We start from the raw sequence: 57,671 nt of genomic DNA on the forward strand, positions 1-57,671 counted from the left end.
CACCCTATTTAGGGGCGAAATATTGTGTGGACGGGCAAATAATGCCGAGAATACTCGCCGTAAAATGCGATTTCAAGCAAGGATAAATGAAGAAGATTTTTAGGTAAATCGGTGCACTGAAGTGGAATAAAATCGCGTGAGGTCAAATTACCAGCAAAACCGTTAGGTTTAACAAGACTTTTGGGAGAAAAGTCTTGCCGAGACGAGGTGAAGTCGGTAATTTCTACCCCTTACGATTTTAGGTTCTTAGGTAACAACTAAACCATGCCACATATTAGTATGCGCGGCTTACCACAAGCGGTCGTTGCAGCGTTCAGCCAAACATTACTGCAGTCATTGGCGGATATATGTAAAGGTAATGCAGAGAGTTTCACATTAGATTGGATCCCAAGCATCAGTTTTCGAAATGGAAAAATTGATCAACGCTTTGTCCAAGTTGAGTTACTCTGGTTCCCTAAGGACCCTGATATACATCTTAAAGTAGAACAAACGATCAGGTTGGCAGTGACAGAGGCCTATCCAGAGTTAACACATATTGCTGTGATGTTTTTATCACTGAACCCTAGTGCTTCCTATCGGGGTGGTCAGCATGTTTAAAGGAGGATGCCTTGCTAGATAAGCTTGGTGGAATAGCCGTTCAACCCGAGGCTTTAACGTGGTTGCTCACGCCATGCCGTTTCAAGGCAGAATTACTCGCTCGTATTGCGAGCGCCAAGCACAGTATTTATATTGCGGCGCTGTATTTAGAAGATGACGAAGCGGGTCGTGAGATATTACAAGCCCTCATGGATGCCAAAGCAGCAAATCCAACGCTTGATATCAAAGTGTTAGTCGATTTTCACCGTGCGAGACGTGGCTTGATTGGCCATAAAGGTGATAGCGGTAACTATTTGATGTACCGCAGAGTTATGGCTGAAGCCGAACATCCCATCGATATCTTAGGTGTACCCGTCAAATCCCGTGAATTTATGGGTGTGTTGCATCTTAAGGGATTTATTATCGATGATGCCGTGATTTATAGCGGTGCCAGTCTCAATAATATCTATTTGCAACAACACGATAAGTACCGTTTCGATCGTTATCACTTGATTGAGTCTGCCGAATTAGCGCGCAGTATGCGCGCGATGATCCAGAAAAATATCATTTCTGATCCAGCTGTGTGTTCATTAACGCAAGATGCTGAGCAAGAAGTGCTACCACCAAAGACGGATATGCGTAGCTTTAAGCTGAGACTGTCTGACGCTGAGTATCAGTTTAAGGAGACCCGTGATGGCAATCGCATCACGCCGTTACTTGGGCTAGGACGTAAGAAAAACTTGCTCAATAAAGTGGTTGTCGCCTTGGTGGAAGAGTCAAAAGACTCGCTGTTTATTTGCACACCCTATTTCAATCCGCCGTACATTTTAGTGCGCGCTTTAGCGAAGCATTTACGCAATGGCAAACGTATTGATATCGTTGTGGGCGACAAGACGGCTAACGATTTTTATATTCCGCCTGAGCAGGATTTCTCGACCATAGGTGCCTTGCCCTATATGTATGAGCAATCATTGCGTAAGTTCGCTAAACGCCAACAGTGGGCGATTGATAATGGTCAGTTGAATATCCATCTGTGGAAACACGGCATCAACAGTTATCACCTCAAGGGCATCAGTGCCGACGGTAATAAGCATTTGATCACAGGCTCTAATCTGAATCCAAGAGCTTGGGCGCTGGATCTTGAGAATGGTTTGTTGATCCAAGATGAAATTGGCTGCTGGAAAGCTCAGTTTGAAGCCGAGCAGGCACATATTCTGGAACACACACAGCGGTTATATCACTACAGCCAAGTGGATACTTTACAGAGCTATCCTGCGCCAGTGAAGAAGATCATGACTAGAATTCGTCGCCTTAAAGCTGACTTTTTACTGCGTCGCATTTTGTAACGATTAAAGCTATAGAAGCAATAAATTAATCGATATTTTTGATTTATTACAGTGTGTTATCGATTTAAAAAGCCCACAAAAATGTGGGCTTTTTATTGACTGACGGTAATAGATTTAGCTTAAACCAAGAATTGTCGCTTCAAATCATATCCATTAAATCTGTGGCATTAAATTCTGGTGAGTATCATTTTGATCTTTGGCGTAATACAGAGACAGGATCACTAAAACCACCATTACAGCACTCAATAAACCTATGCTTAACTGGCCGCCCATAGGCACTAAAGACATAGTTAATGCGGCAAGTCCGGCACCAAAATTTTGTAATCCCCCCAGTAATGCGCCCGCAATCCCCGCCTGACGTGGAAATGGCTCTAACGCAGCAGATGTTAGGGTAGGGAACAGCATGCCTGCACCACTGAAAAATAAAATCGATCCAATAAGTAAACTCCAGCCAACCACTAAATTAAAAAGACCTGGGATCAACATAAATAATGCGCCAGCACCGAGTAACGCAACACCTTGGTAAACAACCCTTTGTGGCTTATTCTGTCGGCCCGCGATGAGTGCCCCCAGTAAGTAGCCAGGAATTGGCGCAACAAAATAACAACTGACCATAAAAGGTGTCAGTCCGAGATATTGGCCATAGAGTACACCAGCAATTGCTTCAAACGCCGCAATACCGGCAAAGGTGGCGATCAATGAAAATAAATAAGCGCGAAACGCTCTATGGCGCAGGACATGCTTATAGGATTTGAAAACGGCTTGATGTTCCCGTTGCGCCTTAGGTAAAGACTCTTTAAAGAGGAATATTAACAACAGCCAGACCATGACACCGAATACCGCTAATACCCAGTATACGGCTTGCCAGCCAAAATAGGCCGCAGTGGCGCTGCCGATAAATGGTGCAAGCAAAGGTAAAAACACTACAGCCATAGAGACATAGCTATTAAATTTTACCAGTCGGTCGCCAAAGTAATGATCGCGGGGAATGCTACGGCACAATGCGCCTGCGCTGGCTGTGCCTAATCCTTGGATAAGGCTTGCCATAATTAGTTGGTTAAAGCTTGTGGCCTTCGCCGCGAATACAGCGCCTAGAACGAAAATTGCGATACCCACGATGAGTGGCATTTTGCGGCCAACGCGATCTGACACTGGGCCATACACAAATTGAAACATCCCGTAGGAGAGTAAGTAACAGGCCATCACGGCTTGTAGTTGGCTGGCGTCCACATGGAGCCCGAGTGCGATTTGCGGAAGGGCTGGAACAAAAATCGTCTGCGCCATTTGGCCACAGGCGACCATAAAGACAATCATTAACAGTAGGCTAGACTGACTCGCCGCGGGAGCGACATCGTGATGAATAGGAGAATGTGGCGTGCCTGACATGATATTTCCGAAAAAGGTCACTTAAGGTATTTGCGCGCATCTTACTCCCTAAAAGCGTAACTTCAAGTGTCAATCATATTGATTTAACGAAATAATTTTTAATGCGATGCATAAGTTTTTATCCTGATTTTAAGCTGTAAAGCTAAACTTACGATAGGTTATTTGTCTGTTAACTAGGTCGATGAGTTGCAAATGAATTAATACTCAGATTAACCCTTCACTGCCTATTTTCTTACATGGGAGTTTGCTTAAAAATATTGGCTATTAAGAGATTGGAGGTAAGTAAGTGGATAAGGTGCTTAATACAAGCCACCCTAAAAAAATCACGCTAAAAGGAACAAATAAGAAAGGAGATTGCGAATCGGCCTATCTCCTTTAATAGTCGCGACTAGCAAGATGCTATTTTTGTAATTTCTCTATGCCCGTTAAAATCTGATACCCCACAGTCACCCGAGGCGGTACGGGATAATTTTTATTGCTTAACAATACTATGCCAAGCTTTTGCGCGGGAATAAATGCTGCATAAGCGGCAAAACCGCCAGTAGAGCCGGTTTTATTAATCCACACATTTTGCTGCGGCGCGAGGGGCGGCACTATGGGTTTAACGGGTGTACTGCCAAACACGACTTCCTGAGTATGGCCCATAAGTATTTTATCAAGATCAATAGGATATGAGTAATGCTCCCAAATCATATCTTGGGTCATCATGCCCACATCAAAGTATCCCGTGTGGGTCTCATCGAGTGCCGTTTGCAGTGGTTTGGGTAACGAATGTATATGCATATTGGCCTCAACAAATTGCAGTAAATCCTTGGCTGAGGTTTTAACGCCGTAGGCTTCATCGGCTAATACACCGGGATTGACTCGCACTGGCATGTCTTGCTTATCATAGCCTTGGGCATAATCGGCCATTTTGTTGCTAGGAACCTTGAGATAGCTGTTTGTCATACCCAATTGTGGAAATAGTGTTTGCTCAAGGGCTTGTGGAAACGTTTGCCCTAAACTCTGCGCGGCAATCATGCCAAGTAGTCCAATACTCGGATTGGCGTAATTCCTATGGGTCCCCGCGGCAAATGATGGTTGCCAATGCTTAAGGTAATCCATTAACTCTGCATTATTAGTGACCTTATCAGGAACTTGCATCGGCAAATCACCCGCTGTGTGGGTGGCTAAATTGATGAGACTAATCTTATCAAAATGGCTGCCTTTTAATGCTGGAACATAATCACTGGCCATGTCCGTGAGTGTTAATTTACCTTCGCCCTGTGCATAGTTAGCCAGTGTTGCGGTAAAGGTTTTACTGATAGAGCCAATCTCGAACAGGGTATCTTCAGTCACACTTTGCCCAGAGGTTTTAGAACTGACGCCATATTGGTAAAAATACTGTTTACCTTCTATGGTGATGCCAATTACTGCACCGGGAATAGCATACTCGGCCATCAGTGGTTTAACTGCGGAATCTACAATTGACTGGATGTCTTTGGTATTAAGCGTTTGGGCCGTAGTGACATTAGAAAATAGCGTAGCAGAGAGCAGTACGCCGCTTAATAACGGTATAGAAGCGATCGGGGCTTTTGGGTGCATAATTGACCTTTCATTGAGACTGTATTTGTAGAGTAGATTTTCGCATGATATTAGGGCAATTCCACACGAAGTTAAGTCATTACTGATATTTAGCTTAAATACTCCCCCAATAAGTAAGTTAAACGTTAATTTAGTCGGTTTAGTGTTGCACGCTATTGCATACTAAGTGGTAACACAGATTAATACATTACAGTTGTTTTAAGAGATAATTGCTCTGTGCTCTTAAATTATCTCACTGGCGTTAGGCTGCATATGAAACCATCAACCACTGACACCGGCCTTTTATCACGATAATGTATTACGCGATTGCACCATTGATGGCCAAGGGATAAACTGCGCCACCGCGATAAAAAAGTGCTAAATGATGTGGTCGCGATCCTTAATAAGTTTGATAGAGAATTGGTTTTTATGGCTTTAGCCCCCCATGCAGTGCACCATTTATATCAGTACCGTAAGTCTATTTCGACTAAACCCTTTGGTGCCCGCGGTAAAAAACTGATCCGCTGTCCATTATGCCTCTTAGGTGAGCAGTTCTGTACCTGTGCGCTACGCCGTCAGTTAGATACTCACGCCAGTTTCCTGCTGATTATGTATAACGATGAGGTGTTAAAGCCGACTAATAGCGGACGACTCATAGCGGATCTTATTCCTGATACCCACGCCTATATTTGGTCACGTACAGAACCTGAAGCTGAGTTGCTTGCTTTGCTGAATTCGCCGCAATATCAACCCTATTTAGTGTTTCCTGCCCAGTATGCAGAGCAAGGGCAAACCGTACTGAACCAAGTGCCAATGTCGACATTGGCCGAAGGTAAACGGCCGCTGCTTGTTCTGCTTGATGGCAGTTGGCGTGAAGCGATTAAAATGTTCCGTAAGAGCCCTTACTTACACTCACTGCCGTTGCTTTCCTTCGATCCCGACACGTTTGCGACCTATGCATTGCGTAAAGGTAGTCATGATTTTCAACTTGGTACCGCCGAGGTGGCATCATTGGCTTTAGGAGCGATTGGCGAAGCGGCTAATGGCAAAGCCTTAAGTACTTGGTTTGATTTGTTTGTTGAATCTTCCTTACTTGGCCGCAATCGCCGTTGCCGTGAGGACCTTCTGCCAATTACAGATTTTACCGATGCTTTTGAACTGGCCTTTGAACAAGCAAGTCGTAGTAAGAGTTAATCGATGTTGGATTTAATCTATTTTGAAAAAGGCTAGTTAACTATCTTCTTAAATAAAAAATCCCCTACAGTGAGGGGATTTGTTATGTGTAGCAATTAACTTATAGGAACTTCATATTTAAGAAGATACCTCGCACAAGCATAATTGTTTATACCGCGACTTCTTTACCATCTAACTTACGGATAACGACCGTAGCGGCGCGAGGGCGTAATGTCGTGCCCGCAGGCGTTTTTTCAGCGGCATTGGACGAATAAGGCCAATTACCGGGATGCTGAATGTTAGCAAAAACAGATGTGTAATCAGGGCTAATAGCAAAACCCGTAACCTCACAGTCGTTTGGTCCAACAAAGAAACGCTTTAATTCCATTTGGTTATCAGCCGTTACGCCGAGCTGTTTCTCTTGGCCATCAACAAGCGTTGAAGGCACTATTGCTAGCATCTGATCGTTGGTTTCTTCTGCGACCTCCTTGGCTCCATTGTCGGTTTGAACCCACAAAATACCGCGTTGATCGAAGGCTAAACCGTCTGGGCTGGCAAATTGGTTAAGATCTGTTAGGCCTGATAAGTTTGTCTCTGCGTTACCATCACTTGGTGATCCAAATACGAAGATATCCCATGTAAATTCAGTATCTTTGTCACTTTCATCCCAACGAATAATATGGCCAAAGTGGTTTTTCAATCTTGGGTTCGCTGGATTGGTTTCAGTTCGTTTCGAGTTGTTGGTCAGGGTCAAATAAATTGAACCTGTGAAAGGATCGACAGCACACCATTCAGGGCGATCCATAGGTGTTGCACCAACAAGATCCGCTGCGCCTGCTGTGTTCAAAATAATCTCGGCTAAGCTAGCGAAAGTATTCCCTAGGGTTTTTCCGTCCGTAGTCTGGCTATCTAAGGTTAAAGGCAACCAAACACCACCACCATTTGCATTAAACTTAGCTGCATATAAAGTACCTTCATTCATATACTTATCGCCAGTTTGTATGCGATTGCTGCTGTCAGCATCTTTTGCATCCCACGCCGCGGCCGAGACAAATTTATAGAGGTATTCGAATTGTGAATCGTGGCCAGAATAGAATACTACTGGCTTACCTTCGGTTAACTTGCCAAAGGTACAACCTTCATGGCGGAAACGACCAAGCGCGGTACGTTTTACTGCGCGCGATGTTGGATTGAAAGGGTCAATTTCAACAATATAACCGTGACCATTCGCTTCATTACGATAGTCATCTTGAGCACTTGCACCTTTTGGTGTTACATCAAAACGCGCGAATTCATCGAGACGTTCCTCATCATGACCTGCAAGATCATCCCAGCCATAACGTGTGCTGGTTTTGCTGATCCCAATGCGATTTTGCTCGGCAGTTAACGTACCACGGTTTGCGAAGTAGCCTGGCCAGTTTTCTTCACAGGTTAAATAAGTGCCCCAAGGCGTGTAACCATTGCCGCAGTTATTTAATGTACCGCGAGCCTGACTCCCGTCGGGAGAATAGCGGGTTTCGAGTAGAGAAGAGTAGGCGAGAGGACCGCTAATATCCATCACAGTCGCACCGGTGAATCGGCGGTTATGGTTATCATTACTAACCACTTCCCATTGATTACTAACCAGTTTTATACGTACAACCGATACGCCATGGGCGTTGATTTCTTTACGTACCTCATCGATAATTGTGCGCAAACCTGAAGTAGGATCAAAAGTTTGTCCTGCTGGATGTAATGCAACTTCATCAATGTATTCATGGTTAATGCAAAGTAAACCGTCATTACCCGAATCATTTAATGGAAAGAAATGCATGCCATCATGGTGCATACCGACTGAGTTCGCTTGGTCATCGGCAGTGTTACTACCATCACTTTTCCATGGTGCTGCTTTTGCATTTAATGGCGTGCCCCATGGTGCAAGTACCTGCGCTGTATAGCCTTCTGGCACAACGACGGCATCTAAACGAGAACCCGCAACTGACGTAAAGTTTAGCTTGGCGGTACTTTTTGTCGGTGGCAAAGGTGTCACTGGATCAACAGGTTTTGTAACGGGTGTGTCATCTGATCCGCAAGCAGTTAAGCCTACACTGGCAAAAGCTGTCATAGCACTGAGGCCTAAACCACTTTTTACGAAGTTACGGCGAGATAAATGTTTATCCAACACTTGGTTAAATGGCTCGTTATTACTTTTATTATAAAGTGTAGGATCAAAGGTGGCCTTACTCATATATTACTCCGGCTAGTACGATGGATTAAATTTCGTGACTAAGGCTAAAGTATCAATATGACAATAAAGATGATTTTATATTACAATAATACTGCAGTGAGCAATAAACCCGATATGCTATGAAAATGTTAACCAGCAGTTTGCTATGGTCTAAGATGCTGAGGTCGCAGTATCTCAATTAGAATTTTTATTCTGCTATAATGTCAAATCTTGTATCCAAGATAAAAATATATAATGTGAAATTATTGCTTTAATTATTTTTCAAATTAAAAATTGGAAATAATTTTAATATAAATTACTGAATATCATTTTTATTCATAAACATGATAGGTTTATTTTAACGTTATAATTGCTATTTTATTTTAGGTAAAAAACTAACTGATTCTTACCGAGTCATGATCTAGTTTAGTCTTTTGGGTTTTAGTCTCTTGGTTTTAAATAATGGCGAAGTGAGCGCGGATCGGTATGGCCAGTTCTGGCCATAATGTATAAATGATCTTTATCATTTTCATAGAGTTGAGTGACACAACCACTACGCAGACTGTGGGCGCCATAAAACTTTGCAGGTAGGCCCGCTTTTGTGCAATATTTTTTAATGATGCGATAAATATCGTCTCCCGTGAGAAAACCACTATTTTTATGTAAACTTGAATTAGCTTCAGAGTGATGTTCTACTATTTGATAAGGGCGTAAATATTTCCCATCACGGGAAAGCGATCTAAATAAATGTCCATCCTCTATATTGGCTAGTGATAACCAATTTTTTACCGCGTTGAGTGCTGCAAAAGGTTCATGATCCGGTAGGTCTTTCCATTCCCGTTGACCTTGCTGATTACTCTTCGAATAAGGTAGGCGCACTTTTAGCTTATTGCGTAAAAAACTGACATATTGAACTTTTATATCTGCAAGTTCAGAACGGCGAAACCCACCTTGTAATCCTAACTGAATAATGGCTTTGTCTCTTGCTCGGGTTAATGGCTGCACTTGTTCATCGATAGCTTGAATGAGCATTTCCACTTCATCATACATAATCGGTTGTTGATCATAATCACTCACATGGCGAGATTGATTTCTGCTCAAGCCACGCATCACTCTGATCACCAGTGTATGTTCGGTAGGCGAGTGGAATCCTGCTTGAATATGATGGTAGCGAATGGCTGCCAACCTTGTGGTTAATGTTTGCTTTGAAAGTTGAACGCCAGTGCTTTCTTGGATCAGTTCTTTTTGATGACCAATAAATGAAATTACGCTTCTTGGATCTGCGGGCAGGGCCTGCAGTTGGTGTTCGGCACAATAACGGCTAAATAGACTAAAGCTCGTATTATAAACACGGCGGGTGTTGGCTGAAATTTCATATTCAGTTTCTTCGGCAGCACTTAAATAATCACTTCGAACAGATTGTGGCAGGAAAGTCTCTTCAAAAAAACGTGGCTGTTCAGCACAGTTATTATTGTGATGCTCTGATCCTGTCACTTTTTCATTCGTTACATTGGTGTTATTTTGAGCATTACTATTTGTCCGGATCATTTTAGACATGCCGTTGAAGTGACCTGATATCGAATTAAGAAGGCGTAATTATACGCAAATCACACCTACATCTACCAGTGATAATCGTCATTATCACTGGTAGAGTGCTTATTTGTTCAAATAAACTTCTGTTATCGGAATAGGGCGCATTAAATAGCATTTAGTTGGTTTTTTTAGTTTAAAAAATAGCCAAGATAAACCTATTCTAACAATGGCGATTAATTAAGCGGATATAAAATTAAAGGCAATGATAGTATGAAATTCGTACTTTCTCTATGCAGTGGTTTCGAACTTAGTTAGTCACAGATGCATAATTTTAAAGAATGGTTTAACCATTTTATTGGTTTTCTTGAATGGAATGCCGCTAAACTAGGCTTGCGTGTTGGGTGAAATTTAAGCTAATAACGACAACCGCTTATCGGGTTCTTAGCCTGTTATGAGTTGAGCTATTTCTGCCAAAGGCAAAATGAAGCATAAGGGATCGATTCCCAGTCAATAAAATGGTTGAACCATATATTAATACTTATCGATTTGTACTAGCATGAGGTCCCATTTATTTCATCCGCATTAAACGCATGCTTAGCTAAAGAAACGTATTTATGGAACCGCAAGCCTGGATATATCAACAAGACAAACCAACAGCAGGGAGAAAATTATTATTGCTTGAGGAAGCAGAATTAATTTTTGCCTTACCCTTAATTTATCGCCTTATCAATCCTGAAGCTGTGGCATCTAAACCGGATTGGTTTTGTGACGCTGAGTTACAAACGGTTTTCTATACTAAGTTGGTGACACAACTAAATGAATTAGTCCGATTACGCAAAAAGGCACTGCGGATCGACAACGAGCTTACTAATGTAAACAAAATGCTCAATCAGTATTTTACTGATTTTGGCTGGCGTATGGTTCGCAAAGAATTATCTCAAATAAAAAAACGACAAAAAAAGTCTCATATTGAGCTGAGCAGGGATATTATTTTGAGGTTAAAACGTTATATGGAAACTCAAAAGTTAGACAGTTTTGACCAAGCCATTGATACCCTATTGTCAGAGCATAATGAAAATATTTCGCTTAATGTTTTACAGCATACTGATGAGGATGTTGTAGACGATATTGTTGATGAATAGAACAAAAAAACGCGGCTCTATGTTTTGAAGAATATGATTTTACAGTTGTTCTATTGCCTAAAATGGATTATCTAATAAGGGTAAGTTAGCCGTGACTTATCTGTGCAGACACGTAAAATTACTGTTAAGATCTTATGTTTACGACTAGATAACGCGGGGCATTAGAGATGAGTTTAAGTATTGCAAACGATAGGAAAATTGCGGTTTTATGCCGAATTGAACCTGGCTGTCTCGGACCTGATGGCGTAGATCATATTGAGGCTTTTTGTGCTTTAGCCCAGAAAGCGATGCAACATTTTGACGTCGATGTTGGCACTTGGGTATTGATCCCAAGATATGATAAAACCTTAGAAGAGATGCAATATAGTCTTGCAAATAAGCTGCTTTCGCGTGAGCAGGCAACTAAATATTTAGTCTCTATAGGCCGTGACATTGATGGTTTTGAAGAAAGATTTCAGGACAAACTGACGTCGATGATCAATCTATATCTTGCTAGAAAACCTTAAATGCTCAATTTATCGGAGATGTATTTTTTGCTGAGATTCATCTGACTTCTTGTTTTTTCATAGGAGATATCGGATTTGCATTTTTACAAATCGGTTTTATTTTCATATTTAATTTCTGACTAAAAAACAAAATTAATCCTATATTAATCATTGTTTTGCAACAAAATCTGCACCTATAATTACGCTGCTGATGAGCAGTTAAGTTGGCTTGAAAACTCAGTTGTTGCTAATTAACTCCGTAAAGTACGTCAAAATTTGCTAGACTAGTCGACTCACTTAATGCTGAATCTTTTTCTTGCGGTATGCCCGAATTTTGTGGGTGGTAAGGATAAGTGTAAAGGACGGTTGATGTTCAATCCCATTCCGGAAACCAATCCATACGTTAGTTTGCTGCAGCAGGATTTCGGTTTTTCTGAATTTCGTCCTGGCCAAGCGCAAACGATAACACAACTTTTAGCAGGGAAGTCGAGTTTAGCGATTTTCCCGACGGGTTCTGGTAAATCCCTTTGTTATCAATTTACAGCATTGCAGTTACCCCATTTGAGTTTAGTGATTTCGCCTTTACTCGCCTTGATGAAAGATCAGCTGGAATTTTTACAATCTAAGGGAATTCATGCGGCCAGCATAGATTCAACCTTAAGCGCCGAGCAGAGTCAGCAAGTGATGACAGATGCGCGCTCTGGCAAACTGAAAATTTTAATGGTGTCGGTGGAACGTTTCAAAAATGAACGCTTTAGGCAGTTTATTCAATCGGTTCCGTTGTCTATGCTGGTCGTAGATGAGGCACATTGTATTTCAGAATGGGGTCACAATTTTCGGCCTGATTATCTTAAATTACCTGATTATCGGCGCGAGCTTGAGATCCCGCTGGTATTGTTACTAACGGCCACTGCTACACGTAAAGTGAAACTGGATATGGCCAAGCGCTTCGATATCGCGCCCGAACACATAGTACAAACAGGATTTTATCGACCCAATTTAGATTTGACTGTTCTGCCCGTGTCGACTCAAGAGAAAAATGCCTTACTGGTTAAGCAGATAACATCATTCTCAGGTGCTGGTATTGTGTATGTGACGTTACAGCAAACCGCCGAAATAGTCGCACGACTCTTGAGCCAACAAGGCATAGTCGCCAGTGCCTATCATGCTGGATTTGAAGATGAAAAACGTCAACAAATTCAAAATGATTTTATGCAGGATAAGCTGCAAGTGGTGGTAGCTACCATCGCCTTTGGTATGGGAATAGATAAGAGCAATATCCGTTTTGTGATCCACTATGATTTGCCTAAATCCATTGAAAACTACAGTCAAGAAATCGGCAGAGCAGGGCGTGATGGTGCATTATCCCATTGTGTGACTTTAGCCAATCTTGACGGACTCAATACCGTTGAAAATTTTGTGTATGGCGATACGCCTGAGCGAGAAGGTATAGCGCAAGTCATTGAAGCAATTCGACTTGAACAAGATTCTGGTCAGTGGGAATGTCAGCTTAATGGCGTGTCGACGGCGAGTAATATTCGCCAGTTGCCGTTAAAAACGTTACTTGTGCAGCTAGAAATTCTAGGTGTGGTTAAGCCGTTATTTGCTTACTACGCCGATGTTAATTACAAATTTTTAGTGGATAAACATGTCATTCTGAGCCGCTTTAATCCAGAGCGGCAGGCCTTTTTGACGCAAATTTTTAATCATACGCAGATGAAGAAAATATGGGGCGCATTAGATTTTGATGCCTTGTACAGTGCAACGGGCCATGAACGCAGTCGCGTGTTGGCCGCGCTGGAATATTTAGCTGAACATCAGTTGATTGAATTAGAAACCAAACGAATTACTGATGTTTATCGGGTGGATGTTGCCGCATTAGCGCGTCCGGAACTCATCGATGAGCTGTACCATTATTTTATTGATAAAGAGCAGAAAGAAATTGCGCGAATAGCGCAGTTAGTCCGCTTTTTTGAACTTGAGACGTGCTTAAGCCACAATTTATCCCGTTATTTTGATGATAATGAGACGCCGGCTTTCTGCGGTCATTGCAGTGTCTGCCGCGGCAATTTTGCTAAGTTGAGTTATTCGACGGAACCGACTTGGCCGACAGATCAGCAGATGTTGGCTGATTTACATGAGTTGAAGCACCATTTAACGGCCAAAGGCATAGATGCTTTATCACTTGATACCTATTGTCGTTGCCTTGCTGGCATGTCAGTTCCTTTGGTGAGTCGTTTTCAAGTGCGTAAGTTGAGTGGTTTCGGCCGCTGTGAAAAATTGAGATATGCTGAAATTAAACAGAAAGTTGAGTCACTGTTGTCGCAACTAGATGATAAAAGAGTTGAACATGAATAAGGCCGTAAAAAAGATGTTAGCCACCCATGAACATTTGGTTCACTCTGAAGGTGTGACTGTGGTTTCGCATATGCAAAGGGAAAAAGCGGAGTGGATACAACATACTGTTATGATTGAAGATTGTGACGTGCCGTTTAAATTTAGACGGGTCAAAAAGTATCGTAATCTGCAAGGGCAAAAGATCAATGTCATCTATTACCCAGAGACAGAAACTGTGGCAGGTTTTGAAATAGAAATTATGCAAGTCGTTAGAATTAAACGATTCTAGTTAATGCGCTTCGAGTCTTTGCTTTTATCAATCAGCAAAGACTCGAAGCGCATTTGATTGATGACGCAAGAGTTAAATTCGGCTATTTACTTGGAATATTGATAGGTTGAATCTACTTTCCAAGTTCTGAAACGCAGTTCAGCGCCTTCTGGTAGATAAAACACCTTAGGCAAGCGACTGTCGTAGCGCATTTTTAGCTCAGCTGGAATACGTACAAAAGCTTCTTTCTTCGCCAATTCGAAACAGGCCATCATAGTGCTCGGGCCTTCAGCGATTTCATCCACTTGATAGTAGTTATAACCCCAACCTTGTACTGTCAGTTCCTTCAACTCCCCGTTTAATCCATGCTTATTGCAATCAACCATTTGAGTCTGACCAATTTGGATTTCGACCATGTAGTCATCTTCGTTTTCTAATTTAGGTAAACTTAAAATGTGCTGCACCATACCTGCTGCCGGAGCAGGGAACATCTTAGTGGCTTCCTGCGCGCTGTAATCTTTTGGATCGAAACGTTGAATACTGATCATAGGCGCATTTAACCCTGTTGGATGTGGTGGGCTCACCGCCGCGGCATTGAATGACAATAGTGCAAATGCAAGGGGAACAGTGCTAACGCTAAATAAGGTCTTCAATTTCATTTTATTTCTCCTAATCGAACTGAATTGATGTCGATAAATTTGTCTGTGTTCTGCTTCCTATAAACGCAGCAGAGGTAAAAAAGGGTTAAATTATTCAATAAAAAATTGATTTTTTACTCAAATAATTTTTATCAATCTGAATAATAAGGGTTAATTACACTTTCCAATGACTTATTTTGTTAAGTTCTCTGCTATTTCAATTCTTTGCTGTGGCTTTTTTATGACTCATATCATGCGAAAAATATACGAAACAGCCTAGATAAAAACCTTAAAACTTGGATTTCAACTTGCACTGAAAAGCCACCGCTGTGTCTGTCTATAACTGCATAAGGCTATAATAAAGCCAATCTAACTCAGCTATGTGAGCTGTTTTTACTCATAAATCAAGCGCTAATCCATTAAACCTTGCCTGATATCCTTTGCCTAGTCTAGCTGCCTATCTTAATTCACATATCAGTGTCTCGACTGATGGCAGGAGGGCAGATGCATTATGGGGATTCAAATACACGTTTAAAAGTTTGAAAACAGTATATCTTGATAAACAGTTAATTTGATCTTCATATATTTTGATTTTCAAACTATAATTCAAGCGACGAGTTTTTCACCATTAATAGCGATAGAAATGGAACAGGGGCCATACAATGAAATCAATGACAGCCGAGCAAGCAACAGGACATCAAGCTACTACGGGAAGCCGCCAAGGGCACTCTCTCGCCCAGTGGCAGCACGCCCATGAGTTTTCGAGTCAGAACCGCGATGGCGAGAAGAACACTCGCTATGTACTGTATTTAACCGTGATCACTATGGTGGCTGAAATTGCTGCCGGAACCATTTACGGTTCTATGGCACTGCTCGCCGACGGTTGGCACATGGGAACCCATGCCGCGGCCTTTATGATCACGTTATTCGCATATTCCTATGCCCGTAAACATGCTAACGATCCTGCATTTGCTTTCGGTACTGGCAAAGTGAGTGTGCTTGGCGGTTATACCAGCGCAATAGCGCTAGGACTTGTGGCACTGGTGATGTTAATTGAATCGGGAATGCGACTGATTAACCCTGAGCAAATCCATTTTAACGAAGCCATATTTGTGGCTGTCATAGGTTTGAGCGTTAATGTGCTGAGTGTATTTTTACTCAAAGATCACCATACCCACGACCATGGGCATCACCACGGGCACGCTCATGGTCATAGTCACGATCATGGACATCAAGATGATCATGAAGACGAGCATGCTCATCACAGCTGCGAAGCACACTCCTCCCATGACGATCACGTCCATACGGCTCATTCACATGGTGCGGGTCCACATACACATGATGACTCACATGCACACGATGAAAGTCATCAAGATCATAGCCATTGCCATCATAAACAGGAGCACCATGCTGCTGAGCATGAGCATGAGCATGAGCATGAGCATGAGCATGAGCATGAGCATGAGCATGAGAGTCAGAAGGCACACGGTGGTCATGATCACAACCTACGCGCCGCCTATTTTCACGTATTAGCAGATGCGTTAACGTCAGTGCTCGCCATTGCGGCCTTGTTGTTTGGTAAATACATGGGACTGACTTGGCTCGATCCAGTTATGGGTATCGTGGGTGCTGTGATTATTAGTCGTTGGTCATGGGGCCTCATTCAGCAAACGAGTCCTATCTTACTTGACGGTGGTGTTAAAGCGTCATTGCAGCGTAAGGTCGTGGAAACTCTTGAGGCCGTACCGGATCATCAAGTGGCCGATTTACATCTTTGGCGAGTGAGTGCCGATCACCATGCTATTATGGTGTCTATCGTGTCCCATTCACCGAAAGATGTCAGTTATTTTAATCAGTTACTATCACAATTTCCTGAATTGGCCCATATCACTATTGAACTCCATACTTGCCGTCAGTGCGAGTGTATGGCTAAGGAAGCCTAAATGACTGTTAAACATCATCATTCATCAAACCTGAATTCAAGTGAGCCGCATTTGCCTACTGCTCATTCAACGGCCGCACATTCAACAGATCATGCATTAAATCATGTGATTATTGAATTTTATGAAAAGCTGTCGTCTTGGGAACACGCCATTGTGCGTGACAAAGGTTTTAGCCTATCGCAGGTGCACACCATTGAGTTACTCGGCGTGCACGGCGCTATGAGAATGAAAGAACTGGCAGATAAAATTGGTGTCACAACAGGTACACTAACGGTCCAAATCGACAAAATGGTAGAAGCTGAGTGGGTTGTACGTCGTCCCCATGAAACCGATCGTCGTTCGATTCTGGTGGAGTTAACCGAAAAGGGCCAAACTTTGTTCCTCGAACATGATGCATTACATCTACAACTCACTACAGATCTCACCGCTAAAATGAGCAGTGAGGAACGAATCGTACTGCTCAATTTGTTGTCTCGTATGAATAACGAGTTTTAATTTACCCTATTTCATCCACTAAAAAGCGTCCCTCGTGGACGCTTTTTTATAGCATGGCATTTTTAAAAACGCGATTCATTCTAGATTAATCATCTGCTATTACAGTACCTTACCTTTTGTTACATTCTTGTTGGATTAATAGTTGAACTGGATATTAATTAAGGTAATGTAAGGGCAGATCTCAAGATGGACTTTGTTTAAAAGGAATAGAATGAATAATAAATTACTGCCTTGGTGCATTGCAGGAGTGCTCGGTATGAGCGGTCAACTTCACGCAGAAGAAGATAAATACATTTGGTTAGAAGATGTTGAAGGCGCAAAGCCGATGGAATGGGTGAAAACCCAAAATGCTGCATCTGCCGCCGAAATTAAAGCGTTTAAAGGTTTTGATAGCTTAGTGACGAACAGTCTCGCCATCCTGAACGATAAAGAACGCATTCCCTACGCGACCCACATTGGCGACAAGTTATACAACTTTTGGAAGGATGACACCCATGTGCGCGGTATTTACCGCCGTACTACCATGGAAGAATATGCTAAACCCGATCCCAAATGGGAAACCGTGCTTGATATCGATGCCCTAGGTAAAGCTGAATCCGTCAATTGGGTATTTAAGGATATTAGCTGTCAGTATCCCGAAAATGAGCGCTGTTTTGTCTCACTTTCCCGCGGCGGTGCCGATGCGGTGGAAGTGCGAGAATTTAACTTAAATACTAAATCCTTTGTTGCCACCAAAGATAAGCCATTCTTTTTGAAAGAAGCCAAATCAAGTCTGAGCTGGATAGATAAAGACCACGCCTTTGTCGGTACTGATTTTGGTGATGGTCAAAGCATGACTGACTCAGGTTATCCACGGGAGGTGAAACTCTGGCAACGTGGTACAGCACTCGAGCAAGCGAAACCGATTTTCACTGGTGACAAAACCTCTGTCGCTGTATCAGGCTGGGTTTTATTCGATGATAAAACACCGCTGAGTTTAGTCACCGAGGCACATACTTTTTATACCGCCAGCCAATATGTCTATCAAGATGGCAAACTCATAGGGTTGCCATTACCTCAAGATGCTGAGATTAAAGGTTATTTTGAAGGTAAGTTATTTATTGAGTTAAAGAGCGATTTAATCAACAAAGACGGTAACTTTAAGCAAGGCGCGGTCGTGTATGCCGATGTGGCGGATCTTATCGCCCAAAAAGCCAAATTCAGTTTATTTGTGAGCCCGACTCAGACCGCATCGATAGCGCAGCTTAGTTTTAGTAAGAGTGCGATTTTCGTTAATTGGCTCGATAACGTGAAAAGCAAATTAGTACGGTATGAGCAAGACGAAAAGGGCGCTTGGCAAAGCACCCAAGTCCCATTCGAAGCGAATGGCGCCCTGACGGTAATGGACGTTGAGCAAGACAGTGATGATTTTTTCGTGAATTACACCAGTTTTCTTGAGCCTTCAAGCCTCTATACGGTTAATGCAAAAACCTTAAATCCGAAGAAAATTAAAGGTATGCCGCAACAGTTTGCTGCGGATAAGTTTAAAACTGAGCAATACTTTGCGACGTCTAAAGATGGCACTAAAGTACCGTACTTTGTGGTGATGGCTAAGGATCTTAAGTTAGATGGCACTAATCCTACGCTACTTTATGGCTACGGTGGGTTTGAAGTCTCACTGCGTCCATCCTATTCGGCCACCATTGGTAAGAATTGGTTAGAGCAGGGCGGCGTATATGTGTTATCTAACATTCGCGGCGGTGGCGAATATGGTCCAGCTTGGCATCAAGCGGCGTTAAAGCAAAATCGACATAAAGCCTATGAGGATTTCGAGGCAATAGCGGAAGATTTGATTGCCCGTAAAATCACGTCAAGTAAACATTTAGGTATCCAAGGTGGCAGCAACGGTGGCCTGTTAATGGGGGCGGCATTTACCCGCAGACCGGATCTGTACAACGCTGTCGTGTGCCAAGTGCCTTTACTTGACATGTTTAGATTCAATAAGTTACTCGCCGGTGCCAGCTGGATGGGGGAATACGGTAATCCGGATATTCCTGAGGAATGGGCTTACATTAAAACTTACTCTCCGTACCATAATCTGCATAAAGACGTGCATTATCCAAAGGTCTTTTTCACCACATCGACCCGTGATGACAGGGTTCACCCAGGTCACGCCCGTAAGATGGTGGCTAAGATGAAAGACATGGGAATTGATGTCTTGTACTACGAAAATATTGAAGGTGGCCACGCCGGTGCTGCAGATAATAATCAAGCCGCGGAACTTAATTCAATGGCGTTTGCCTACTTATTACAGCAATTAAGATAATTACCGCTGGGTTAGCATGAATTGTTAACTCTTCACTGGTAAAACCGAGCAAGACCCTAATAGGTTGGGGAGCAGAAAACGGTCGAACTTATTGAGGTTCGGCCGTTTTTTTAAGTTTATTATTTAATGTTAACAATACCCACAGATAATTTGAGCCATTGCCAAGAGCTTGCTACTATTGCGAAAAATTTCACTGTCAAAGGCCTAAGACTACCTTAAGAATACTAAGTTATTCTCGACAAACAACTAATTTGAGTGAGAGCTATCAGTGTTAGCAAGATTTAAGACTCTATCGGTGAATCGATTCACTTTTATCACAGCGTTATTTTACGTCTGTATTTTCAATATCCCATTGTTTGGCATCATTAAGAAAGGCATTGAAAAACAACCTGATGTCGATCCTATCTTCATCGCTACTGTGCCGTTGTTTTTAACTTTTGCACTCAGTTTTGTATTTTCCTTATTTACGGTGAAGTATCTCGTTAAACCGTTTTTCATCTTACTCACCTTGTTATCATCGAGTGTGTTCTTCGCTGCCTACCAATACAATGTCGTCTTCGATTACGGCATGATAGAAAACACTTTTCAAACCAATCATGCCGAAGCGTTCATGTATGTGAATTTTGCTTCGATAATGAATATGTTACTGACGGGAATTTTACCCGCGTACCTTATCTATAAAGCGGATATTCAGTACAAACCTTTCCTAAAAGAACTACTGCATAAAGTGCTTTTTATGCTAGCTATGTTGGCAGGACTGGGCATTATTGCTTTCTTCTATTTTCAAGATTACGCGGCCTTTGGCCGTAACAACGACGAGCTAAAACGTTATATTGTGCCGACGTATTTTATCGGTGCTGTGTCTAAGTACATCAATGTGCAGTACTTGCAAACGCCAATGGAATATCAGCAACTTGGCCTCGATGCAAAAAATGTCAGTGCCAACTCAAATGGTAAACCGAATTTATTAGTCCTAGTCGTGGGGGAAACCGCGCGTTCAATGAGTTATCAGTATTATGGCTACGACAAGCCAACCAACGCCCATACCCAAGACCAAGGATTAATAGTCTTTAAAGATACCCATTCATGTGGCACGGCAACGGCGGTATCTTTGCCTTGCATGTTTTCTCGCATGGGACGGGAAGATTACGATTCACGCCGTGCCTATGCTCAAGACACCGCCGTTGATGTGTTGGATCATGGCGGTATTAAAGTGCAGTGGTTTGACAATGATTCTGGCTGTAAAGGGGTGTGTGACCAAGTTGAAAACATAACCATTGATTTGAACAGTGATCCTAAGTTGTGCACTGGCCAATATTGTTTCGACCAAGTGTTACTGAACAAATTAGATGAAGCCTTAGCCAACGCAGAACGCAAAGATACTGTGATTGTATTGCATGTTATTGGTAGTCATGGCCCGACTTATTTCTTACGTTATCCAGCAGAACACCGTAAGTTCACACCGGATTGTCAGCGCAGTGATATACAAAACTGCAGTGAAGATGAGCTGATGAATACCTATGACAATAGTATTTTGTACACTGACTATATTATTAGCGAAGTGGTTAAAAAGTTAGAAAACCAACAAGATAAATTTGATCCAGCCATGTTGTATCTGAGCGATCATGGCGAGTCTTTAGGCGAAAAAGGCATGTATTTACATGGCGCACCTTACAGTATCGCACCGATTGAGCAGACGAGCATTCCTATGCTTGCTTGGGTGTCAAAAGATTTTAGCCAAGATAATCAATTGGATATGGATTGTTTGGCTGAGCATGCGGCGAAAGGTGGTTTCTCCCATGACAATTTATTCGATAGTCTATTGGGACTAATGAATATCAAAACTGAGGTATATCAGCCTGAATTAGATATCTTTGCTCGCTGCCGCGGTTAATTGTGGACTTAATTGTCGCGAGGTTTAGCTCGTTCTAGTTGGTTCGACACCATGATGAGGAAGAGGATGGCAACATCCTCTTTTCTTTTGCTCCCTGTCATAATAATTGATTTCTCCCATATCCAAATCGAATTAGTTGAGTTAACTTAATATATACAAAAACATAACAAATCTATGGTTTGCGATTTATGTCTTCTACTGCAGAAAATAAAGAACTTGATTCTGCCGCGCAAATTTTGCGTTTGGCCGTGCCGCAAATGTCTGCCCTCGATATTCCTGTTACTCCTGAAAATTACACTGTTTGGTATGAATATTTTGCAGGCACAAATCTCGATTTAAATCGCGCGATTGATGGTTTTTTGGCGAATTCTGTCTCTTTTACCAAGGAAGTTAATACCAGTCTTTATAAAACCTTTATCCAAGAACAGTCACCAGAAGTGATTGAAAATGTTCAGATTGAAACACAAATTTTGATCAATAGCCTGTTGAATAAAATCAGCCAGTTGAGTCAAGGAACCGCGGCATTTTCTGGCTCATTAGCCGAGTTTGGTTTGCGATTACAGACTAATCCCGATATCAATACCTTGAACGAGCTGGTTGATGGTGTGGTCGATGAGATGCAGATGCTACTTATCAACAACCGTGAGATGGAGCAAAGTCTGTGTACCATGGGTCAAGAAGTACAAAATCTTAAGTCGGAAATGGAAAATCTTAGCCTCGCGGCTATGACAGACCAATTAACGTCTCTGCATAATCGCCGCGCCTATGAGTTAAGTATTCAGGATCAAATCTACCGTTCACAAGATCACCAGACCCGCTGTAGTCTCTTACTGATTGATATCGATAATTTTAAAGCTTTTAACGACACCTATGGTCATTTAACGGGTGATAAAGTATTGGCCTATGTCGCATTAGCCTTAAAGCAATGTGTGCGTGGGGATGACTTTGTTGCGCGTTATGGCGGCGAAGAATTTGTGGTGGTGCTACCTAACACCCATTTTCACGACGCATTGCAAGTGGCTGAAAATCTGCGTGAACGTATTTCTGAGCGGCGCTTAACGGTAGGGAAAGACAAAAAGCTTTCCCTTGGCGCGATTACTGTCTCGATTGGGATGGCCTCATTGCAACAGGGGGATGATGCTGAAACGCTGTTTAGTCGCGCCGATAAAGCACTGTACCAAGCTAAGTCCGAAGGCCGTAACTGTGTTAGAGGCTGAGAATGTGATGCGAGTGTCGATGTTTCAAGGCGTTAAGTATTAGCTCGGTCGCTATTTCGTTAAATAATCATTTACTTAGGATAACAAAATGCCGCAATGATTTGCGGCGTTTTTGTTCGTCTGGATAGGTGCTATTGATCACTGGGCGGTTTTAAATCCATGTGCATTTTGATCAAATGCTCCTCCATATCGAAGGTCACTTTAAAACCGAGACTCTTGGCAAGACTGGCCATATTGCGATTCTCAAACATGGTAAAGCCGGTGAGCACGGGCGTGTCGTTGGCCTGATAATATTTGATTAATTTTTCGAGTAACAACTTGCCTAACCCTATACCTTGATGATCGCCACGCACCGCCATGGCAAACTCGGCCTCGGTATTATCAGGGTCAATAGATGCACGCACGGCACCTAAGGTGATGTCATCGCCATCGGGTCCCTTAGCCGTGGCTATAAAGGCCATCTCACGGGCGTAATCGATTTGAGTTAATACCGCCATTTCTTCATGGGTCATTTTCGATCGCACCCCAAAATAACGTTTGTATCTGTCTTCATCGGATAACGAATTATCGAAGGCCAAATGTTTAGGCTCATCTTCGGGCAAAATCGGCCTTAGCATTACCTTAAGGCCATTTTTAAGCTCGGCGAATTCTTCTAATTCCTTCGGATAGGGCATGATGGCCATCCGCGATGAACTGTCGGCATTGGCATCATGCAAACGGATATTCACATCGAGCAGAGTGATGTTTTCACCCGCGGCCAGTACTGGGTTTAAATCTAACGAGGCGATTTCAGGACAATCGATAATAATGTGGGATATTTGCGTTAACATCACGCACAGGGCATTCATGTCTAGACCCAGTGGTAAATGTCTGTCCTTTAACTTATGGGTCTTTAACGCTTGGATCACCATATAACGCGCCAGTGCCATATTCAGGGGAGGCAGGGCAACGGCAGCATCATTGGTGGGGTCCCATTCTGAGCCACCTTCGCCAAGGCAAATCGCCGGACCAAAGACGGGATCGCTTATCACGGCCACGCGGATTTCCTGCGCGCCAGCGGTCAACGCCATTTTCTGCACTATCATGCCTTCAATAATGGCTTCGGGATTGGCTTGATGCACCCTCTGGGTAATCGCATTCGCGGCGTGGCGGATATCTTCAGCCGAGGTTAAATTGAGCATCACTCCGTGCACATCGGACTTATGCAAGATGTTAGGGGATTGCACTTTTAACGCTAAGGGATAGCCCGCTTCATTCGCAATGGCCACCGCTTCATCGGCATCTTTCACAAACCAAGTGTCTATAGTGTTAAGCCCATAAGCACGCAAAATAGGGCTGGCCTCATGGGTTTCCAGTACCGATTTTCCTTTAGCTTGAGCCGCTTGCAATAATTTGCGCGCCGTGAGGCTATCTGTCGGAATATTATCGGGGATCGATTGCGGCACTTCTTGCAGCAGTTTTTGGTTACGACGGTATTCAACCATGTGCATAAAGGCCCCCACAGCACCTTCGGGTGTACGGTAGGTGGATATACCGCCCTTAGTGAAGCGTTTTCGTGCCTGATAAGCTGAGTCTTCACCGCTCCAGTTAGTCAAAATATTGAGGCGATTCTTTTTGGGATGCGCGTGGATCACACTCACCAAAGCATCAGCTATCTCAACACTTTCACCGAGTGCTGAAGGGGAGTGCAAGACCAAAATAGCGTCAAGTTCATTGGAATCCATCAAGATAGTCAAAGCTTTAGCATATCGTGATGCGTTCGCATCACCAATGATATCGATGGGGTTTTGCCTTGACCAAGTATTCGGTAACACGGCTTCTAATTTGGCTATGGTGTCATCTGACAATTCAGCCAATTTACCGCCGCGCATAATGAGTTCATCCACAGCTAACACCGCGGGGCCGCCACCATTACTGATAATTCCTAAGCGTTCACCTTGCAGCGGATTAGAATGCGCGAGGCTTTCAACCGCGGCAAACAGTTCAATTAGATCGTTAACCCGCAACATACCTGCACGGCGAAACGCCGCTTCATACACTGCATCGTTACCGCCAACACCACCCGTATGCAATTTTGCGGCGCGGGCACCTTCGGCGCTGCGGCCCGATTTAATCACTAGAATTGGTTTATTGCGTGAAGCGGCTCGAGCAGCGGAGAGGAAATGGCGCTTCTCATTCACTGAGTCGATATAAAGCATGATGGCGCTGGTGCGACTATCGCGGCCAAGGTAATCGAGCAGTTCGTCAAAGTTAATGTCGGTGGCATCACCGAGGGAGATAAAGGAGGAAAAGCCAATACCTTTGTTATTGGCCCAATCGAGTACCGTTGTACAAATAGCAGCCGATTGAGACACAAATGCTATTTTGCCCGGTAGGGCGCTGGCGTGGGCTAAGCTGGCATTTAATCCCAATGGGGGTAATAGCATTCCTAAGCTATTTGGCCCCAGAATGCGCATCCCGTAACGCTTAGCATTTTGCATGGCAAGGTCGAGCAGGCTCACGCCATCTTCGTTAAATTCCTGTGCCATTCCCGCTGCCATAATAATGGCCACCTTACAGCCAAATTGCGCAAGAGTTTCAACAATGGTGGGCACACGGCAAGCGCGGGTACAAATAACCGCTAAATCGGGTTTGATGGGTAAGGCTTCAATATTGGGATAGGCGAGCACGCCCATCACTGCCCGATACTTAGGGGTGACTGGCATGATAGGCCCCGAAAAACCACTCGATAGTAGGTTTTTCATCAGCACATTACCCGCGCGTTTTTCGGTATTCGAAGCGCCGATAATAGCAACGGAAGTCGGTTTAAATAAGGAGTTTAATGTACGTTGACTCATAAGCGATCCCATCCCAATCCATGACGCTTCCAGTGTAACCTAGGGTATGAGGACTGCACAGTTAAGTTTCGGGTTCCATTAAGACAAGTTTATTAGCAAATCATGAATTTACGGCAATTTACTGAGAATTAGCGCTCAATGATGGGGATTTCTATCGCGATAACTGCATTTTCCGCATTGCGACACGTAACAATGTGAATAATTTCACTTTCGTGTTTGAAAATCACCCAATATGAAACTACTTTTTAATCACTGTACAATTATTGTGAAGTCCATATGACATACAAGGATGGGGTCGTTGCGGTGCTCGCGGCAGGCGTTGGATATGCGCTGAGTTTGATGACATTGTGGGCTATTGGTCCGGTTATTTCTGTATTGATGATGTTGCTGTGGCAATTTTATCAGCACCAGCAAATGCAGTCAGTTCAACAGCATGATGATAAGTCCTTCAACAACCAACTTGCCGCGGATTGGCAAGCCCATATCAATCTGTATCAAGAGTCAATCACGACACTTAACGGCTGCGAGGCTAACATTGACAGTGTGCTAGCGGTGCAAGGTGACGCAGTCAATTTGCTCGGTGAGTCATTCGATGGTTTAGGGCGGTTAATGACGGAGCAGACAGGATTTATTTCAGATCTCGTTAAGAGTACTGATGATGCTGAGTTATTCCATTCAGATCAAATGAAGCAATTTGCCAACAATACCTCAATGACGTTAGAGCGCTTTATTCAATCCACCATAGAAATGTCGGCATCAACTATGGAGTTGTTGGAAAAAGTGAATCTCATCTACGAGTCTATGCCTCAAGCGATGAAAGCCTTGCAAGACATAGATCAAATCTCGTCCCAGACTAATTTGCTGGCTTTAAATGCGGCAATTGAAGCGGCGCGGGCGGGTGATGCGGGTAGGGGCTTTGCCGTTGTGGCAGATGAAGTGCGCGCTTTATCCACTCGTAGCGCAGGTTTTAGTGAAAGCATACAAAAACAGCTTAAATCAATTCAAATTCAGATTGAACAATTAACCGTACACGTGAGTAAAGTCGCCGCTCAAGATATGACTTATATTATTGATGCAAAAAAGGATATAGATACTGCACTAAGGCAGATTATCGTTAAAGCAGAGAAGGATTCTCAAGTGATTGAACGTATCGATTCATCCGCACATGAACTAGAACAAGCCATCTCGGATACTATTCGGGGATTGCAGTTCAGTGATATTACTTCCCAAAGCCTGATTTACACAAATCAGTCCCTAAACCATTTAAAAGAATCGCTCAATCGCGTCACCACTATGTCACAACAGGAGTTTGGCATTAAGGGGGATGACATCACAATACAAATGAGTCGCCGACGTCAGGAGACTCATAATCCCGTTTCAAGGGATCAAATTACCTGTGGTGAAATTGAACTCTTTTAATTAGGGATAACACAATGTCAAATATTAAAGTTATTTCATTGCCAGAGCGCTTTGACTTTTATTACCACAAGAAATTCACCAGTGATTATCAAGATATTTTAACGCTTCCAGAGGTTAACCATATTATTTTAGATTTTAGTCGAGTGCTTTACCTCGATAGTTCTGCTTTAGGCATGATGGTACTGCTGCATCGTAAGGCGCAGGAGTTACATATTTCTACGTCTGTAAAAGGTGCACATGGTCAGGCGAATGAAATCCTTAGTATTGCCAATATGCAGAAAATCTACATCATAGAGTAACACTCATTATGGTATCGCTTACTCAGCCGGAACATTTTATTTTAGTTATCGATGATGACGCTATTGCGAGTCAAAGGATCAGTGACTTTATTCACAGCAAAGGTTACAACGTTATTGTTTGTAGTGATCTAGAAGAAGGTTTATTTGAAATAACGCAAAATACGGTTGATTTAATTCTGATTAACTATTGGTTAAAAGATGGTACCGCACTGGCGTTACTGGATAAGTTAAATAAGGACAAAAAAGAAACACCTGTTATAGTTATGAGCGAGACAAAAGAAAATCAATCCGTATTAGCCTGTTTTAGAATGGGGGTTTTGGATTTTGTTGTTAAACCGATAAATGTTGAAATATTTTGGTATAAGGTTGAATGTTTACTTACCCGAGTACAACTTCAGCATAAAGTAGAGCATCAAAGAATTGAACTTGAAAAAATGCTTTATGAAAAGGCCCGAGAAGAACACATGGCCCGGCATTTATTTGAGCACTTAGTCAATATTGATAATACTGACTTTGATTTTGTACATACTTACTGCCAAGCCAGTGCCAATTTTTGCGGTGATATTATCCTCAATGGCATAGCACCTAATGGCAATTTCTTCTTAATTCTCGCCGATTCAACGGGTCATGGCCTGAGTGCAGCCATGCCCATCATGCGTGTTGCCAGTACATTTAGGGCCATGGTTTCAAAGGGATTTTCTTTAGTTACGTTTATTTATGAACTGAATGCTAAGCTCCACCGAGAAAACCCTGAAGACAGATTTGTTGCCTGTATTATTTTAGAAGCCGATTTTAATCGTAATAAATTACACATTTGGAATGGTGGTATGCCACCCGTGTATATTCAAACGGGGGGAATTGACTGTTTAACAAACCACAACATTAAAGAAACTGACCATTCTCGTTCAGTCAGTAATCAATCCATCGATAAATTTAAATCGACAAATATGGCCCTTGGTATTTTACCTCCGCATACTTTTATAGCGGATATTGTTACGGTTGATTTACCATCCCATGGGTATGCTTGTCTTTTTAGTGATGGTTTAATAGAGCAATATACCCATGACGGCAATCCATTTGGCATTGATAAATTAAAAAATCTATTTATTAATTTGTCAGGTGGTCTAGTTAAATATTTAGAGGACAATATGCATGAGTACTGTTCTGCTGAAAATATTGCCGACGACATCACTATTTGTACCTTAGATTTTGAACGATTAAACACTTGGCATCAAGATCGTGATGTTAGTCGTATTAAAGCCATTATGGATGGTGAGTTCTGCTGGGATGTCAGTATTGCAGGGCCTATGTTACTCAGCGCTGATTATTTAAGTTCATTGAATCAGTTTCTCAGCATATTGGGATTTGCGACTAATTTCTGTCAACGGGTTTTTACTGTTGTCGCAGAGTTATTTAGCAACGCCATTGATCATGGTGTACTAAAATTAGATTCTCGACTAAAAAATGATCCAGAAGGCTTCGAACTGTACCATAGTATTAGGGACAGTTTTGCAGATAGGCTCACGGAAAATGATTGGGTAAAAGTGAGCATCATCTGGCGTTCATCGCAGGATGAATTACATATTAGCGTGGCTGACAGTGGCAAAGGCTTTGAGGGTGATGAAAATTTGATGGCGGACATTCCTCAGTTGTCTGGGCGCGGTCTATCGCTGGTGAAAACATTATCTAAGACATACGAATTAGTACCGCCAGGGAATATAACTAAAGTCATAATGGAATAGCGCATGAGTAAAAGAATATTAATTGTTGATGATTCCGCAGCGATTCGACAAATGGTCGAAGCGACCCTTAAATCGGCTAATTATCAAGTGGTACTGGCCAAAGATGGTCGAGAAGCCCTCGATATCTGTAATGGGCAGAGATTTGACTTCATTCTGACAGACCAAAACATGCCTCGAATGGATGGGCTGACCTTAATTAAATCCTTACGTGCTATGTCGGCATTTATGCGTACGCCGATCATTATGCTCACCACGGAAGCGGGCGATGATATGAAAGCCCAAGGGAAAGCCGCGGGTGCGACGGGATGGATGGTAAAACCCTTTGATCCTCAAAAGTTGTTGGCTATTACGGCTAAAGTGCTGGGTTAACTGCAACGGGGTGCGCTATGTCCATCAATATGGCCGAGTTCCATCAGGTCTTTTTTGAAGAAAGTCATGAACATCTTGAAAATATGGAACAATTGCTATTGGCATTGGACCTTGCTTCTCCCGATCCTGAAGAACTGAACACCATTTTCCGTGCTGCACATTCTATAAAAGGCGGCAGTGGTATTTTTGGTTTTACCGCATTAACCAGTGTCACCCATGTGATGGAAAACCTGCTGGATAAAACGCGTAAGGGTAACTTCCAATTAACGTCATCTATTATCGATTTACTGCTGAGTACTGTGGACACGTTATCCCATATCTTGAGCTTGTACCGCGAAGAAGAGCAGATTGATTGGCAGGAGGTCGAATACAGTAAAAGTCAGTTGGTCGCAGCGTTAAATGGTGAGCCTTTTAGTTCATCAGTTGCGATACGTAATGGTACAGACGCCGCTAGCACTCCCATCATAAATGCAACACTGACCGCACCAGTGGAGGCAGAAGATCTGGGTTTTGGATTTTTTGAAGATGAAATGGCACGTGATATTGCCATCGAAGGTGAAGACTTTGGATTTTTTGATGAGGCTTATCAAGCGGAAGACATCAGCGCTGACAGTGTGGCAAATAATAAAGAGTGTATTGCTGAGCTGTGTGATGTGACAATTGACGATGATGAGTTAGGCTTTGGTTTTTTTGAAGCATTAACGCCAGAATCCTTCGCCAATGAAATCGAGTTATTAAGTTCGAAACCGCTAGTGCAGAAGGTTTATAAGCCAGCGACCACTCGAGCACATCAAGCCAAGGAAACTGGAAGTAGCCAATCCAAAAACACCTTATTTAAAGCCAAAGCGACTGAGCCCACCGTACCTGATTCAACCGTGCCCATGAGTCCTTCTGTGAAAGCAAGCTCGCCTGCAATACTGAGTTCAAACGCAACATCAAACTCATCCGTTGCCCCAAAGCCCAATACCACAGAGGTGAAAACAGCGACGAAAAAACCAGCCACGCCAGCCCAAGATGCCACCTTAAGGGTCGAAACCTCTAAGATAGATACTTTGGTTAATCTCGCGGGCGAGCTGGTGATCACTCAGTCTATGTTGACCCTCATTGGTAACGAGATGACGGGCGATTTAGGTGAGCGACTCAAGACCGCACTCAATGAATTGGAACGTAATACCCGTGAGATGCAAGAGGCAGTGATGTCGGTGCGTATGCTGCCGGTATCCTTTGTGTTTAACCGTTTCAACCGTTTAGTGAGGGACCTTTCTGAGCAACTGGGTAAAAACGTCAATCTCGTGATTGAAGGTGGCAACACAGAAATTGACAAGGGCATGATTGAAAAGCTCGTCGATCCGCTGACCCACTTAGTGCGCAATAGTTTAGATCACGGTATCGAAAAACCTGAAAAACGGCTCGCAGCGGGTAAATCTGAAGTGGGTGTGTTATCCCTTAAAGCCAGTCAAAGGGGCGGCAATATCGTTATCGCTGTGCACGATAACGGCGCAGGCTTAAATCGTGAACGCATTATTCAAAAGGCGCGGGAAAATGGTTTGCAAGTGGCAGATAACAGTAGCGACAAGCAAATTTGGCAATTGATTTTTGCCGCAGGATTTTCAACTGCGGAGGAAGTCACAGATGTGTCAGGCCGCGGTGTCGGTATGGATGTGGTGCGCCGTAATATTGAAGCCTTAGGTGGACGCATTGATATTGAATCCACTGAGGGCCAAGGCTCAACCTTTGAAATCCAGTTGCCACTCACGCTCGCCATTGTCGATGGTATGACGGTTTCCGTGGGAAATCAGATCTACATTCTGCCCTTAGTGCACATCATAGAATCTATTCAGCCGCAAACGGAACAACTTAAATTTCTCGCCAAAGAAAGACTCTTAAAAGTACGTGAAGAGTACTTACCTCTGCTCAATCTTTATCAGCTGATGGAAATTGAGCCCAATGCCCGCTGCCCAGAAGAGGGCATAGTCGTATTGCTCGAAAGCAACCACAAGCGCTTTGGCCTGTGCGTTGATGCCTTAGTTGGCCAGCAGCAAGTGGTGATTAAAAGTCTTGAAAAACATTATCGCAGGATCCCCGGTGTTTCCGGCGCCACCATCATGGGCGATGGCAGCGTCGCGTTGATCCTCGATGTCGAATCGCTCGCTCTGCACATTAAAAATTAAGGAAATAGCCATGGAGAGTCGATCAACTATGACCGCCAAAGTGGAATACAACGCCCATGATGAGGTGGAGTTTTTAAGCTTTATGTTAGGCGAAGAGCACTATGCCCTCGATATTATGTCCGTCAAAGAAATTCGCGGTTATGAGTCGGTCACTAAAATCGCCAACGCCCCCAGCTTTATAAAAGGCGTGATTAATTTGCGCGGCGACATAGTGCCCATAGTGGATTTGCGGATGAAATTTGCTGTTGGAACCGCCACTTATAACGAGTTCACTATCGTTATTATGCTCAATGTGTTTGAACGTATAGTCGGCATAGTGGTCGATGCCGTCTCCGATGTGATTAAGCTGTCGGCGGAGGAAATCTTACCTGCCCCAGAATTTGGAGTGGCGTTCGATAGCCGCTACCTCAAAGGCTTAGCCACGGTCGAGGATAAGATGATCATTTTAGTAAATATTCAGGCTCTGATCAGCAGTGATGAGCTGGGTCTAATTGATGCAAATAGTCTGACTGATCAGGAGTAACAATAATGAGTATCTTCAAATTTTTTGGCAATGATGAGGCGCGTGAGCAAAGGGATGAAGAGCGTCAGCGCTATTTTCAGCTACTTGATAACAGTGGCAACAGCTTTATGATCGCTGACAGTCAGCGCAATATTATTTATGCGAATAAAGCCGTCGTCCGTTTACTGCAAGAGGCAGAGGACGATATTCGTAAAGAGTTACCTCAGTTCTCGGTTGCCAAACTGATCGGCAGTAATATCGACATTTTCCATAAAAATCCTGCACATCAGCGCAATTTATTAGAACGTCTAACCCAATCCCATACCGCGCAAATCACCATAGGCAAACGTACCTTTAGGTTGATTCTGACGCCGATTATCACCGCTGAAAATAAGCATTTAGGCACAGGTGTTGAGTGGATAGACCGCACCGAAAGTATCGAAGCCGAGCGAGCAACCCAGCGCATCCTCGAAGCGCTCAATAATACCAGTACCAACGTCATGATAGCCGATGCTAACCGTACGATCATTTATATGAATCGCTCGGTCGAAACTATGTTGCGCCATTCTGAAAGTGAGATCAGACAAGCCTTACCGCATTTTTCCGTGGATAAAATCCTCGGCAGCTCGATGGATATCTTCCACCGCAATCCTGCCCACCAAGCAAGTTTACTCGATAAATTAGACCGTAAATATGAATCGCTTATTAAGGTGGCCAGTTGCCACTTTCGTTTAACCGCTAGCCCCATAGTGTCTAAAGAAGGTGAGCGCTTAGGCACTGTGGTTGAATGGCTCGACCGCACCATTGAAGTCCAAACCGAGCAGGAAATTTCCCGAATAGTCACAGCCGCAGCGGCAGGTGATTTCTCCCAAAGGGCGGAAACAGATGGCAAGCAAGGTTTCTTTTTAATGCTGGCGAACAATTTAAATTCGTTAATTGAAACCTCGGAACGTGGATTGCAAGATGTGGCGCGGGTGCTGATGGCGCTAGCGGATGGCGATCTTACCACTCGCATTTATAACGACTATGAAGGCACCTTTGATGATTTGAAAAATTACTCAAATCAAACTGCTGAAAAGTTATCCTTCATGATCCAAGATATTCAACGAGCCGCGGATACCATCAATACCGCTTCGGCAGAAATAGCCCAAGGCAACGCTGATTTATCCAGCCGCACCGAAGAGCAAGCTTCGAGCCTAGAGCAAACCTCGGCCAGCATGGAGGAACTCACAGGTACAGTGAAACTCAATGCGGATAATGCCAGTCAAGCCAATGCCTTAGCCTCTAAAGCGGCTGAAGTCGCTGTGGACGGTGGTGAGCTTATTCAGCAAGTTGTCCAGACCATGGCATCGATTAATGAATCGGCGCGTAAGATTGCCGACATTATTGGTGTTATCGATGGCATTGCTTTCCAGACCAATATCTTAGCGCTCAATGCTGCGGTTGAAGCGGCGCGGGCGGGCGAACAAGGCCGCGGCTTTGCGGTGGTCGCGTCAGAAGTGCGTAGCTTAGCTCAACGTTCGGCCAATGCCGCTAAAGATATCAAGGCACTGATCTCTGATTCTGTGTCTAAAATCGAGAGTGGCAACAGCCTTGTCGGTAAGTCCGGCGATACCATGAAGGAAATCGTCATCGCCATTAAACGGGTGAACGACATCATGGCGGAAATTGCCTCAGCCTCTAATGAGCAGGCCATCGGTATCGATGAGATCAGCAAAGCCGTAGTGCAAATGGATGAAATGACGCAACAAAATGCGGCATTGGTTGAAGAAGCGGCCGCCGCAGCGGAAAGCATGCAATCCCAAGCGCAGCAACTCTCAGACAGTGTCGCCAGTTTTCGCGTGGACGACGAAGATGAAGCCCCAAGACGCAGCAACGCGAGATTAGCGGCGCCCAAAGCGAAGGCGATGAAACCCATCAAACAGCAGCTTCAACCTATGGCAAAATCAAGGGTGACAGAGAAACCTAAAACCAATGCGATGAAGCCCATGAAGCAAGATCAAGATGAATGGGAAGAATTTTAATTGAGTGAAAACAAACCATTGGAACGAGAGTTTGCCTATACCTCGGTGCACTTTAATACCGCGAGGACGACGCTGTACCGCTTAGCGGGGATCAAACTCGCCGATAGCAAGGATGCTATGGTGTATAGCCGTTTAGTGCGGCGGATCAGAACATTGAAATTAGCCGGTTTTTCGGCTTATTTTGAGTATCTGCTAAGCCATGAAAACGAACACCAAGAATTTATCAATGCGTTAACCACTAATCAAACGGCATTTTTTCGGGAACCGCATCACTTTGAGGTGTTAAAACAGTATTTAATCAATAACCCTGACACTCGCAGGATCTGGTGTGCTGCCAGTAGCACAGGGGAAGAACCTTACTCGATTGCGATTGTCGTCGCTGAACATTTCAACAGTTTTAAAACGCCTATTGAGATCATTGCTTCCGATATCGACAGCGGCGTGCTTAAAAAGGCTGAAATGGGCATTTATCCCTTAGATCGTATTGATACTGTCAGCGATATTCGCAAGAAACGGTTTTTTCACCGTGGAAGGGGTTCACAGTTGGGCAATGTGCGCGTGGTTCCCGAATTAAAGCAGATGCTCAAGTTTACCCGCATTAATTTGCTCGATTCTTTTTGGCCGCTAAAAACGCCAATCGATGTGATTTTTTGCCGTAATGTAATGATTTATTTCGATAAAGAAACGCAGGAAGTCATATTAAAACACATGATGAACTCCCTTAGCGAGGATGGGCTTTATATTGCGGGACATTCGGAAAATTTTAATATGTTCCCGCAAATCATCACTGCCGTTGGTCAAACAACCTATCGGCCAGTGAAGGGGCTCATGAGTGCTAAAACCTAATATCGAATATGCCATTGCAGAGCCGAATCGCTATCACGATCATCATTTTGGTTGCGATGCGGTAAAAATATTACCCGGTGAGTATTTTGCAACCCGTGAAGATACCATGATAGTGACAGTGTTAGGCTCCTGCGTCTCAGTGTGCTTGTATGATCCTAAGCTCAAAATTGGTGGAATGAATCACTTTTTATTGCCAAGTGACAATAGCAATTGTACTGGGGTGCTCGCCGATTCTGCCCGTTACGGCGTGTATGCCATGGAGTTGTTAATCAACGACTTACTCAAGCTTGGCGCACAGCGCAATTCACTCGAAGCTAAGGTGTTTGGGGGCGGCAATATGTTACGCAGCTTTACTGTGCACAACATTGGTGAGCGTAATGCTGAGTTTGTGATTGAATATCTCAATCTTGAAAATATCCCTATCGTTGCTGCCGATTTACTCGATGTATATCCGCGCAAAGTGTATTTTTTCCCCCATTCGGGAAAAGTGAAAGTCCGCAAAATTAAATCCATGCATAACAGTACAATTCTTGACAGGGAAAGTGAGTACCGTTTACGGGTTCGTAATTTACCTTCGGGCGGCGACGTTGAACTATTTGGTGATTAAGTTATGACGATCAAAGTGTTAGTTGTTGACGATTCTGCGCTGATGCGCAGCTTGCTCGGTAAAATGATTGAGGCTGACTCTGAACTGTCTCTGGTTGGGCTCGCTGCCGATGCCTATGAGGCCAAGGATCTGGTGAATCAATTTCGCCCCGATGTGATTACCTTAGACATCGAAATGCCCAAAGTAGATGGTTTAACATTTTTGGACCGCTTGATGAAAGCCAGGCCCACTGCAGTAGTGATGATTTCATCGTTAACCGAGCAGGGCGCTGATGCGACATTTAACGCCTTGGCCTTAGGCGCGGTGGATTTTATCCCTAAACCGAAATTAGACTCGCCCCAAGGTATCCATGATTATCAGGATTTGATTTTAGATAAGATCAAATCTGCCGCGAAAGCCAAAATCATCAAACCGCAGAAATTTGTTGAGCCAGTACGCCCTGTTTCAAGTAAGCGACCAGTATTGGCCAATACAACCCTGACACAGCATTTAGTCGCGATAGGCGCATCTACTGGCGGTACTGAAGCCATTCTTTATGTATTACAACATTTACCCGCGGCTATGCCGCCGATAGTGATCACCCAACATATGCCAGCGGGGTTTACCCGAACTTTTGCGGAACGTTTAAACCGACAGTCACGGATCACTGTCAAAGAAGCCGAGCATGGGGAACGACTCTTACCCAGTTATGCCTATGTTGCACCTGGGGATCATCACCTTGAGATCATCAAAGTGGGTGGTAGTTATAAAGTCAAATTAACCCAAGATGAAAAGGTCAGTGGCCACAGACCTTCGGTCGATGTGATGTTTACGGCCTTGGCCCAATGTGCCGCGCCCAATATGAGCGCGATGATTTTAACCGGTATGGGCAAAGATGGTGCCGAAGGCATGGTGGCGCTACACCAAAAAGGCGTCACTACATTTGCCCAAGATGAACAAAGTTGTGTGGTATTTGGCATGCCACGAGAAGCAATAAAGTGCCGTGCAGTAGATTATGTGGTGGAGTTATCGCAGATGCCGAGCAAGCTCATTAACCATTTAAGCTCACTGTGACCGCCCACGCTGAGTGGGATTAAAAAGTAACGAATAGAGCGTGAGTCTCGCAGGAAGAGCATTACGCCGAACTGATTTGTGCGCTGCAGTGGCTCATTCTATCTAGTGCTAGTCAGTCGGAGAAACCACGAGCTGATTTCTGCCTAAACGTTTAGCTTCGTAAAGGTTTTTATCTGCTAGTAACAGACAATCTTGAAATTCCTCACATTGATCCGAAAAGGCTAAACCGCCGCTGAGCGTCACCTTAAATTCGACGCCATCTTCAACAAATACGATATGGCTAAAGCTTTCACGGATCGCATTCAACTTGGCAATCGCCAGTGGTTTTTGCATATCTGGCAGCACTAACATAAATTCTTCACCACCGTAGCGGCCGGTAAAGTCAGTTTGACGTAAGGATTGTTGTAACAGGTGGGCAAATGCCAACAACACCTTATCACCACCGGAATGACCATAAGTATCGTTGACCTTTTTGAAGTGATCTAAATCGAACATAGCGATACAAACTTGAGAGTTAATCCGTTTCGCTACGTTAAAACAGCGTCTCGCAGCCACCAGAATTTGGGTATGATTTAACAGCCCAGTTAAGCTGTCGCGACTAGCCGAACTGCGAATATCATGACCCCGTTGCGCACGGGAAATCACCTGCGCGACGAATAAACTCGGTGCGGTTTGCTTTGAAATTAAGTCATCTGATCCCGCTTGTATGATGCTGACCTTATTCTGCATCGTATCGTCTGAGCTCAACACGAGAATTGGGCTCGAGGTGTATTTATCCAATTGGCGGATCATCTTTGCCAGCTCAAGCCCGTTCACTTCGGGCATGTACAAATCGAAGATAAACAAATCAGGCTCAAATTGCTCAAGGGCAGGCAAGACTTGCTCGGCACTGGACAACCCTTTTACCATCAAACCATGGCTGCGTAACAGGCTTGAAAAGTAATCCACCATAGATTGTTGATCATCCACCAGTAACACCTTAAGCGGCTGTTTCTCTGACATCTTGAGAGATTGATGGATTTTGCGCACCAATAAAGTGGTTTCCGCAGGTTTAACAAAATATTCGCTGACGTTGGCACGAATGGCCAATAGCCGCATGTCAAAATCCCCCCGCGAGGATAAAACAAATACTCGGGTATTGTTCTTCTCAAACTCAGTGGCAGCTTCGAACAAGGCCTCTTCAGTCCAATCTGGTAGAATTAAATCTAATAAAATCAGATCGAAGGGCGTTTTATTTTGCACCACCAGAAAGCTCGTGAAATTCAAAAAATGCTGCACACTAAAACCGAACTCTCGCAGCTGCTTTGTGATCATAGCGCCGACATTCCCATCGTCTTCTATGATGGCAATATGGTGCTCATGGCGCGCCTTTGACGGTTTATAGGGGCTTTGCTGCATTTGCGCCTCTACTACTGGCGCCGACGGTTGGCCGCGCATATTGTTTTGTAACAACTGGTGGAAGAGGGTATCTAAGCCTTTGATCGTAGGAAGTTCGGGGGCTGGCGCATTGAGCAGCCCCTTAAGCAGCAACTCCAGTTTATCGACTATGTGTTTGGTATCTGATAACCCAAAGGTCTCGCTCGACCCTTTTAAGTTATGCACCTCTCGGTACACGGCAGACAGCATGTGTGCGTCCCAATTTTTACGCAATGAAATCCACAAGGTAATGATTTGTTTCTTTTTATCCGGCAGTGCATGTAGAAACTGTCGTTTAAGTTGCTCTAACGAATCTTCAAAACTCATAGGCAATAGATATCCTAAATAATTGAGCCCTAGGTCTTAATCTCTATGTAGACGCTACGCCAAGACGTTAAAACCCGTTTACTCCCACACTGAAATGGAAACTACTCTGGAGAAGCATGTAACAGATTCAATCAATTGCACTTATCTTTACACTCACTCATAGAGTGTAAACCACTGCAAAAAAAACGATGGGGAAATGCTGAGATTGCATAGGCATTGATAAGAATATTGGGTCGAATAGCCGAAATCAGCACAGTGATCGCGAACAGTATAATGCTAAATATTTTATGCAAAACAGCATGATAATGATGGCATGTATTTTTTATCAAATACGACTGTGATAAGTTAGCGTCTGTAAAAACAATCACTTGTTGCAAAAGGATCGTTGTCAGTGAGCACAGTGTTTTATAATGACCACGCCGAAATACTCGCGGCACAGTATTTGTCTAAAACCTTTGAAGAAGTGCATTCGAGTTGGTTGCATCATCTTTTGCCTCTACTTACTAAAAATACATTGTCGATATTGGATGTGGGAGCTGGTTCTGGCCGGGATGTGTATTATTTAGCCGAAAAAGCACAGGGCAAAAAGACACAAATTATTGCAGTCGAACCTGCGGTTGTTTTAGCGAAAATGGGGCAGGTGTTAACTCGGGATCTACCCGTGCGTTGGATTGAGGATGGTTTACCTCAGTTGCAAAAAGTGGTTGGCCTAGCGCAACAGTTTGATCTGATTTTACTCAGCGCTGTGTGGATGCATTTATCTCCCTCAGAGCGCCCACTTGCACTAGCAACACTCTCACGCTTACTCAATTCGACTGGACTTTTAGTCATCAGTTTGCGCCATGGCCCAAGCCCCGATGCGCGCGTTATGCACCCAGTCAGTGCCGATGAACTGCTCACACTTGCTGCAGATTGTCAGCTACGACTTTTAGATTTGAGCCAAGATGAAACCGATAAACTCGGTCGCTCACAAGTGCATTGGCAGACGTTAGTTTTTACACCCAAACTGATGCCAAACGTAAATGCACCTGAAGCAAGCGTTATTATTCAGGAGCGACTGAATGCCGATTGATGCGAGAAGACAAGTTGAATTTATTAGCTATTTACAACGTCTGTTAGTTGAAGGGGATTTCGTTGCAACTTACAAATTTGCCTTACTGCATGCGATCGCCGATATCTGTATCGAACGGCCATTAATACTCAATGCCGATCCTGCGCTGAAAACCGCCATCAGTATTGATGATTTGGTAGAGAAGTTTATTGAACTTTACTGGCAACACTCTTTGCCTTTTGGTGCCAATGATGGGTATTTTGTCTTGATCCAAAATAGTGGAAAGCAATCAGCCTTGATCAACAGTTTGATTGAACTACGCCATCAAGGTGTTAACAGTCTATCCCAGTTAAAAGCGCATCTTAGTTATCCAGCTTTATTGCGTAAAACGCGCGGTACGTTTAAAGATGGCCCCTTATGGCGCTTACAAAACTTGTCACGTAATGAAGAATGTTTTCTTTATCCCCATGATAAAAAGAAAAATTACATCGAGTTGAATCCGGGGATCGCATTTTGCTTCAGGCGATTTCACGATTTAGTGGTGTCATTGGCTCGTACTCAATGGGTACAAAAAATCGCCGAGTTTCCCGCAAATCAGGTCATTATAGGCAGTAAAGGCAATTTAAGTGAGTTTCTGTTTGGTAGCGACAGACAGACGATCACCCATGCTAGACCTGTACTGCTTGATATCCAAAAAGGCCAATGCTTCTATTGCCAAAAATCATTAAAAGAAACAAGCGAAGTGGATCATTTTATCCCTTGGGCACGATATCCTAATGATTTAGGCCATAATTTTGTCCTCGCACATAGCAGTTGTAATAATCAAAAACGCGATCATCTTGCCGCTCAGCACCATAAAGATAACTGGTATGAGCAGAATATTATCCAGCATGGCCAAACGTTACACTCTGAACTCAGTCGATATTTTGTCTGTGAGAGTGATCGCTCTGAAGCCATTACGACTTGGGCTTATCAGCTAGCAGGACAAAATCGCTCGCCTCTCTGGCTCGATAAAAAGACCTTTGTGCCTTTTAATGCATTAGACAATGACCTGTCAAATACAGCAATTTAGAGCATGCTCACAGTTTTATGGCACTTATTTTTAGCACTCGCCAAGGTAAGCAACTGTGCTGCAATTGAATGAGCAACGCTGCCAAGCTAAAGTAATCAATGAACTATTTACATGTTATCTTGGTGGCATTACATTTTATCTTCATTGATTTTTTACCTGTTGATAGTAAAGGTTTACTTTCTGCCAAGGTAGTTGATTTCAAAGAGAATAAGGAGTATTTGGTAGACATATATGGCGCACTCGTTCAGTGACAACAAGCAGATGAATGCACCATGGAATTTATTGATAATACATGTCTAGTTTTGGAGGTTAGATGATGAAATCGATTTTCTTACTGCCCATATCTGTGCTTGTGCTGATAGGTTGTACAACGCCTAAATCGCCGAGTGAAGTGTATGACGAGTACAATGCTAAGGTACAGCAGGGGATAAGTTATCAAGAGGACAAGGCTTACTATACCCAACGTAAGCAAGCGGATGTTGAGTCTAAGTTCCCGCAGTATATGCAGCAGATGAAGCTGTCCCGCGATGAAGTGATCGCATCTTATCTTTCATTTTCAAAAGCGGCTGCCAAGTGCAAAGCACTCACCTTAGTGTCGCAGGTGATAGATGGGGATACGGCCGTCCTTGAATATGCACAAAAAGATCTTTGTGGTAATGCATCGGAGGCGAATGAAAAACAAAGAATTAGCATGATAAATGAAGGTGGTTGGAAAATTGATGAGCTCCAAATTAGTCTCTAAATCATTTGGAATGTCGTATCAATGACAGGATTTTATGAGTTTTTTAGCCTGCCAAACGGAGTTGAGGTTACTTGCCCCCATTGTACTGGCTGCGCCACTTTTACCTTTGCCCATGTTTTTCGTTTAGAGAAAAAAGATGTGCATTTATTTGAGGGTAGGCAGTTTGAGATCAAGCAGTTTAATCAAAGGTTTGCCCATAAATGGCCTGGTGTGCTGTTTTTCCCTCCGCTATTGGATGCTTCTTGGCGGGAAAAATTGCCAGAAAAATACCAAGGTACTTCGACTTGGGAACATAGGGCGAACAGTGCTTTTACAGATGGTACAGATCTTGGTCTTATTTGTTGTTATCAGTGTATGGCAAAACAGAAACATCGACTTGAATGGCCCAATGACGCATTTTATTCCCTTGAGTTTAAAGGTCATTCACTTTGGGCATTTAATAAACAGATGATGCTTCAGATCCGTGATTATATTCAAGCCAAAGATCGCGATGCGGTATTTGAGTCTGAGCCGATAGTCATTCGACATTTGCCGACAATTTTTAAACTGGCTAAAAATCGCGAGATATTGGTTAAAAAAATTAATAAGCTAATGAGTAACTAGTCAGATTTAGCCCAACAAAAAGTCGCCATTGGATAACCAATGACGACTTTTTAATGCGATAGCGCTGGGTTAATCGGCGTAAGTTAGCCGAATAACATTACGCGCTTTTTCTCGCTTCCATTTCAGCTTGACTTGAAAGGTACTCATCGAAAGTGCCTTGGAAGTTAATCACTTTTTTATCTTTAATATCAATGATACGTGTTGCGAGTGACGATACAAACTCACGGTCATGACTGACGAATATCAAAGTGCCTTCAAAGTCTTTCAACGCATTATTGAGTGCTTCGATGGCTTCCATGTCCATGTGGTTAGTCGGTTCGTCCATGATCAGCACATTGATGTCTTGCATCATTAACTTACCGAATAACAAGCGGTTTTTCTCACCACCTGAACAGTTACGGGCTTTCTTGTTCGCGTCATCTTCGGTGAACAGCAGACGGCCTAACATGGCGCGTACCATAAGATCGTTATGTTTGGGTTGGCGCCACTGTGACATCCAATCCATTAATGTGTAGTCATTATCAAATTCGTCACTGCTGTCTTGTGGACAGTAGCCGATTGATGCGTTTTCTGACCACTTGATCACGCCTTTATTATGTTCTAAATCATTGACTAAGCAACGTAGGAAAGTGGTTTTACCCACGCCGTTTTCGCCGATAATCGCTAATTTTGCACCGGCTTCGAGGATTAAGTCGCCGCCTTCGAATAACAGCTCGCCATCAAAACCGTGGGCTAAATCTTCTAAGATCAGTGCTTGGCGATGCATTTTTTTTCCCGCATCGAAACGAATAGAAGGGTGGATACGGCTGGATGACTTCACTTCATCGAGTTTGATCTTGTCCATTTTTTTCGCGCGCGAGCTGGCTTGTTTCGCCTTAGAGGCATTGGCACCGAAGCGGTTGACGAAGTCTTGCAGTTCTTCGATCTCGGCACTCTTCTTGGCGTTACCCGACAATAATTGCTCGCGGATCAAAGACGATTGTGCGAGGAAGTATTCGTAGTTACCAGGGTAAATGCGCAGTTCGCCGTAATCGATATCGGCCATGTGGGTACATACGGCATTCAAGAAATGCCTATCATGGGAAATAATGATCATGGTGCATTTGCGTTTGTTCAACTCGGCTTCTAACCAGCTAATGGTATGTATGTCCAAGTTGTTGGTTGGTTCGTCGAGCAGCAGAATATCTGGATTGGCAAATAGCGCTTGTGCCAACAGGACTCGTAGTTTCCAGCCCGGTGCCACTTGCTGCATTAGGCCGTAATGGAAAGATTCTTCAATACCCGCTTCGAGCAGGATTTCACCGGCGCGGCTTTCTGCGCTGTAGCCATCCATTTCGGCAAATTCACTTTCAAGATCGCCAACACGCATGCCATCTTCTTCAGTCATATTCGGATTGGCGTAAATTGCATCGCGTTCCTGTTTGACTTTCCACAGGGCTACATCCCCCATGATCACCGCATCGATCACACTGTATTGTTCAAACGCGAACTGATCTTGGCTTAGGGTACCGACTTTTAAGCCGGGCGTGATGGACACATTGCCAGAGGTTGGCGCTAACGCTCCGCTGAGGATCTTCATAAAGGTCGATTTGCCACAGCCATTCGCGCCGATCAAACCATAGCGGTGACCATTGCCAAATTTCGCTGAAATGTTTTCAAACAATGGCTCAGGGCCAAACTGCATCGTGATGTTCGCGGTAGAGATCAAAGGAGCTTTCCTAGGTATTTGCTAACGGGGATTGTGACAAACAAGCCTCAAAATGAAACATGCGCTTCACCCACTCTAAGCCAAAACATTAAAGTTGGGATAATAAGGTCGCGGAGTATACAGACTAAGGGCTAAAGATGCGAGCAAGGATGTGATGCGCAGCTATAAATCGAGCCGTTTCAGTTGCGTTTATTTTGAGGTTGACCCAAGGCATCAGCGGATCATAGGTAAAATTTAGAAACGGGTTTGAGCTTGATGCTGAGTTCATACCTGTTAGCGTGATATCGCGGATATGCAGATTAAAACCGTCGGCTGCGGCGTATTTTCTTTGCCCTAAAGCCGATGCCAAACCTCGCTAGCGCAAATAAAAGAAGGCGTTTAGCTTATTTACCGTTATTATTCCCGCAGTTTTGTCGAGCAGCAGATTTTACGGCTAATATTTAATGGCTCAGTTTGGAGGCTTCAGGTCCTTAAGATTTAAAGGCTTAACGCCCTATGCTATTGCCGTAACAACGTCAGTGGCTCATGACTTCATAACTTGAGTGATTTCTCTAATCGCGAATTTTAGTAGCGAATTGAGTCACTCGTTTAACAACTCAAAACCGTAAACTAATACAGTAAAATCAGCCAATAGGGCTGAACTTGGAATTCCCATGATTGAAGAGCAACAGAACAACCCATTACACGGCCTCAAACTCGAGACAATGATCACTGAGTTAGTCGATTTTTATGGCTGGAAAATTTTATACGCGGCATTAAAGCTAGGTTGCTTTAACACCAACCCGACCATTGAGGCCTGTATTATTTTCCTCAAGAAGACTGAGTGGGCGCGGGAGAAAGTGGAAAACTTTTACCTGTATCGATTCAAGCGTATGCCTAAAGCCGTCGGTGAGCAGTTTGATCTTAAGCCACGCGAACGAGGTTTTGCCTCAGGTATCGCGCCGCGTAAACCGATGGAACTCACCATAGAATCTATCGCTAAAATGCAGGCACAAGCCAGCGCCGAGTACGAAGCGGGTAATAAACGTCCCAACTCTGGTTATGGCTCAGGTAAGAGCTTTGGTAATGGTTCAGGTAAAAGCTCAGGCAAAAAACCTACGGGTGGACGTGGCATCGGCTCTGGATATGGTTCATCGAATAGCCACTCACAGCGCCGCAGCGAACTCCGAAACGAGCCAAGAAACGATTCAAGAATGGCTGAGCGTTCCGGACCAAGCCCATCGACGGATGACAACGATCCGTGGGGCACTAAACGCGGCTAATCCCATTTCTGTCGAATTGTGTGGGCATGGTTTTTCGGTTTTACATTCGTTATTTACAGTGACTAGCCTCAGCTTGCTATTTTCGTATCCGTAAAAATTAGCTTTTGGTATGAGTTAGCTTTTGTAAGAGTCGTTTTGAAGTCATGGCTCTAGTTGTATGATAGAACATCTGATTTATCGCCTGATTTAAAGAGAAGAGGTTAGCTGTTGAATACAGCTAACCTCTTTTTTATGATTAACTATTCACTTTATTGCATTAAGGTGAGAAAAATCTCGGGGATTATAGTTTTAGACTTGCATATCAAGTGCATAACCAGTTAATTCATCAATTTGCAATCAGATGGTGCCGGTTGCTCATGTTTACGACCAATACCAGCGCCTTCTCTAACACCTGTGCTTTATATTCTATACCTTTGTTCATCTTAGTCTGCTAAATGTCCAGAGTTAACGTCAAGGTGTTTGACGATACAGCTCCAAGGTAACCATTTAAATGTTTGATTATCATTGGGTAAGTAGTTTTAGCCGTCTTGCTCCACCAGCATTCCCTGTTGCCAAACGCCGCTGCCGACTTGCAGATGCGTAACGGTCAAACCATAGGTTTCGGCGCTGCCGTCATTCAGCGCCAAGGGATATGTCAATCACTACTATATTCGAACTGCGGTTAGGCTTAGCGGCTGGTATTCTTTTGTGTCTAATGCGGGATAACTTAAGTTTGCCCGACATAGCTGAAAAACTGACAATGAGCCCAGCCACCTTAACAGCCACCTTAAAACGTTGTTTGGCCGAGATGGATTTAAACTTTGCCCAACTCGCTGATACTTGCCGATGAGACCCGTTTAATCAGAGCACTGTATTACTTGGCTACACCTGCGCAAGATGTATTGCCACTTCTTTATCCTTCAGCGACGCCAGTGATTATAGGCGTTCCTTTAAACGCTGGACTGGCCAATTACCCACTTATTTTCGCAGTTGGCTTGCTTAAGCCATAAGCCATTAAAAACTATCCTACTTATATCTCTAAGCTGATACTGCCGCGGTTTGCCTATTCCAAATGTGAATAACCATGCATGGAAAGCGCAGAGCAGTGAGAAAAACCCCGAAGTTATATCCAGCATGTTGAATATTTAATGAATAAATAATCAATTTGGCGTTTTATGGCCTTTGCTGGTGAATCATATATTTTATGCGGTTTTATAGGGGGTTCTGTTGATTGCGGTTTTATCTATGATGCAATGATTTAACCGAACGAATAACTAGACACTTTTTTCCATCGCTTTTTTGACTGTGCCATGGTCTCAGATAAACAATGGCATTTATACTCGTTTTCCTATTGCAAAAAAACGTGGTGAATAAAAGGCTGAGATGGAGGAACTGAGTGATGAGTGACGAAAAAATCACTGGACTTTATTTCATCGAGAAACTTCAACGCATTTGGATTACTTTTACATTTAGACATCCAGAGCCAGTAGATGACATCGACCATAAGACGTATATGGAGCTGCTAGATAAAATAAAAAATTCAGATGGAACGCGATATGATTTGTACACCTATCTCCTATCAAAGCAAAACAAGTGCACAGACATTCTCCAATTTCTTAAAACACACCCGCAGTGAGAATAATTTATCTCAAGAAGATTTATGTAGTCTACTCAGGCAAAAAAGCTGCCTGTTCGATATGCTAGATTCCATCACTATTAGCCGTTGGGAGCGGGGAGTTAACATTCCATCCCTAGCTAAACAGTCTGAAATCGTTGAAATATTTGGCTCTGAACTGTTTGATATTTATCGGGAGGATAAGAAATTCATCAACGAAGGTTTAGCGTTAATTAACCTTTTTGAATCGACCATAGAACGCAGTGATCATCCGTACTACCGTAATACTCCTTATCGTGTCGAGTTTATCGAAAGCCACCATCAAAACTTTATGACCCTGCTGCAACTCAGTTTGGTTTATGAAAGTAACCCGCGTTTATCCTTTGTGAGCCGTAAGTTGTCTCAACCTTTTTTCCGTGGACTCTCATTGGTGGTGGCTTTTAGCTTTGGAGATCAAATCATTGGACACAGTCTATTCTGCCGCACTCAAGGCAAAATTGCCCTCGAATTTATGAATGATGAGGTGGACTTATTTGAGGTCATTAACCATAACAGTCAAGCTTTGCCAGATACCTTAATGGTGTTCTCCTCCTTTGGCGTAACGCCTTATATTGAAAATTATATGATGTCTGTTTATCTCAATGAATTGGCCACGAGTCGCTCACTTAAGTTTTTGAGTTTTAATATCTGTGATGAGTCACTAAAACGAAAATTGACGCAATTTAAGTTGCCCATATTTAAAGTAAGAACGATAGAAGGCGGCTTCAAACCAGTCAAAAACTATTCGTTTTTCTCCAGTCGCACAGAAGTCATGGCGAATCGTAATTTACTCAAGCTTTCTGTCATCCCTACATCCAAATCCCAGACGATCGATCCCATTTTCTTTATGCAGTTAGAGACCAATATATGAATATTCTCATCATAGATGATCAACGCTTTATTAGAGAAACCATGAAAGCTGATATCCATAAGTACTTAGCAGAGGACAATGTGGAGATCTATGAAGCCAGTAATGGTAATCAAGGAATTGAACTGATTTTAGCTGTAGAAGCAAAACTTGATTTAGTCATTTTAGATTTAAAAATGGATCAAGGTGACGGTATTGCGGTGATTAATATGTTGGCTTCCGAGCCCCGATTTACTGCCATTCCGATTGCGGTGATAAGCTCCTCGGATAAACGGACTTTAGAACTGGTGGATAGCATTATCACGGGTTTGAAACTCAACTTGCTTGGCGTATTTGCTAAACCTATCAATGTGAATGACATTTTAACGCCATTGCTAGACGCCTCCGACGATAGAAACCGTGCCCATCAAGATGAGTCTATCGTGCAAGACATGGCGGCGAATATCAATGTGCGGCAATTGCTCAAAAATGAACAATTAATTTTGTGTTATCAACCTAAGATTAACCTTAAAACAAAGGAGATCATCGGTTTTGAAGTGCTTTCGCGGCTTTGCGATCAATCCAATGGCTATATTTATCCCGACGTTTTTTTGCCACTGGTGAATCAGCAGGGGCTAAATAGCTTGTTTTCGCGGATGGTTATTTCCCAAGCATTGCAATGTTGGTCGCGCCAACCGTTATTAATGGCGTTTGCCCTGTCGATTAACATTACCGCAGATGATTTGACCTGTGATGAACTCATTGAGTACATCATCGAATGTGGTCGTGAGTATAAACAAATCCATTTGATTTTAGAGCTCACCGAATCACAGGAAATCATTAACCAAGATAGAGTACTTAACTCTATTGCACGGCTGATCATCAATAATATTGATATTTCCCTCGATGATTTCGGTAAAAGTTATTCTACTTATGATCGTCTTGATGCCATTCCCTTTAAAGAGATCAAAATTGATAAAAGTTTTGTCTCCGATATGGATATCAATCACCAACATTATCTCATCGTAGAGTCCACCATTGCGCTTGCGCAGAAGATGCACGTAAAGGTGGTTGCAGAAGGCGTTGAGACAAGTGCAATAGAGTTAATTCTCTCTGAGTTGGGGTGTGATGTTGCCCAAGGTTATTTGTACAGCCCCCCGATTGAAGGTCGTTATCTTATTGATTGGATTGCTCAATATAATAGGAGTGCCTAATGTATGAATGCTAATACTGAGTTACCCAAGGCCTTATCTGTATTCTTTGAGCAATACAGCCAAGAACAGCAATCGCGACTGCGATTGACACTGATTGCTGAATTACAGCGAATGCGACTTGGGCTAGAACAATATGAGTCCTCTGACAGTATCGAAGGCCTGAAACATCAATTTACGGGTATTGCGCGCTACTTGCAGCTTAAAGATATGCTGTCTGTCATGGATGTTTGCGAGCGAGAGCAGTTTGAACATCAGTTATGCAGCTTGCTAAAGGCCGTAATGGATTACGCTAATGAGCTTTAAATATAGCGCTTGTATCAATATGTTCAGTGGCTTATGGGTCACTCTGTTGGTGCTGTGGTTAACCTTGTCCCACTCACGTTATGAATTTGACTCCATTTACAATAAAAAAGCAGAAGCGGTTTTTACTTCTTCACGGGATATGTTCTTACAACATGAAATTATGTTGGATGCGCTAAAATCGTTTTTTTATGCTTCGAGTGAGGTAACGTCACAGGAATTTGAGGTTTTTGCTAAGGACTTACTGAAGATCAAATCTGCTGTCGCTTTTACACTGACCCCCGAACTTGAACTGGCCTATATCTCTGATCAGACAATGGCGCCAGAACTTAAGCCACTTAAATTAGTCAAGAATAGTAAAGGGGAACTTCAGGCTAGCCTTGCCGATTACACGTTAGCGGTTGTTAATATCGATGGGCCTAATATGCTTTATTTAGTCTATGCCATTTCTCATCAACGGATATTAGCGCGGATTGAGCAGGAGCAGGGTGTATGTATTAGCTATCAATTTGAACAATCGTTATTGCAAAGTTCATCCTGTAACCATGAGTTTTCAACAGGCATATTTTCAATGTTTAGCTACACAGATAGCCGAACTTTGGATATTCCTGGATACCAAATCCGTGTGAATTTACGCATAGAATATCAAGTGCCACAAAAAGAGGTTGTCGAGCTAATCGTGATTATCTTACTGATAGCTTCTCTTGGTATTACTCTGTCTTTTCTTTTGTACTTTAAGTCTAAAAATCAGCATATTGTAGAGCAGATTAAGCTCGATAATCGATCTAGATTAGCAGTACTTTCCAGCATAAATCATGAGATCCGCACTCCTATCAATGCCATTCTTGGCTACAGTCGCATGTTAAAAAAAGCGCGTTCACAACCGCAAAAACTGGACGAAATTATCGATAAAATGACCTGGTCAGCTAACTTACTTTACTCGGTTGCCGAAAATACGTTGAATTACAGTAAGGCTGAAGCTGGGCAGTTAAAATTGAATCGGCATTTAGTCAATTTGCACGAATATCTGAGCAATATTGAGGATTACTATCGTGCTTTTAGTGCGACATCGGGTAAACGTTTACAGGTTGTCGTGAATGAGTCTCTGCCGAAGTTTATCGAGCTCGATGGGACTAAGTTATTCCAACTCATGACGAACATTATCAATAATGCCTTTAAATACAGTACGGGTAGCGAAGTGCATTGTTATATGGACTTACGCCTTAAACGTAACCATAAAGACCATAGTCCTATGCTTAGGGTACTGATCCGCGATTTTGGCGAGGGTATGTCAAAGGAAGCGCAGCGCGCTTTAGTTGATCCCTTTATGCACGCATCTAACTCATATACAACAACATCGGGCATGGGATTAGGACTCTATACTTGTAATCGATTGCTTGAGCAGGTTGGCGGTAAGTTTATGTTGCGCAGTCAAAAGGGCAAAGGCACCACAGTGCTGTTACATTTTCCCTGCCAACTTACCGAGGTGAAAGAACGATTAACGATTCAATATGATCAACAAAAAGTGTTAATCATAGATGATAATCTGTTTAACCTTGAGATTTGCAAAGCCATGCTAGAGCACTATCATTTTCAAACCTTCAGTGTTGATAACGCCGCGCAAGCACTTAAGATGTTGATTCACTCATTGCCACATATTGTTATTGTGGATTACCGTTTACAAGATATGAATGGCTTGCAACTTATCAAACAGATGCAACAAACATTACAAAACCTTGCCAGTGATACCCAGTTTGAGCATCACTGTCGCTTCTTTTTGCTTTCAGCTAATGATAGCGATGATATTCCTGAGTTAGCATTATTCCCTGAGGTACATTTCATGCAGAAACCTTTTAGTGCTGAAATATTTCTCAGTAAATTGGCCGTAAAATCGTAAATTATCAAAGCATTGGATCTGGTTTTTAAAGCTTATTTGCCGAATGTGTGGGATTTACATCGCGGTAGAGTCAATCCCGTTGCGGTAATATGGGAGTAAAGACAAAGACGCTGTGATTAGTGTAGAACGCTGCTAATCTGAACATGTCGGAGATCTTCTCTAAAAGCGTCATTGCTAGGAATAATCGATGGAAAAAGAATCTCTTGAGTCTGTTTACCCCTTTTTAACTGAAGCCTTACGGTTAAGCGAGAATGGCCTCGCTGTTTTGGACAAGCACAATCATTTTATCTTTTATAACCATACCTTTGCGAAAATGTTTGGTTTTGTTGATCAAGACATGGCTGGCCGGCATTTTGACGACATGATGCACTTTGCCTTCACCCATAAGCAAGGGCCTAAAATTGATCATGAAACCATAGAGGAATGGCTTGAACTTATTCATGCGAATCAACGTAAATCAGCTTTTCGACGTTTTGAAGTGGATCTGGTCGACGGTAGCTGGTTGCAACTTTCTGAGCAGGTTTATCACAATGGCGATATGGTCATTGTTTGCACCGATATTACCCAGTTAAAACAGGTCGAATTTGCCCTAAGGAATGCGCAGACTGAGTTGAATCGACTCGCACTCACCGATGAATTAACCGGTATTGCTAATCGACGGCATTTTTTCCAGCAGTTAGAGCATGAAATCAAACGCTTGAGTCGTCTACAGTTACCTTTGTGCCTTGTCATGATGGATATCGATTATTTTAAACTCGTTAATGATCGCTATGGGCATCAAGTGGGTGACAAGATACTGCAGCATTTTACCCAATTTATCAGTGCTCGCACGCGCCCATACGATATCTTTGGTCGCTTCGGCGGTGAGGAATTTGCGCTATTACTGCCAGAAACATCGATCGATGTCGCGCAGAGAATTGTGACGCGTATGATGTCAGCGCTTGCGAATGAAGATATTTCAGCGATAGTCGCCGATTTTCACTATCAATTTTCGGCAGGAGTGAGTGCGTTAACACCTGTGATCACTCATCATGCCATCGAAGAAAACAGCGGTATTTTAGCGCTTCAGTCTGTGCCTTCACCGATTGAAATAGGGAGTCAGTGCCGTTCAGATGCTGAAAAGCTGGTGGCCGAGGCCGATAAAGCCTTGTACCACGCTAAAACTACGGGGCGAAATCGTGTCGTGGTTTGGGATGATGTGATATTAACGGCTAAAGCTTAACGAACCCTGTGGTTGTCGAAATCTAGGCATCGCGATCTAAACCGAGAGAAAACCAAGAGTAAGCGCTGCTTGGCTCCTATTCTTAACTTGATATTGCACTTAATGCAGCGTTTTGTTCCTGTGCATTTTCACCTAAAATAGCCAGCTTAATTTGTCTCTCACTGCATAGGGTTCAAGGTAAGCCGTGTTAATTAATCAGCAATATAACCGCCATGGACCCGATTATCGATTTGGTGAGCAAGCCACTTTTCTTGATATTAAACAAACCTTTGGTTTTAGCCATGTGCGTGTTGGCCGCTGGGTGACGCGGGATGAATCGCGCATTGCTGCAGATTTAGTGTTTGATTCGCTCGCCGATCTGGCCTTTATCTTAAAATTGCCACCTTTAACTTTAGGGCTGCGGGAAACCGTCAGCCTGGCCTTTGGTCATGGCGGCCAAAAGGGCGTTCAGGCCCATTATGCACCCGCGACCCGAGAGTTGGCATTGGCTAAAAATGCAGGTGCTGGTGCTTTAGCCCATGAGTTTTGGCATGCGTTTGACCATTATATTGCCGCTAAATCATTCAAACCTACTAATAAGCGGTTTCAGTGTGCGAGCGATCTTTGGTTATCCGATCTGCCCATCATAGAGCATCCATTAAATGTTCGATTATCTGAGATCTTCAAAGTGACATTGTTGAGTGGGCAGTGTGATGAGCCCCATGATTATGTTCGCCGAGCGATTGCATTAGATAAAAAACATGGGATGCAGTACTTCTCTCGGCCAACGGAGATGATGGCGCGAGCATTTGAAGCCTGTATAGAATCCTATACTGATATTTCGAATCCGTATTTAGTGTCGGGAACCCGTTTTTCAGCAATGGCAAAGGAGGGGGCTTATCCCGATGAGGCCCACAGGCAAGTGATTTTTCAGGCGCTGATCAATTACTTTGAACCGCTGGGGATCGCATTGGGCAAAAATCCCTTAACTAGGGCGTGTTGACGTTTTGAGTCATGCATTTGAACAGAGGTTAATTTAGCGTCGCTAGAGGCAAGGCAAAATGTAAAACGACATTCGCCTTAGGTATTTTGAATGTGTTTTGAATGCGAATGGCAGTGGACAGGGGGAGGGTCACGAGCCGTTTGAAGACTGATTGCCAATCACAAGCTCACGTGCTTAGTCAACAACGTTTGCCAACAATCGGCCAAACTATGGCGAATCGCATCAAGATATTGAGATGCCTGAGTATCCATTAAATACCAATAGCTGGGTTTTGATTCAGGCATGTGGTTGAAAAATAAAGCTTCAGCATTGATGATCTGGCTAGGGTGAGCAAATTGTAGCCAAATATTAATGGGTGTATGCGCCAGTGTGATTAGCCATTCAAGTTGCATCTGCCGCGTGGCTGGATTTAGCGCATCTGCGATTAATAAACTCGACTCTTGTAAACGCACAAGTAAATCAAAGGGATTACCTGCGTTTATCCTAGGTGCGACTTGGCATGGTTGCATTTGGTTTATTGCGGATAGGCGAGGTAAAAATACGGACGCTAAGCTAAATTCAGGCCAGTCGACCGATGGTACCAAAGTCTGGGCAATCCGCCGCTCGCCTAACCAATTATGCACCATGCAAGGTAAGTGATCGTCAGGCGGTAAATCATTGGGCCTTGCTAAACTCGGAAACAGCGACATACGCTGCACTTGCACATGCTGAGACAACTGCTGCATCAACACTATTGTGGTTAATCCAGATGAAGGCCAGCAGCCAAGCTGAGGCGTTAATTCAATCGCAACTTGTGTCAAGGCTTGCGTAAGCAGACCACTTTGTGGATGACCTTGTACCACAAAGGCATATTTTGATTCAGCAAAACCACCGTTGGCGATATTTACTATCTGATTATTTACATTGCTGTTTTCAGCCCATTGAGTACCGTTAAAAATAAATGTCGTACCTGTGGTCGCAGGCTGCCAATCGCCGGAAGCATTACCAATAATGGTCACTTGCTCAAAGGCAAGAGTGCCCACTAGAGCTTGCAGATCTAATTTAGCATGTGGCATCTGCAAATGTTGATGCATGTGGGTGTGAGACTTAGGCATAGGCGGAACATCTGTTTTACGAACTCAAAATGGACTTCATTGTAATGGATTATCCCACTGAGCCCAAAGGGTTAATCCATTGAAGTTTACCGGATGCTGTTTTAACGCAGGATAGTTTAGCTTTAGGTATACCGCGCATAAAAGTGATGCGCGGTATTGGCGATTAACAATTAGACTAAAAATTATAACTCAGGCTAAGTTCGACATTTCGCGGTTCGCCGAAGAAACCTTGATTGTAGAAATCGATACTCGAGTAGTACTTTTCATCAAACAAGTTTCGAATATTCAAACGAACAATCGCATCATCAGTGAGTTGATAACTTGCCATAAGATTGGTAAGGAAATAACTGGCTTGTTCAGAGCTTTCGCCGTTAGGCCCCGCGTTTTCTACATAAATCTTGCTCTGCCAGCTTAAGTTGCCACCTAATGTGATATCTTCTAGAGCGCCATCAAAGTGATAGAGCGAAGATAATCGTACTAAGTTTTTAGGCAAATGTGTGCCAAAGGCCGAACCATCGGCTTTTTCAGATTCACTGTAGGTGTAACTGAAGTACAGATCCCAATCCTCTGTGGGTCTACCCGTTAGTTCCATTTCAAAACCACGGTTACTGGTGCCATCCACTGCGCGCATTGGAAAGCTACCATCAGGAAGTGGGTCTTTAATGTTAGGATCTTTTTCCGCCACATTTTCCTTTTGAACTTTAAACACTGCAACACTGGCGGTGAGTTTTTCGTCGAAAAAATCGGCTTTACTGCCAAGTTCAATATTATTGCCAGTTGTCGGGTCTAAGCGTTTGTTATTAGCATCTTTGGCATCTTGAGGCTGAAAAATCTCAGTGTAACTGGTATAAATCGACACACTGTCACTGATATCGTAAATCAATCCTGCATACGGCGTAATGACATCATTGTGCTCATAACCTGGATCGACTTTATATTGGCTGATACGGCTACCTAACAGCAGTGTGATCTGATCGTGCAGATTGAGTTGGGTAGCAATATAGGCACCTTTTTGGATCTCTTCAGTCTCTTCATTGGTGGGAATCGATGGATAATTTGGCTCTGCAATCGAGCCATCCCACTCAAAGAAATTGCCTACGCTTAAAACATCTGTGGTGTAGAAAGAGTCGGCGCTAATATCTTGTTTTGAATAGAGTAGGCCGGTTGTTAGCTTATGTTCTCGACCCAATAGTTCGAATGGCCCTGAAGCAAATATTCGCGCCGCATCTTGCTTACGGGTTGATTGGTAGATCATAGGCAATGCACTCATCCCCAAACCTGTGGTTTTATCTGGGGAGCCATATAAATATAGCAAGTGTCCATCCATCTTATCCTCACGATGTTCTATGTCGAGTTTGAGTTCCCAGTTATTATCGAAGTTGTGTTCTAAAGTAGAAAAAACGTTCGCACCATGGCGTTTCCAACTAGACCAAGATGCTGCAGTGGTAGTCGAACGGGGAAGGTCACTCGCTAAACTGCCGTCGGCATAAAACAGTGGCAGCGCTCCCCAAGTGGAGCCTTTAGGATCGCGGTCACTATAGTCCGCGCCCAAAGTGAATAATGTGCTATCACTTAATCTTGCAGTAACGACGCCATAAATTTGCAGATTTTCATCTTCGGCTAGATCGGTAAAACTATCTGATTTTTCATAGGCGGCGGCAAAACGTGCTTGGACATCGGCATCTTCTGTTATGTCAACTGAACTATCACCTTCTACACGATAACTGTCCCATGAACCTACTTTTGTACTGAGGTAACCTCCTGGTGAAGATTTTGGACGTTTACGAATGAGGTTGATGGCGGCCGAGGGTTCTCCTGCACCAGTTAATAATCCTGTTGCACCACGAACCACTTCTACTCGATCGAAGATAACCGTATCGGTCGAAGCATCATTGAAGAAACTAGAATAGTTAACAGGCACACCATCAAATTGGAAGTTAGTGATTGGATTACCACGGGCGCTGAAAAAGTAGCGGTTAGTTTCTGCTTTCTGTGCAGAAATACCCGGTGTTAAAAACATTAAGTCAGCAACATTGTTAAGAGAAAAACTCTGAATAAATTCTTGATCTATAATCGTCACTGACTGCGGCGTTTCTCTCAGTGTTAAGGGTAAGCCCGTTGCTGTAGCAGCTTTATCTAAACGACTACCTTTAATACTGATCACTTCGATATTGGCGTCTGCGTCTGATTGAGTTTCGTCGGCGTAGGAACTCGGCGCTAACAATAGGCTCGAAATGAGCGCTGCTAACAAGGTTTTATCCATCATGATTCCCCATCATAGTATTTTGTGACCGGCATTCTAATTGAAAACAATTCCCAGTACATCGTATTGATAACAATTTGCATTACCTTTACACTCGCGAAATACGATAAGTGTTAGGAAAGTCACAAATGGCGAAGATCAGTAACCGATTCTGGTTTATGTTGCATGGTTGGGTGTCGCTCCCAATTTGGTTGTTATTTTGTTTTATCTGCTTGACGGGGACGATTGCGGTACTGAGTCATGAGATCACTTGGTTAACGAATCCTGCATCGAGGGCGTTGAACCCTAATGATTTACCCGTAAAACCGGTTAGTGAATTGATGACGATTGTTGAGGAAGCCTACCCAAGTGCGGCAGTCTCTGGCGCTATGACCTTAGAATCTTATATGGTCAATGTGATCATGTTCAGTGACGCGGATAAACCCTATGCCATGGCCTATGTCAATCAATACACAGGTGAAATCCAACAGATTAATGAAGGCATGACATTTGCCGGCTTTATCAGATCTTTACATGCTTGGTTATTATTTCCTTGGCAAAGCGGTTACAGCTTGGGCTATTACCTTGTCTGTTCGATGGCGCTGTTTATGCTCGCATCTTTAGTGACGGGACTCATTGTTTATAAACGTTTTTGGCGAAGTTTTTTTGCTCCGAAATTGCGTGTGAGTCAAGGTAAAAAGACACTATTGGCCGATTTGCATAAATTGTCTGGTGTGTGGTCTATTTGGTTTATCGCGATTATGGCCGTTACCGGATTATGGTATTTAGTCCAAGCCATTTTTTGGCATGCAGATATTGATATCGAGCCACATGCGCCATTGGTTGCTGCTGAGCAATTGCCCTTTATCCAAAAGGGTGATGTGAATCCCGCAGATCCAAGCGTGTCATTTGCACAAGCCTTAACATTAGCACAAACGCACTTTCCTGACTTTCAACCAAGCTATGTGATGAAACCCGAGCATAATCGTGACATGTATCATCTGAGCGGTAGTGGCGAGCACATTTTTTACGATCAGTATTCTTACAACCTTAGCATTAACCCTTGGACGGGGGAGATTACAAGAGCGACATCACCCGAGACGATGACAGGAATACAAACGCTAATGCATATCGCAGATCCTTTGCATTACGGTACCTTAGGTGGTATCTGGACAAAAATCATTTGGTTTATTTTTGGGGTGATCCTATCGGGTATGTCAATCACGGGATTTATGATGTGGGGACTGCGTAATGTGCGTGCAATTAAAAAAATGGGATCCCCCAGTACTGTGACAGATAGGTTAGAGGAGGTACGTTAATGGCTTTCATTCATTCAACTTTTTGGCAAAAAAATAAATATAAACTGAGTGGGTTTATTCTATTGCTCCCCCTATTGTTTTTGTATCAGTCGCTAACACCTACATTTCCACCGGCATGGCAGGCTCAAGAGTTAGGTGAATTTAAAATAGCCCCTTTACCCTTAGATCTAAAAGCACCCTATGTGCATCATGATGACTATGTGAAAGATTTCATGTTGGTTTTTGAAAAAGGTGAGGTAGGCAATATACGCCAAGGCTATGCCAATATTGGAACGCAGGCTTTGCCAATAGCAGATTTACAGCGCAGTGAAAATGGTATTTTACACGGTAATAAGCATGGCCAACACGTACACGCCATCGCAAC

General features: G+C 43.3%; 46 protein-coding genes (1 of these 46 cut by a window edge). 36 read left to right on the top strand and 10 right to left on the bottom strand.

Going from position 1 to position 57,671, the window contains the following annotated elements; all coding sequences use genetic code 11:
• The first annotated feature begins 264 nt into the window (after nucleotides 1–264).
• Together HUB64_RS09675 and pssA are read left to right on the top strand one after the other, a co-directional pair.
• Nucleotides 265–597 (top strand): DUF1904 domain-containing protein, encoded by a 333-nt coding sequence (locus HUB64_RS09675; RefSeq protein ID WP_028759882.1) that lies wholly within the window; start codon nucleotides 265–267, stop codon nucleotides 595–597.
• An 11-nt stretch (nucleotides 598–608) separates the two neighbouring features.
• Complete coding sequence (gene pssA / locus HUB64_RS09680) at nucleotides 609–1,922, top strand: CDP-diacylglycerol--serine O-phosphatidyltransferase (protein WP_028759883.1); 1,314 nt, start codon at nucleotides 609–611, stop codon at nucleotides 1,920–1,922.
• Between the two features lie 153 nt (nucleotides 1,923–2,075).
• On the opposite strand, the gene emrD is transcribed toward pssA, so the two are convergent.
• Together emrD and ampC are read right to left on the bottom strand one after the other, a co-directional pair.
• Nucleotides 2,076–3,308 (bottom strand): multidrug efflux MFS transporter EmrD, encoded by a 1,233-nt coding sequence (emrD, locus tag HUB64_RS09685; protein ID WP_028759884.1) that lies wholly within the window; start codon nucleotides 3,306–3,308, stop codon nucleotides 2,076–2,078.
• Between the two features lie 399 nt (nucleotides 3,309–3,707).
• Nucleotides 3,708–4,892 carry a class C beta-lactamase gene (gene ampC / locus HUB64_RS09690; RefSeq protein ID WP_173496889.1) on the bottom strand — a complete coding sequence of 395 codons (1,185 nt, stop codon included), beginning with the start codon at nucleotides 4,890–4,892 and terminating at the stop codon, nucleotides 3,708–3,710.
• Between the two features lie 408 nt (nucleotides 4,893–5,300).
• On the opposite strand from ampC, the gene HUB64_RS09695 reads away from it, so the two are divergent.
• Complete coding sequence (locus HUB64_RS09695; RefSeq protein ID WP_105253122.1) at nucleotides 5,301–6,065, top strand: tRNA-uridine aminocarboxypropyltransferase; 765 nt, start codon at nucleotides 5,301–5,303, stop codon at nucleotides 6,063–6,065.
• A 148-nt stretch (nucleotides 6,066–6,213) separates the two neighbouring features.
• Here HUB64_RS09695 and HUB64_RS09700 read toward each other — a convergent pair whose 3' ends face one another.
• Both HUB64_RS09700 and HUB64_RS09705 read right to left on the bottom strand, forming a co-directional pair.
• On the bottom strand, nucleotides 6,214–8,271 hold the full coding sequence (locus HUB64_RS09700) for a PhoX family phosphatase (RefSeq protein WP_173496890.1): 2,058 nt from the start codon (nucleotides 8,269–8,271) through the stop codon (nucleotides 6,214–6,216).
• Between the two features lie 420 nt (nucleotides 8,272–8,691).
• Nucleotides 8,692–9,807 carry a tyrosine-type recombinase/integrase gene (locus HUB64_RS09705; protein ID WP_173244764.1) on the bottom strand — a complete coding sequence of 372 codons (1,116 nt, stop codon included), beginning with the start codon at nucleotides 9,805–9,807 and terminating at the stop codon, nucleotides 8,692–8,694.
• 590 nt (nucleotides 9,808–10,397) lie between these two features.
• Between HUB64_RS09705 and HUB64_RS09710 the strand changes: the two genes are divergently transcribed.
• From HUB64_RS09710 to HUB64_RS09725, 4 genes are all read left to right on the top strand, one after another.
• Nucleotides 10,398–10,925 (top strand): hypothetical protein, encoded by a 528-nt coding sequence (locus HUB64_RS09710; RefSeq protein WP_173244767.1) that lies wholly within the window; start codon nucleotides 10,398–10,400, stop codon nucleotides 10,923–10,925.
• 167 nt (nucleotides 10,926–11,092) lie between these two features.
• Nucleotides 11,093–11,431, top strand: coding sequence for a hypothetical protein (locus tag HUB64_RS09715; RefSeq protein ID WP_028759890.1), 339 nt, complete (start codon nucleotides 11,093–11,095; stop codon nucleotides 11,429–11,431).
• Between the two features lie 348 nt (nucleotides 11,432–11,779).
• Nucleotides 11,780–13,768, top strand: coding sequence for an ATP-dependent DNA helicase RecQ (locus tag HUB64_RS09720; RefSeq protein WP_173244770.1), 1,989 nt, complete (start codon nucleotides 11,780–11,782; stop codon nucleotides 13,766–13,768).
• Nucleotides 13,761–14,036: a hypothetical protein gene (locus tag HUB64_RS09725; protein ID WP_028759892.1), complete on the top strand. Its 276-nt coding sequence runs from the start codon at nucleotides 13,761–13,763 to the stop codon at nucleotides 14,034–14,036. The genes HUB64_RS09720 and HUB64_RS09725 overlap by 8 nt, the downstream gene beginning before the upstream one ends.
• 86 nt (nucleotides 14,037–14,122) lie before the next feature.
• On the opposite strand, the gene eco is transcribed toward HUB64_RS09725, so the two are convergent.
• Nucleotides 14,123–14,674, bottom strand: a complete 552-nt coding sequence (eco, locus tag HUB64_RS09730; RefSeq protein WP_173496891.1) for a serine protease inhibitor ecotin — start codon at nucleotides 14,672–14,674, stop codon at nucleotides 14,123–14,125.
• Nucleotides 14,675–15,315: 641 nt separating this feature from the next.
• Between eco and HUB64_RS09735 the strand changes: the two genes are divergently transcribed.
• The 5 genes from HUB64_RS09735 (at nucleotide 15,316) to HUB64_RS09755 (ending at nucleotide 22,507) form a co-directional block, all read left to right on the top strand.
• Nucleotides 15,316–16,596 (top strand): cation diffusion facilitator family transporter, encoded by a 1,281-nt coding sequence (locus tag HUB64_RS09735; protein WP_173496892.1) that lies wholly within the window; start codon nucleotides 15,316–15,318, stop codon nucleotides 16,594–16,596.
• Complete coding sequence (locus HUB64_RS09740; protein ID WP_173496893.1) at nucleotides 16,597–17,091, top strand: MarR family winged helix-turn-helix transcriptional regulator; 495 nt, start codon at nucleotides 16,597–16,599, stop codon at nucleotides 17,089–17,091.
• Nucleotides 17,092–17,302: 211 nt separating this feature from the next.
• Nucleotides 17,303–19,396, top strand: coding sequence for a prolyl oligopeptidase family protein (locus HUB64_RS09745; protein ID WP_173496894.1), 2,094 nt, complete (start codon nucleotides 17,303–17,305; stop codon nucleotides 19,394–19,396).
• Nucleotides 19,397–19,664: 268 nt separating this feature from the next.
• On the top strand, nucleotides 19,665–21,290 hold the full coding sequence (locus tag HUB64_RS09750) for a phosphoethanolamine transferase (protein WP_173496895.1): 1,626 nt from the start codon (nucleotides 19,665–19,667) through the stop codon (nucleotides 21,288–21,290).
• A gap of 188 nt (nucleotides 21,291–21,478) precedes the next feature.
• Nucleotides 21,479–22,507 carry a GGDEF domain-containing protein gene (locus HUB64_RS09755; protein WP_028759897.1) on the top strand — a complete coding sequence of 343 codons (1,029 nt, stop codon included), beginning with the start codon at nucleotides 21,479–21,481 and terminating at the stop codon, nucleotides 22,505–22,507.
• A gap of 131 nt (nucleotides 22,508–22,638) precedes the next feature.
• On the opposite strand, the gene HUB64_RS09760 is transcribed toward HUB64_RS09755, so the two are convergent.
• Nucleotides 22,639–25,344, bottom strand: coding sequence for an acetate--CoA ligase family protein (locus tag HUB64_RS09760; protein ID WP_173244787.1), 2,706 nt, complete (start codon nucleotides 25,342–25,344; stop codon nucleotides 22,639–22,641).
• A 276-nt stretch (nucleotides 25,345–25,620) separates the two neighbouring features.
• Here HUB64_RS09760 and HUB64_RS09765 point away from each other — a divergent pair, with 276 nt between their 5' ends.
• Genes HUB64_RS09765 through HUB64_RS09810 form a run of 10 tightly spaced genes read left to right on the top strand, consistent with a single transcriptional unit; the run spans nucleotide 25,621 to nucleotide 36,376 of the window.
• Nucleotides 25,621–26,763, top strand: a complete 1,143-nt coding sequence (locus HUB64_RS09765; RefSeq protein WP_173244790.1) for a methyl-accepting chemotaxis protein — start codon at nucleotides 25,621–25,623, stop codon at nucleotides 26,761–26,763.
• A gap of 14 nt (nucleotides 26,764–26,777) precedes the next feature.
• Nucleotides 26,778–27,062 carry an STAS domain-containing protein gene (locus HUB64_RS09770; protein ID WP_028759900.1) on the top strand — a complete coding sequence of 95 codons (285 nt, stop codon included), beginning with the start codon at nucleotides 26,778–26,780 and terminating at the stop codon, nucleotides 27,060–27,062.
• 8 nt (nucleotides 27,063–27,070) lie between these two features.
• A complete protein-coding gene (locus HUB64_RS09775; protein WP_173496896.1) occupies nucleotides 27,071–28,804 on the top strand; it encodes a SpoIIE family protein phosphatase in 1,734 nt (577 codons plus the stop codon).
• A 3-nt stretch (nucleotides 28,805–28,807) separates the two neighbouring features.
• Complete coding sequence (locus HUB64_RS09780; RefSeq protein WP_028759902.1) at nucleotides 28,808–29,173, top strand: response regulator; 366 nt, start codon at nucleotides 28,808–28,810, stop codon at nucleotides 29,171–29,173.
• 17 nt (nucleotides 29,174–29,190) lie between these two features.
• On the top strand, nucleotides 29,191–31,344 hold the full coding sequence (locus HUB64_RS09785) for a chemotaxis protein CheA (RefSeq protein WP_173496897.1): 2,154 nt from the start codon (nucleotides 29,191–29,193) through the stop codon (nucleotides 31,342–31,344).
• Between the two features lie 10 nt (nucleotides 31,345–31,354).
• Complete coding sequence (locus HUB64_RS09790) at nucleotides 31,355–31,867, top strand: chemotaxis protein CheW (RefSeq protein WP_049821692.1); 513 nt, start codon at nucleotides 31,355–31,357, stop codon at nucleotides 31,865–31,867.
• 5 nt (nucleotides 31,868–31,872) lie between these two features.
• Nucleotides 31,873–33,870 (top strand): methyl-accepting chemotaxis protein, encoded by a 1,998-nt coding sequence (locus HUB64_RS09795; protein ID WP_173496898.1) that lies wholly within the window; start codon nucleotides 31,873–31,875, stop codon nucleotides 33,868–33,870.
• Nucleotides 33,871–34,716 carry a CheR family methyltransferase gene (locus HUB64_RS09800; protein ID WP_173496899.1) on the top strand — a complete coding sequence of 282 codons (846 nt, stop codon included), beginning with the start codon at nucleotides 33,871–33,873 and terminating at the stop codon, nucleotides 34,714–34,716.
• Complete coding sequence (gene cheD, locus HUB64_RS09805) at nucleotides 34,703–35,323, top strand: chemoreceptor glutamine deamidase CheD (protein ID WP_105252529.1); 621 nt, start codon at nucleotides 34,703–34,705, stop codon at nucleotides 35,321–35,323. Before HUB64_RS09800 ends, cheD begins: the two co-directional genes overlap by 14 nt.
• A 3-nt stretch (nucleotides 35,324–35,326) precedes the next feature.
• Complete coding sequence (locus HUB64_RS09810; RefSeq protein ID WP_168827113.1) at nucleotides 35,327–36,376, top strand: chemotaxis response regulator protein-glutamate methylesterase; 1,050 nt, start codon at nucleotides 35,327–35,329, stop codon at nucleotides 36,374–36,376.
• A gap of 108 nt (nucleotides 36,377–36,484) precedes the next feature.
• On the opposite strand, the gene HUB64_RS09815 is transcribed toward HUB64_RS09810, so the two are convergent.
• Nucleotides 36,485–38,119, bottom strand: coding sequence for a diguanylate cyclase (locus tag HUB64_RS09815; RefSeq protein ID WP_105252527.1), 1,635 nt, complete (start codon nucleotides 38,117–38,119; stop codon nucleotides 36,485–36,487).
• A 391-nt stretch (nucleotides 38,120–38,510) separates the two neighbouring features.
• On the opposite strand from HUB64_RS09815, the gene HUB64_RS09820 reads away from it, so the two are divergent.
• From HUB64_RS09820 to HUB64_RS09835, 4 genes are all read left to right on the top strand, one after another.
• The gene (locus tag HUB64_RS09820) at nucleotides 38,511–39,191 is read left to right on the top strand and encodes a bifunctional 2-polyprenyl-6-hydroxyphenol methylase/3-demethylubiquinol 3-O-methyltransferase UbiG (RefSeq protein WP_173496900.1); all 681 of its coding nucleotides are present in this window, start codon (nucleotides 38,511–38,513) and stop codon (nucleotides 39,189–39,191) included.
• The gene (locus HUB64_RS09825; RefSeq protein ID WP_173496901.1) at nucleotides 39,181–40,242 is read left to right on the top strand and encodes an HNH endonuclease; all 1,062 of its coding nucleotides are present in this window, start codon (nucleotides 39,181–39,183) and stop codon (nucleotides 40,240–40,242) included. The genes HUB64_RS09820 and HUB64_RS09825 overlap by 11 nt, the downstream gene beginning before the upstream one ends.
• A gap of 313 nt (nucleotides 40,243–40,555) precedes the next feature.
• Nucleotides 40,556–40,984, top strand: coding sequence for a hypothetical protein (locus HUB64_RS09830; RefSeq protein WP_173496902.1), 429 nt, complete (start codon nucleotides 40,556–40,558; stop codon nucleotides 40,982–40,984).
• 21 nt (nucleotides 40,985–41,005) lie between these two features.
• Entirely contained in the window at nucleotides 41,006–41,587 is a 582-nt protein-coding gene (locus tag HUB64_RS09835) for a hypothetical protein (RefSeq protein ID WP_173496903.1), read from the top strand.
• A gap of 97 nt (nucleotides 41,588–41,684) precedes the next feature.
• Here the strand turns inward: HUB64_RS09835 and HUB64_RS09840 are convergent, their stop codons facing one another.
• Entirely contained in the window at nucleotides 41,685–43,295 is a 1,611-nt protein-coding gene (locus HUB64_RS09840; RefSeq protein ID WP_131524739.1) for an ABC-F family ATPase, read from the bottom strand.
• Nucleotides 43,296–43,948: 653 nt separating this feature from the next.
• Between HUB64_RS09840 and HUB64_RS09845 the strand changes: the two genes are divergently transcribed.
• The 8 genes from HUB64_RS09845 (at nucleotide 43,949) to HUB64_RS09885 (ending at nucleotide 52,652) form a co-directional block, all read left to right on the top strand.
• Complete coding sequence (locus HUB64_RS09845) at nucleotides 43,949–44,557, top strand: VF530 family DNA-binding protein (RefSeq protein ID WP_173496904.1); 609 nt, start codon at nucleotides 43,949–43,951, stop codon at nucleotides 44,555–44,557.
• 631 nt (nucleotides 44,558–45,188) lie between these two features.
• Nucleotides 45,189–45,386 (top strand): hypothetical protein, encoded by a 198-nt coding sequence (locus HUB64_RS23155; protein ID WP_254451406.1) that lies wholly within the window; start codon nucleotides 45,189–45,191, stop codon nucleotides 45,384–45,386.
• 706 nt (nucleotides 45,387–46,092) lie between these two features.
• Nucleotides 46,093–47,061, top strand: coding sequence for a helix-turn-helix transcriptional regulator (locus tag HUB64_RS09860; RefSeq protein ID WP_105253121.1), 969 nt, complete (start codon nucleotides 46,093–46,095; stop codon nucleotides 47,059–47,061).
• Nucleotides 47,058–48,251 (top strand): EAL domain-containing response regulator, encoded by a 1,194-nt coding sequence (locus HUB64_RS09865; RefSeq protein WP_173496905.1) that lies wholly within the window; start codon nucleotides 47,058–47,060, stop codon nucleotides 48,249–48,251. Before HUB64_RS09860 ends, HUB64_RS09865 begins: the two co-directional genes overlap by 4 nt.
• Nucleotides 48,252–48,254: 3 nt before the next feature.
• The gene (locus HUB64_RS09870; protein ID WP_173496906.1) at nucleotides 48,255–48,554 is read left to right on the top strand and encodes a hypothetical protein; all 300 of its coding nucleotides are present in this window, start codon (nucleotides 48,255–48,257) and stop codon (nucleotides 48,552–48,554) included.
• Nucleotides 48,544–50,448, top strand: coding sequence for an ATP-binding protein (locus HUB64_RS09875; protein WP_173496907.1), 1,905 nt, complete (start codon nucleotides 48,544–48,546; stop codon nucleotides 50,446–50,448). Before HUB64_RS09870 ends, HUB64_RS09875 begins: the two co-directional genes overlap by 11 nt.
• A 187-nt stretch (nucleotides 50,449–50,635) precedes the next feature.
• Nucleotides 50,636–51,670 (top strand): sensor domain-containing diguanylate cyclase, encoded by a 1,035-nt coding sequence (locus tag HUB64_RS09880; protein ID WP_173496908.1) that lies wholly within the window; start codon nucleotides 50,636–50,638, stop codon nucleotides 51,668–51,670.
• A 184-nt stretch (nucleotides 51,671–51,854) separates the two neighbouring features.
• Complete coding sequence (locus HUB64_RS09885) at nucleotides 51,855–52,652, top strand: CLCA_X family protein (protein WP_173496909.1); 798 nt, start codon at nucleotides 51,855–51,857, stop codon at nucleotides 52,650–52,652.
• 158 nt (nucleotides 52,653–52,810) lie between these two features.
• Here the strand turns inward: HUB64_RS09885 and HUB64_RS09890 are convergent, their stop codons facing one another.
• A complete protein-coding gene (locus tag HUB64_RS09890) occupies nucleotides 52,811–53,746 on the bottom strand; it encodes a hypothetical protein (RefSeq protein WP_173496910.1) in 936 nt (311 codons plus the stop codon).
• Nucleotides 53,747–53,921: 175 nt separating this feature from the next.
• Nucleotides 53,922–56,009 carry a TonB-dependent siderophore receptor gene (locus tag HUB64_RS09895; RefSeq protein ID WP_173496911.1) on the bottom strand — a complete coding sequence of 696 codons (2,088 nt, stop codon included), beginning with the start codon at nucleotides 56,007–56,009 and terminating at the stop codon, nucleotides 53,922–53,924.
• 128 nt (nucleotides 56,010–56,137) lie between these two features.
• Between HUB64_RS09895 and HUB64_RS09900 the strand changes: the two genes are divergently transcribed.
• The gene (locus HUB64_RS09900; RefSeq protein WP_131524752.1) at nucleotides 56,138–57,307 is read left to right on the top strand and encodes a PepSY domain-containing protein; all 1,170 of its coding nucleotides are present in this window, start codon (nucleotides 56,138–56,140) and stop codon (nucleotides 57,305–57,307) included.
• Nucleotides 57,307–57,671, top strand: partial view of a hypothetical protein gene (locus HUB64_RS09905; protein ID WP_105252512.1) — the 5' portion only. Its footprint extends 112 nt past the window's final position; the window shows 365 of its 477 coding nt (coding positions 1–365); it begins with the start codon at nucleotides 57,307–57,309; its stop codon lies beyond the right edge, outside the window. Before HUB64_RS09900 ends, HUB64_RS09905 begins: the two co-directional genes overlap by 1 nt.

This window comes from Shewanella sp. ISTPL2, from assembly GCF_013283205.1.
Lineage (GTDB): Bacteria > Pseudomonadota > Gammaproteobacteria > Enterobacterales > Shewanellaceae > Shewanella > Shewanella oncorhynchi.

Excerpts from the sequence above, each read along its gene's own strand:
- HUB64_RS09865 (WP_173496905.1), top strand. The coding sequence starts at position 47,058 with ATGAATATTCTCATCATAGATGATCAACGCTTTATTAGAGAAACCATG.
- HUB64_RS09785 (WP_173496897.1), top strand. The coding sequence starts at position 29,191 with ATGTCCATCAATATGGCCGAGTTCCATCAGGTCTTTTTTGAAGAAAGT.
- HUB64_RS09815 (WP_105252527.1), bottom strand. The coding sequence starts at position 38,119 with ATGAGTTTTGAAGATTCGTTAGAGCAACTTAAACGACAGTTTCTACAT.
- HUB64_RS09760 (WP_173244787.1), bottom strand. The coding sequence starts at position 25,344 with ATGAGTCAACGTACATTAAACTCCTTATTTAAACCGACTTCCGTTGCT.
- HUB64_RS09790 (WP_049821692.1), top strand. The coding sequence starts at position 31,355 with ATGGAGAGTCGATCAACTATGACCGCCAAAGTGGAATACAACGCCCAT.
- HUB64_RS09810 (WP_168827113.1), top strand. The coding sequence starts at position 35,327 with ATGACGATCAAAGTGTTAGTTGTTGACGATTCTGCGCTGATGCGCAGC.
- HUB64_RS09710 (WP_173244767.1), top strand. The coding sequence starts at position 10,398 with ATGGAACCGCAAGCCTGGATATATCAACAAGACAAACCAACAGCAGGG.
- eco (WP_173496891.1), bottom strand. The coding sequence starts at position 14,674 with ATGAAATTGAAGACCTTATTTAGCGTTAGCACTGTTCCCCTTGCATTT.
- emrD (WP_028759884.1), bottom strand. The coding sequence starts at position 3,308 with ATGTCAGGCACGCCACATTCTCCTATTCATCACGATGTCGCTCCCGCG.
- HUB64_RS09695 (WP_105253122.1), top strand. The coding sequence starts at position 5,301 with ATGGCTTTAGCCCCCCATGCAGTGCACCATTTATATCAGTACCGTAAG.
- HUB64_RS09795 (WP_173496898.1), top strand. The coding sequence starts at position 31,873 with ATGAGTATCTTCAAATTTTTTGGCAATGATGAGGCGCGTGAGCAAAGG.
- HUB64_RS09860 (WP_105253121.1), top strand. The coding sequence starts at position 46,093 with ATGATTTGTACACCTATCTCCTATCAAAGCAAAACAAGTGCACAGACA.
- HUB64_RS09765 (WP_173244790.1), top strand. The coding sequence starts at position 25,621 with ATGACATACAAGGATGGGGTCGTTGCGGTGCTCGCGGCAGGCGTTGGA.
- HUB64_RS09745 (WP_173496894.1), top strand. The coding sequence starts at position 17,303 with ATGAATAATAAATTACTGCCTTGGTGCATTGCAGGAGTGCTCGGTATG.
- HUB64_RS09720 (WP_173244770.1), top strand. The coding sequence starts at position 11,780 with ATGTTCAATCCCATTCCGGAAACCAATCCATACGTTAGTTTGCTGCAG.
- HUB64_RS09895 (WP_173496911.1), bottom strand. The coding sequence starts at position 56,009 with ATGGATAAAACCTTGTTAGCAGCGCTCATTTCGAGCCTATTGTTAGCG.
- HUB64_RS09740 (WP_173496893.1), top strand. The coding sequence starts at position 16,597 with ATGACTGTTAAACATCATCATTCATCAAACCTGAATTCAAGTGAGCCG.
- HUB64_RS09830 (WP_173496902.1), top strand. The coding sequence starts at position 40,556 with ATGATGAAATCGATTTTCTTACTGCCCATATCTGTGCTTGTGCTGATA.
- HUB64_RS09900 (WP_131524752.1), top strand. The coding sequence starts at position 56,138 with ATGGCGAAGATCAGTAACCGATTCTGGTTTATGTTGCATGGTTGGGTG.
- HUB64_RS09835 (WP_173496903.1), top strand. The coding sequence starts at position 41,006 with ATGACAGGATTTTATGAGTTTTTTAGCCTGCCAAACGGAGTTGAGGTT.
- HUB64_RS09725 (WP_028759892.1), top strand. The coding sequence starts at position 13,761 with ATGAATAAGGCCGTAAAAAAGATGTTAGCCACCCATGAACATTTGGTT.
- HUB64_RS09880 (WP_173496908.1), top strand. The coding sequence starts at position 50,636 with ATGGAAAAAGAATCTCTTGAGTCTGTTTACCCCTTTTTAACTGAAGCC.
- HUB64_RS09735 (WP_173496892.1), top strand. The coding sequence starts at position 15,316 with ATGAAATCAATGACAGCCGAGCAAGCAACAGGACATCAAGCTACTACG.
- HUB64_RS09875 (WP_173496907.1), top strand. The coding sequence starts at position 48,544 with ATGAGCTTTAAATATAGCGCTTGTATCAATATGTTCAGTGGCTTATGG.
- HUB64_RS09700 (WP_173496890.1), bottom strand. The coding sequence starts at position 8,271 with ATGAGTAAGGCCACCTTTGATCCTACACTTTATAATAAAAGTAATAAC.
- HUB64_RS09705 (WP_173244764.1), bottom strand. The coding sequence starts at position 9,807 with ATGTCTAAAATGATCCGGACAAATAGTAATGCTCAAAATAACACCAAT.
- HUB64_RS09675 (WP_028759882.1), top strand. The coding sequence starts at position 265 with ATGCCACATATTAGTATGCGCGGCTTACCACAAGCGGTCGTTGCAGCG.
- HUB64_RS09825 (WP_173496901.1), top strand. The coding sequence starts at position 39,181 with ATGCCGATTGATGCGAGAAGACAAGTTGAATTTATTAGCTATTTACAA.
- HUB64_RS09845 (WP_173496904.1), top strand. The coding sequence starts at position 43,949 with ATGATTGAAGAGCAACAGAACAACCCATTACACGGCCTCAAACTCGAG.
- HUB64_RS23155 (WP_254451406.1), top strand. The coding sequence starts at position 45,189 with ATGTCAATCACTACTATATTCGAACTGCGGTTAGGCTTAGCGGCTGGT.
- HUB64_RS09715 (WP_028759890.1), top strand. The coding sequence starts at position 11,093 with ATGAGTTTAAGTATTGCAAACGATAGGAAAATTGCGGTTTTATGCCGA.
- HUB64_RS09775 (WP_173496896.1), top strand. The coding sequence starts at position 27,071 with ATGGTATCGCTTACTCAGCCGGAACATTTTATTTTAGTTATCGATGAT.
- HUB64_RS09870 (WP_173496906.1), top strand. The coding sequence starts at position 48,255 with ATGAATGCTAATACTGAGTTACCCAAGGCCTTATCTGTATTCTTTGAG.
- HUB64_RS09780 (WP_028759902.1), top strand. The coding sequence starts at position 28,808 with ATGAGTAAAAGAATATTAATTGTTGATGATTCCGCAGCGATTCGACAA.
- HUB64_RS09755 (WP_028759897.1), top strand. The coding sequence starts at position 21,479 with ATGTCTTCTACTGCAGAAAATAAAGAACTTGATTCTGCCGCGCAAATT.
- HUB64_RS09890 (WP_173496910.1), bottom strand. The coding sequence starts at position 53,746 with ATGCCTAAGTCTCACACCCACATGCATCAACATTTGCAGATGCCACAT.
- HUB64_RS09770 (WP_028759900.1), top strand. The coding sequence starts at position 26,778 with ATGTCAAATATTAAAGTTATTTCATTGCCAGAGCGCTTTGACTTTTAT.
- ampC (WP_173496889.1), bottom strand. The coding sequence starts at position 4,892 with ATGCACCCAAAAGCCCCGATCGCTTCTATACCGTTATTAAGCGGCGTA.